The following is a 57,062-nucleotide window of genomic DNA, read 5'->3' as shown; positions in this document are numbered from 1 at the left end:
GTACACGTTCACGGCCCCGTCGGACGGCACGTACGTGTTCAGCGGGCACGCCCCGTCGGACCTGATCGTCGAGGTCCGCGAGGACGGCACGTGCACGGGCCGCTCGCTCTACTGCGGCTACGGCAGCGGCGAGTCGAACGCGTTCGCGACGCTCGAGGCCGGTCAGACGGTGCTCGTCGCGGTCGCGGATCCGGCCGGCCCGCTGGCGAGCTTCACGCTGGAGATCGTCGAGGCCCCTCCGTGCCCGGGCGCCCAGATCGGCGGGACCCTGCCGCAGACGGTGACCGGGAACAACGAGCACCTCCGCAACGTGATCTCGGCCTGCGCGACCTTCTCGACCGGGGGCGAGGCGACCTACGGCTTCACCGCGCCGCGCGAGGGCGTCTACACGTTCGACGCGAGCGGCTCGAGCTTCCCCGTCCTCATGGAGGCGCGCCGCGCCTCGTGCGCCGGCGATCTCGTCGCGTGCGTCGACGGCCTGTTCGAGCCGGCGCTCATCACGCTCTCGCTCGCGGCCGGCGAGACGGTCATCCTCGTCGTGGACACCGCGGGCCCGACGGGCGACTACCGGCTCGTGGTCGACGAGGTGCTGTGCCCGCTCATCGATCTCGGCTCGACGGTGCCGCAGGCGGTCACGGGCACGACGGCGGATCTCTCCGATCACCTCGCGCCGGACTGCGCCTCTCGCGGGGCCCCCGAGGTGACCTATCGCTTCACCGCCCCGGCCGACGCGCTCTACATCTTCGACACGGAGGGCTCGGCGCTCGATACGGTCCTGGACGTGCTGGAGGGCTCGTGCTCTGGACCCTCGCTCAGGTGCAATGACAACGTGGACCCCGCGGGGGTCATCACCCACTCGCGGGCGAGCCTGTTCCTCTCCGCCGGCCAGACGGTGATCGTCTCCGTGGACAGCGCGTCGGCGAGCGGCGAATACACGCTCAACATCACCCAGCGGGAGGCGCCGCCGTGCCCGCTCTTCGCGCTCGACTCCGTGGTCCCGCAGTCGGTCACGGGCAGCACGGAGGGCTATCCCGATCTCCTGGCGCCCTCCTGCGCCTCGGTGCCCGGCGGCGAGGCGACGTACAGCTTCACCGCGCCTACAGATGGCTTCTACCGCATGAACACCGTGGGTTCCACGGTCGATACGGTCCTGTCCGTGCGCGACGGCGGGTGCGAAGGCGACGAGATGGCCTGCGTCAACGACAGCAGGGAGTCGAGCAAGCTCGTGTGGCTCGACGCCGGCCAGACCGCCCTGATCAGCGTCGACAGCCACGGCGCGGAGGGCGACTACATGCTCAACGTGGACCTGTTCGACGGCACCGGCACGTGCGATAAGCCCATCGAGCTCGCGCCCCTCGCCTCCCAGACCGCGACGGGGACGACCAAGGGGAGCCTCGCCAGGGTGGACGCGAGCTGCGGCGGCATCGACACGCCTGAGGTGGTCTATCTGTTCACCGCGCCGGAGGCAGGGACGTACACGATCGATACGGTCGGCTCCGACTACGACACCGTGCTCGCCGTCTTCGACGGGGACTGTTATGGTGAGGAGCTCGCGTGCAGCGACGACGTGCTCGGGGACGAGCTGTACCAGTTCACGTCGGAGGTCACTGTGTCGCTCGACGCAGGGCAGACGATCGTCATCGTGGTCGACGGCGCGATCGGTGAATCCGGCGTTTACAAGCTCAACATCCACCCCTGACCGCGCACCGTCGAGCAGCGTCGCGGGTCTATACGAGAGAGGGCGGCTCCGCCGGACGAGCTGCTGTTCAGGAGCGACGTCCCGCAGGAGCGCTACGGGTTACGGCTCCCCTTGAGCCCCGCCGGAGGCTGGAGCCGGTAGACGGACGGCGCGACGCATCGCACGCGGGGGTCCGTCCCGTGGAGGCCCTCGGCGTGCCCGAGGAACAGGTACCCTCCGGGCGCGAGGCTGGCGATGAGCTTCGCCACGATCTCGGCTTTCGTCGCGGCGTCGAAGTAGATGAAGACGTTCCGGCAGAAGATCAGATCGAACAGGCCGAACCGCTCGGGCGCGGCGTCGAGCAGGTTGAAGCGCCGGAAGGTGACGATCTGCCGCAGCTCCGGCCCGGCCTTCATCAGGCCCGCGCTTGCGCCCGTCCCGCGGAGCATGTAGGCGCGCAGGCGCTCGTCCGGGATCTCCGAGGCCCGATCGATCGGCCACACAGCGCATCGCGCCCGCTCGAGCGCGCGGACGGACAGGTCCGTCGCCAGGACGCCGATCCCCGGAACGCCCGCCGGCGCGCCGCCTGCCCAGCGCGGCGCGCGATCAGCCCTCGCGCCGCTGTGATCGGGGGAGGACAGGCAGTCGAGCAGCGACATCGCTATCGAGTAGGGCTCTTCCCCGGTCGAGCAGGCCGCGCTCCACGCGCGCAGCGGGCGGCGGACGCGCGCGCGGGGCGCTCCGCGATCCGGCGAGCCCGGGCCCGCGCTCTTCTCCCACGCCGGGAGGATCTCGCGCTCGAGGAGCTCGAACTGCTCGCGTTCCCGGAAGAAATGGGTCTCGTTGGTGCAGATGCAGTCGAGCATGTGCGCGAGCTCGCCCTCGCCGCCCGCCGCGGTCACCCGGCGGTAGTACTCGCCAAAGCTGCGGAGCCCGAGCGCGCGGAGCCGGGGCCCGAGTCGGCAGAGCAGGAGCGGCCTCTTCTGCGGGCCCAGGGAGATGCCCGAGAGGCGCTTGACGAGCCTCTGGAACAGGACGAACTCGTCGTCGCTGAGGGTGCGTGTGCCCGGCTCGGCGACCGCGATCATGGCCTGTCCCCTTCCCCGGCCGGCGTTCCCTCGAGCCGTTGATCCATGCGCACTTGCGTGAAGGCCGGCGCGGGCTCGATCACAAATTCACCACCACCCACCCCCTGACAACATCACCTTACCACGGGAGTCCGTGGCAGCTCCATGCGGAACCGCGCAGCACGAACACGTGCGCTCCCTGGTGCATCGTCCTGACCCCGGTCGGTCTCCGCGTCTTCCCGACACGCGCTGGGCGCCTGGCATCCTCGGTGCGGGTCAACTACCTTGGGGCCATGATCAGCGGCGTGGTGGAGCCGGTCCGGCTCGGGGAGACGGCGCTTCCAGACGGCCGGCGGCTGGGCTGGGCGGAGTGGGGACCGGAGGACGGCATCCCCGTGCTGCTCTGCCCCGGCGGCGCCACGAGCCGGTCGATGGGGTTCGGGGGCGACGTCGTCGATGGGCTCGGCGTGCGGCTGATCTCCGTGGATCGCCCGGGGCTCGGGGCGTCGGACGAGGCCCCGGGCCGCACGCTCGGCGACTGGGCGCAGGACCTACGGCGCTTCCTCGAGGCGCGGCGGCTGTCCGGCGTGGCGGCCGTCGGGTTCTCGGCGGGCGCGCCGTTCGCCCTTGCCTGCGCGGCGGCCGGCGTCGTGGCCGGCGTGGCCGTGGTCGCGGGGACCGATGAGCTGGCGAACCCGGTGTTCGCCGATGCGCTGGCGCCGGACGTGCGGCGGCTCGTGGAGCTGGTGGCGACCGACGCTGGGCGCGCGGAGGCGTTCTTCAGCGGGTTCAGCGCCGAGGCGATGTGGGGCTTCGTCCTCTCGACGCTCGCCGACGTCGACCGCGCGGTGTACACCGCCCCGGTGTTCGAGCGCGCTTACCGGCGCGCGATGGATGAGGCGTTCTCTCAGGGCCCGGCCGGCTACGCGCGCGACACGGTGCTGACGATGAGCCCGTGGCCGTTCGATCCCGGGAGCATCCGCGCGCCGGTCGACCTGTGGTACGGCGCGCGGGACACGAGCACGGTGCACTCGCCGGACTTCGGAGCGTCGCTCGCCGGGCGGCTGCGCGCGGCAGAGCGGCGCGTGCTCCCGGAGGCGGGAGGGTCGCTGCTGTGGACGCACGCGGAGGAGATCCTGCGCTCGCTGCTCGGGCGCACGCGCGGGCGGTGAGCCCCACGACGGGGAACAACCTGCGCGCGCCGCTGTCCCGCCGGTCCATGCCCCGCCCGGTGGCCCGGTTCTTCCTCCTCGCCTACGCCATCACATGGCTCTGCCAGCTGCCCCTGCTTCTCCAGCAGTGGGGCGCCGGCATCCCTCCCGGCGTCGCCATGGCGCCGCTCGTGCTCGGCGCCGTCGGCCCCTCGCTCGCGGCCGTCGTGTGCGCCTGGAAGGAGGGCGGCCGAGCGGGGCTCTCGGGGCTCCTGTCGCCCCACCCCGCCCCGGCGGGCTGGGGCTACGCGCCGCTCGCCCTGTGCATGCCTGCGGCGCTGCACCTCCTCGGCCTCGCGCTGCTGGCGCTCGCCGGCGGGAGCCTGCCGGCGACGCTCCTGTACACGCCCCTCACGCCGGAACACCGCGGCATCGCCGTCCTCGCCCCGCTGGGTGAGGAGCTCGGATGGCGCGGCTATGCCCTCCGGCGGCTCCTTCCGGCGCAGGGTCCCGTGCGCGCCAGCCTCGTCCTCGGCGTCGCGTGGACCTTCTGGCACCTGCCCGCGCTGTGCCTGCCGGGCGTCCCGTGGTGGTCGTGGGCGCTCAGCCTCGTGTTCATCACGTCGCTGAGCGTGCTGATGACGGCGCTGCACCTCCGATCCGGCGGCAGCGTGCTCGTCGCGTGGGCGGCGCACCTCGGCATCCACCTCGACAACGTCTCTCGCGCGCACATGTCCGGCGGCGGCGCCGCGCCGCTCCTGGTCACCACGATCGTCGCGCTCGTGGCCGCGGTCATCACCGCTCGGTGGATGCAGATGCAGACACGAAGCGCCGCCACGGCGCAGCCCGCGCCCCGCCCGGGGTGATGCGGGGGCGGCTGAGCCCGAGTCACACGAACCTGCGCCCCGCTCCGCGCGCACCTCGGCTCAGGGACGATCGCGCTCTCCGGACAGCGCCATCATTCCAGCGTCGGAGCTTGCCAGTCCACCCAGTCCGCCATGCCGAGCGAGCCGCCCGAGCCCACGACGAATTGTCCGGGCGCCTCGCCCTCGTGCTTCAGAAATCTGGCGATATTCTTGACGAGGAGATCGGTGTACTCGTTCTTGTAAGAGCAATGCGCCATCTCGGCGACCTTCGAGTGGTAGCTGACGTTCTTCTCCACGCCCAGCGCCTTGTAGACCTCCGCTCCGGCCGCTGTCGCCATATGACCGGCGGGGGCGCCCATCTGAGCCTGGTGCGGGTTCTCGAGGACGAGCAGGCCGCGCGGCGCCATCATCGCGATCAGGGCGTGGGTGTCGATCGGGAGCTTGACGGCGTTCGAGGCATTGTTCTTGAAGACGAACGGCTCGAAATTGTTGCTGAGCCAGTTCAGCCCGAAGTAGTTGTGGTCCGTCCGCTCCTTGCCCAGCACGTCGGCGATGCGGTAGGCCGGGACACCGGCGGTGCTCGTCTCGTGGGGGATCGTCAAGGCGATCCGATCATCGAAGGCGCCGATGGCGAATGCTCCCTTGCCGTTGCGCGAGCACCCCGTGACGCCGATCCCGGTCGGATCGATGATGTCGCTCCCCGACGCCTGGAGGACGTCGAGGATCCGGCTGGCGCCCCAGGCCCATGCCATCAAGAGGCCCGCGGAGTGATCTCCGCCGTAGATATCATAGAACTTCCCCGGGTTCGGCTTTCCTCTCGATTGCTCCGCGGCGCCCTCCCTGCCGATCTCGTTGTGGTTGTAGTAGATGACGGCGACGCCTTGATCCAGGATGCGGCTCTCACCCAGCGTGATGCCGCCGAACCCGCCTTTCCCGCCCACGTTGATGATCGCGGGGAAAGGCGCTTCCCCCTTGGAGGGCAGCACGATGTCGGCGCTGAAGTCGATCTTCTTGCCCTGGGCCTCGACGTGCACAGAGACCTTGTTCTCGGTGACGGTGCCTGTCACCACGTCAGGCGTCGGCTTCTCGCCGTAGATGTACTTCTCGGCTTGCTTGCGTATTTCCTGCCTTCGGCAGTGCCATTCTGCTCTCGTGGAAACGCTGGTTCCGTCGAGCTTCGTGAACGGGTCGGGCAACTTGGAGATCTTGGGCAGAGCGCTTGCTTCCGGCAGGGCGGCGACTTCGCAATCGGCGCTCTCGTTCTCGACAGGCGTGTTGTCCGGACCCGTGCCCGAGCTGGAGCTCGACGTCGCGTCGCTGCCCGAGCTGGAGCTCGACGTCGCGCCGACGCCCGAGCTGGAGCTCGACGTCGTCTCGCCACTGCTGGTCGCGCCCTCGCCGCCAGAGCCGCCGGCACCTCCTTGCCCGGATAGGTTCGGCTCGGACTGCCCGCAGGCAGCGGCTGTGAGGCAAAGACCGAGGGCGACGCGGGCGGTTCGAGTGGCAAGCGTTCGCATGGATGGACCTCCTGGAGCGAGCATAATCAACGTTCATCGGTTGGATCTACACTCACCGGAACGGCAGCTGATATCGCGGCGCAATAAGACGTCCGTACGCGCTTTCATGTCAAGAACAAGGTGGTGCAACTATTCAGCTCACCACGCAATGAACGGCGGACGATCCTGTCCAGTGAGTCCCGGTCGAATGACGGCTCTGGGAGGTTCAGTGAGGATGGCCAACTTCAGTCCGGATGATGTGTCGCATTCACGCCACAGCCAGCGGGGCGGCCGCGCTACGTCGCGGCGGCGGGCGCGCGGGCCTGCGCGAACAGGTCGGGGCGCGCCCGGTCGTGGGACCAGCCCTCGGGGTACGAGGCCACCGCCGAGGGGCGACCGCGCACGCGGCGTTCGTAGGCGTCGAGCGCCGGATAGCCGGTGAGCGACAGCCCGCGCCGCTGCATGTAGGCGAGCACCGGGTAGAACGCGCAGTCGGCGAGCGTGAAGGCGTCCGACGCGATGTACCGTGTCTTCTGGGCCCGCGCGTCCCACAGCGCGAGCTCCCGCTCCACGCCCGAGAGCGCGCCCAGGATGGCGGCTCGCCGGTCCGGCGACACGGCCTCCGGGCCGGCCTCGAAGAGGCCCTCGAGCGGGTCGTAGACACACGCGGTGGCCTCGGACTCCTGCGCGAAGGCGAGCGCTCGGGCGAGCGCGCCGGGGTCGGCGAGCGGCGGGAGGAGCGGCGGGTCGGGATACCGCAGCTCGAGGTACGTCAGGATGGCCAGCGACTCGTTCATGGCGGTGCCGTCGGGCTCCACGAGCACCGGGGCCTGGCCGCGCGGGTTGAGGGCCAGGAACTCCGGGGTGCGCGTCTCGCGGGGCTCCCGCATCACGCGCAGGCGGCGCGGCTCGAAGGCGAGGCCCTTCTCGTGAGCCGCCATCAGGACACGCCAGCTCGAGATCGAGCCGTTCACGAAATACACCGCGCGCCGCGCGCTCATCGGTCGCCCCCGGGCTCGTGCGACGCGCGGAGCGTGCGAAAATTGAGCGCCTCGAAGCCGGGGCGGTACGCGGCGACATCGAAGGTGGGATCGATGTTCTCGGCGCGGAAGAGCTGCAACATCCGCTCTGCCTCGCCGCGCTCCGCCGCCTCGCGCTCCGGCTCGGGGACCGCGGCTCGGGCTCGTGCGCGCGCCTCGGCCTCGGCGCGCTCGGACGCGGGCGCGCCGACGCCCCAGACAGCGCCGGTCGCCGGATCGTGAAACGTGCCGATGTGCCGGAACGTGAGCGAGATGCGCGAAGGCGGCGTCGGGCCGCCGCCCTCACCCTCCGTGTCCCCCTCCTGGCGAATGGCGTGATAGAATCGGCGGTTCGTCTCCAGGTCCATGACGAGCAGCGAGCCGTGCGGCAGAGGGACCTTCTGGACAGCCTCCCCGTCCTCGGCGCGCTTGGGCCGGAGCACCATGGTGCGCTGTCGTCCGAGCGAGACATTGACGATGAACGACGGGCGCACGAGGTCGAGCGTCTTGTCGGAGTGCTCGCTTATCCAGTCGCGCCCGGTGCGGTAGAGCTGGAGCAGGCAATGGTTGAGCGGGTGTCCGACGCGGCGCTCGACCTCCCTGCGAATGCGGTCGACGGCGGGGGTGAAGGGGCAGAGTTCGGGCTGCTCGTCGACCGGGTGCCGATAGAGCGGCATCGCGCCGTCGGGCGAGCGCTCGCCCTGGATCGCGACGAGGCGCGGCACCTCCCCTCCGCGGTGGCGCATCGTCGTCCAGGCGACCTCGCGCTCGACGGCGGCGAAGGCGCCGGCGTCCCCGGCGAGGCGGTCGTCGAGGGCGCCGCACCACAGCGCCGTCTCGCCCGCGCCGATGCCGGCGATGTGCACGGGCCCCGGTCCCTCGGAGAGCAGGTCGGCCCAGCTGCGGCGCCGGCCGCCGAGGCCCTCGATCTCGCGCAGCGCCACGGCGTGTTTGCCCGCGGTCCCCGCCGCGGTCGCGTCCCCGAGGAGGTCGACGTCATAGCCGAGCCGGCGCGCGTCGCGGGCGGCGGCGAGGACACACACGTTGGTCGCGACGCCGCACAGGACCACGGCGGTCACGCCCGCCTGCGCCAGCCGGGCGTGCAGATCTGTCTCGCGGAACGCCGAATACCAGCGCTTCTCGACGTGCCACTCCGCGGTCCCCGCGGGGCGCTCGGCGCGCACCGGGACGAGCGCCGGGAACAGCTCGGCGCCCCACGTGCCGCGGGCGCAGCACGCGCTGCCGGTGTGCGTCTGCCCGCGGAGCGCGTCCGGCGCCGCGTCGATCTCGCCGTAGACCGAGGTCACCCACACCACGACCCGCCCCTGCGCTCGCGCCGCGCGCGCGAGCCAGGCCACGGTCTGCGCGAGCTGGTGCGGATCGCAGTGGCGCTTCGAGAACGCGCCTCCCTCCGCGAGGAAGTCGTTCTGCATGTCGATGATCAGCAGCGCCGTGCGCGCAGGATCCCGGGAGGGCGCCCCAGCTCTCACGTCCATCGTGTCCTGGTACCACCGGCCGGTCGCTCGGCCAAGCTCCGGCGCCGCGACGCGGGGCACGCAGCAGAGAGCGCCAGGCCGAGCTCACCCAGGATCACCGAGGTTCCAGCGTCGAACAGGGGAGCGTGGGCCTCCATGACGATCGAAGAGGTCGAAGCTGGGACTCGACAGCTCGTCGAGAGGGCCAACGACACGGATGTCGTGGTCTTCGCGAGGCACGCGGCGGGTTTTGCAGCAGATGCAGCGGATACGACGCTGGCTTGGCCCTTGCTTCAGCTCGCGCCCGAGCTCTAGGATGAGGAAGTGGTGAAAACCCGACGGTGGAGCACCTCGCGAAGGGGGGTCTTCTGGCACGTGCAGTGCCTCGGCTTGATCGTGAGCGCGCAGGCGTTCGCTCAGGCGCCCGACTCGAGCGCCATGGAGCCCGCCCCCGCGCCCCCTGCACCGACACAGCCAGCGCCGGCTCCGCCTCCTCCACCGCAGCTCGCGCCCGCGGAAGCCCCGCCGCCCGCCCCTGCACAGCCTGAACCGGAGCAGCCCGCGCCGCCTCCTCCGAGCGCCGCCCAGCCGTATCCATACCCATATCCGTATCCATACCCGTATCCGTATCCGTATCGAACCCCGTATCCGTATACCTATCCATCGCAGCCTTACCCGCCTGGGCCTCCACCGTTCATTCCCCCGCCGGCTCCTGAGCGTCGACCGTTCATGCCCCCGCCGGCCCCTGAGCCTCCACCGTTCATTCCCCCGCCGGCTCCCACCGCTGACGCGCCGTCGAAGCCAGCGCCTCCGGCCAAGAGGAAGCCGCGGAGCGTGCCGTTGTCCGTGTTTCGCTTCGGCTACGGCGCCTACGGGAGCGGCACGCTGGATTTTCAGGGCCAGTGCGCCGGCAGCTGCCCGCTGTCCTTGCGCTCCGGGAGGGAGGACGTCGACGATCACACGCCGGTGCTGCTCGGCTTCGATCTGATGTTCGGGCCCGAGCCCGTGAGCCTCGGGTTTGGCTTCTGGTTCACCACGGGCACGACCCTCGAAGGACGAGAGCCCACCGTGCAGGAACGGGGCATCGGCTGGGAGTTCGCGACCCCCTTCATGCTCGGCGCCGCGGTCCCCGTGGTGGAGTCCCTCGCGGTCCGATTCGGCGCCTTCGCCGGCCCGGAGTTCCTGTTCGCGCACGACGGCAGCGCGCAAGGCAGGGACGGCGAGGCCTACGAGAACTTGTGTGACGACTTGCGGGCCAGCGGGCAAGTCAGCGAGTGCGACGTGACCTATCCGACCCGCTTCAGCTGGATCTACGGGTTCCAGGTCGGCCCCGTCTTCCGCACGTCGCGCCTCAACACCATCGGCGCCGAGCTCCTCGTCCAGCACGTCGATTATCGCCTGTTCGGGATCGACGCGGAGGGACCGAGCTGGCGAGCCAAGCAGACGTACGACTACAGCGCGTGGAGGTTCTGGCTCATGGTCACCGTCGGGATAGGAAAATGACGTTGCGCTACGGGCTCTGGGCGATGGCCCTTTCGCTGGTCGTCGGGTGTGCAGACGACAGCAGCAAGGCCCCGCCCCCCGACTGCGGCGAAGGCCGCGTCTGCACCTGCGCGCCGGGAGACGACCGGCCTGAATGCAATCCGTGCCAGGAGGGGTACCGGCCCGCGCTGATCGGGTCCCACTGTGTCCCGACCTGCAACGCCCCCGACGTCGACTGCGGTGAGGCGGGAGTCTGCGAGGAGACGGCGAGCGGGGCCGCGTGTCGCTGCGGTCCGGGGCACGCGGGCGATAGCTGCGAGCGCTGCGAGCCAGGGCTCACGCAGAACGACGCCGGCCAGTGCGTCGCCGCGCTCTCGGCCCCATCGCTGCTGACGCTGTCCATCATCGGCTCCGAGCGCGTCCTCGGCGCGCTCGTCCCGCCCGGCTGGTCGTTCCGCCCTCTGGCGAGCGTGCCGAGCACCGTGACCGACGTCGCCTATGACGCGGGCTCCGGTCGCGTGTTCGCGCTGAACGGCGGGCGCCTGGCGACCCTCGATCTCGCTTCCGGTGCGGTCGTGGATCTCACGAGCGCGGACGCCGATCTCGGGAGCGCGCTGTCGCTGGATCCAGCCGGAAACAGGGCGCTCTCCGCCTCGGCGAGCGCCATTTACGAGATCGATCTCGACACGTTCCAGGCCGAGGAGCTCTCCGCTGTGGGCGCTCGCGCGCTCGAGTACGACCCGGGCCGCGCGAGGATCCTCGGGCTGGACGAGGCGGGCGCGACCTTCGAGCTCGCTGATTCCGCGCCGGAGCTCGTCGGCCAGGCGCAGGGCTCCGACTGGCTCGCCATGGCCTTCGATCCAGGGAGCGCGCGCGCTTACTTGCTCGGCAGCGAGGCGGAGCGCCGTGAGGACCGACTCCTGCGTTACTGCGCCGGGGCCCTCGCGCGCTTCGGCGCCGTCCCGGCGTGGCACGCGAACCTCGTCGTCGACGCCAGCGGCGGGAGCACGGCGCCGCTCACGCTGGCGTACGAGGGCGCGGATCCGGCGCTGATCGTCGCCGATCTGGGCGCCCAGCCGATCGACGCGGTGACCATTGCCGTCGACCACCCCGACGCGGCCGTGTGTGTCGTCGACGACGGCGGCGGCGGGGCGGCCGAGCTCGAGATCGCGCTGTCCCCGAGCCTCCGGGCCGGCTTCCTCCTGGTCGCCGCGCCGGGCCGAGCGGTGAGCGTCGACGCGACGGCGCGCCCCGCCGACGCCAGCTACAGCTTCATCGTCCACACCAATGAGGGCCTCAGCGTCTCGGGGCCAATCGAGGGCATCACCGGGCACGACACGGCCTCGTGGGAAGCGCTGGCCCTCGACAGCATCACGAACTTCCCCGAGCGGCGCGCCGCCACCCTCGCGCTGATGGACTGGGCGTCTCAGGCCACCCTCGAGGTTCGCCTCGCGCACGAGCCTGCGGGCAACGCGCTTGCGTGGGTAGCGGAGGTGCCATGAGCGTCCTGCGCGTCTCCTGGCCGCTCCTGCTCCTCCCCCTGCTGGGGTGCGAGGACTCGGTCTCGGGCTTTCTGAGCTGCGGCGTCGAGATGTGCAGCGCCCGGCAGGAGTGCGTCAGCTCGGCGCTGGGCCCGACCTGCGTGTGCACCGAGGGGTTCGTCGGCACCGAGTGCACGACGTGCGCGTCCGGTTACAAGCTGGTCGACAACCGCTGCGCGCTCATCCCGCTCGACTGCGCCGTCAACCCGGAGCGGTGCGGTCCGCACGGCACGTGCGTCGCGACGGCCGGCGCGGACGAATGCGCGTGCGAGGCGCTGTACGAAGGTCGGCTGTGCGATCAGTGCGAGAGCGGCTACCAGGACAACGACGCGAACGGCGATTGCCGCCCCACCTGCGCGGAGGCCCAGCTCGACTGCAAGGCGCCGAGCCGCTGCTCGGACGCGGGCGGCACGGCGCTGTGCGAATGTCCGACGGGGTACACAGGGGACGACTGCTCGCGCTGCGCGCTCGGCTACCGGGACAGCGCGAATGGCTGCGTGCCCACGTGCGCCGCCTCCGGCTTCACCTGCAGCACGAACCAGATCTGCGTCGACACGGACACGGGCGCCCGCTGCGAGTGCGCCGAGGGGTACGGCGGGATCGGCTGTGCGAGCTGCGCAGAAGGCTACCTGCAGGATTCGACGACGGGCGCTTGCCTGCCCTCCTGCGACGGGGCCGGCGTCCGCTGCGGCGAGCACGGCAGCTGCGACGATTCGATCGGCTTCGCGCGCTGCGTCTGCGATCTGGGATACGCGGGGGAGAGCTGTGGAGTCTGTGCCACGAGCTTCGAGCAGGGCGCCGGCGGGACGTGCGGCCGCGCCCCCACGGCGAGCGAAACGCTGGTGATGGCGGGCTCCTTCGAGGGGCGTCCGGTGCTCGCCACGCTCGATCCGGGCTCGGGCAGCGCGCTGCCGCTGGCGGAGCTCGAGGTCACGGGGCTGTCGGGCGGCGCGACCCCGCGGGCGCTCTTCGTCAACCGCGCCGGGTCGATCTCGTCCTACGCGCTCGCGACCGGCGCCGTCGAGGACGCCGTGGATGGCAGCGGCGCCGTGGGTCCGCTCGCCTGGGATGGGGCGGCGAACCGGCTCTACGCGCTCGGTGGACCGAGGTCGTTCCCTCTGCTCAGCATCGATCCCGCCGCGAAGACGGTGGTGCCGCGGTTCGAGACGGGGCTGGCCGGGGCGGTGGATCTCGCGTTCGACGCCGCCAACCAGCGGGTGCTCGTGCTGCGCGACACCTTGTTCGCGGTGAGCCTCGCCGACGGCGCGGTGACCGAGCTCGCGCCGCTGCCGCCGGCCACGCTGGGTATCGAGATCGGCGCCGACGGCGCGCTCCTCGCGCTGTCGGCGACCGACGCGGACGAGGCCGCCGCCCGCGTGCAAGCCTGTCGCTCGACCGCGGCCGCGCTCGGCCTCGACGGCTACGCGGGCGCGACCGGCCGCTTCGTCCAGCCGGACTCCGACGTGGACCAGGTGACCCTCGCGGCCGCGACGCCGGACAAGCTGGAGGTGCAAAGCTATCTGGGCCGAGGCGGCGACAGCGCCCCGCGGACCGTGCAGATCACCGCGGACAACCCCGACGTGTTCCTCTGCCTGGCGCTCGAGGAGGCGACCCTGGTCAGCGTGGCGGCCGGGGCGCGGTTTCGGGCGCTCGTCATCTACGCGGCGGACGACCCGATCGAGCTTCAGATCGAGGACGGATTCGCGGGCGGAGCGGTGCCCCTCATCCATCTGGGCGGCTACGCTCCGGTCTTCACGCGCCCGGATCGAGAGGACATCGTCGTCTACACACCAGAGGAGTGGGCCGCGCGCGGGCTGGCCGTCGATCCGCGCTTCCACCGCCCGGGGCCGGGCGTCCTGCACACGCTGGACGGCGCGTTCTCCGTGAGATCGAGCGTGCCCCTCTCGGGAGGCGTCCTTCCCGGAGGGCCGCTGGCCCGCTGGGAGCCGGTCGCGCCATGAAGCGGGATCATTCATGACGATCGAAGAGGTCGACGCCGCGACTCGACAGCTCGTCGAGAGAGCCAGCGCTGCCAGGCCACTGCCCTGAGGCGACGCAAAGCGCGCCTGCTCCATCACCTCCGCCCCTGACGGCTCGCCAGGCTTCGATCTGGCCACGACGCACGCGCGGGCACGTCCACGTCGAACGCTACAACGGACCGCCTGCGCTCACCAGAGAACACCCTCTCCCGACCCATGGGAGCCCGAAGCTCTGGCGTGTCCGCCCACGTCGTAAGCGGTCGTACAACACGATGGCTTTGTTTCGTCCCCTTCCAAAGGGTCTTTGCGCCTCCGCCAGACACAGACGCTCTCGCCGTGGCGTCCGGCGCTCGCACCCGCGCTGTCGAGAAGGTCGAGGCCGGCGGGCCGGCCCCGCGGGCCCGCCGGCTCGCCAGCCCGCCGGCCCAATAAAAAGATGCTGTATGTCCGAGTGTTCTTGCCTCGATTGATGTTTACTTGAGGCGTGACCCGAGCGTACCTTGGGCAAAGGCGACGCTCCTTGGGGAGAGGGGGCGGTCGGGCCGCGCGGGCGAGCGCTCGAGTGGCCTTCGTTGCCTGCGAGGGGAGGCGGCGGTGTCTCGAAAGAAGATCCTGCTGGTGGACGACTCGGAGACCGTCCTGATGATGGAGCAGATGATCCTCCGGAAGAGCTATGACGTGGTCACTGCCAAGGACGGCAGCGCGGCGGTGGAGCGGGCGCTCGCCGAGCGGCCTGATCTGATCCTGCTCGACGTGATCATGCCGGCCATGGATGGATTCGAGGCCTGCCGGAGGCTGCGTTCGGAGGAGGCGACGCGGGAGACGCCCATTGTCCTCGTCACGAGCCGAGGCGAGGTCTCGCACAGGGAAGAGGGGTTTCGCTGTGGCTGCTCCGACTACATCACGAAGCCCATCGACTCCCTGGAGCTCCTCGAGAAGGTCAAGAGCTGTCTCGGCGAATGAGGTGAAGACCGACATGTCGCGTGATGGACAAGCGGAATGCGGGGTGGAGCGCGCGGCGCGCCGCGAGCGATCGTCACGAGCGCAGGTGAGCGCGCTCGAAGGGCAGAAGAAGCGGCTCGCGCGGCGCGCCCGCGCGCTCGGCCGGCTGCTCGTCCGGGTTCGGAGGGCCCGTGGGCGCCTCGAGGCCCGCGCCGCCCGCGCCGAGGCGGCGCTCGCGCTCGCCGCCGATCGATGCGCCGACGAGGAACAGCAGCGCTCGCAGCTCGCGAGCCTCTATGTCGCGAGCCGCCGGCTCCTGCCGCTCCGGACCCGTGAGGAGGCGTGCCGCGCCCTCCAGGACATCATCGCGAACCTCGTCGGCTCCGAGGAGATCGCCGTCTTCGAGATCGACGGCAGCGGGGCGGCGAGGGTCGTCGCAGCCTACGGCGTCGATCCGTCGTCAACCGTCCTCCTGGCGCCGGAAGAGGGCATCATGGGGCGCGTGGCGCGGCGGATCGAGCCGTATTTCCGGCAGGGCGCCGCGCTCGGCAGCGACCCGGCCGCCCCCCAGGCCCCCTGCGCGCGCGGCGAGGGCGACGTCATGGCCTGTGTGCCGCTCACGATGGACGAGCGCGTGGTCGGCGTCATCGCCGTCTTCCATCTGCTCTCGCAGAAACCCGAGCTCGGGCCGATCGACAAGGGTCTTCTCGAAGCGCTCGGCACGCTCGCGGCCGGGCCGTTCTGCGCGGGGCGGGAGCGCTGCGGCGCCCTGGAGGTGCGATGACGATGCTCAAGCCCCCGTCGCAGCGGTACGGCGCCGGAAAAGCGCGGCTGAGCGCGCCCCCCCCGAGCAGCCCGCTGCACCACTACCTCACGCCGGGCAACGTCGTCGCGTCGGGCGAGCCGACGATCATCACCACGATCGTCGGCTCGTGCGTCGCGATCTGCCTGTGGGAGCCGGCGCTCGGCGTGGGCGGCATGAACCACTACGTGCTTCCCAGCTGCCCCAACCTCAAGCTGCCGCCCGGGCGCTTCGGAGACACCGCCTTTCAGCAGCTCCTCGATCGTCTGGCGGCCCTCGGCGCCACGCCCCGCTCGCTCCAGGCCCGGATCGTCGGCGGCGCCTGCATGATCTCCGCCTTCCGGGAGCGGGACTCGCACCTCGGACACCAGAACGTGGCGGTCGGCCTCATGGTGCTGCGCGCCGCCGGGATCCGGGTCGTCCAGCAGGACACGGGCGGCAGCCAGGGCCGGAAGCTCATCTTCCGCACCGACGACGGCAGCGCCGCCATCCAGCCCCTGTGATCGCGATGGATGCCGAGCGGGCCGCGCTCATGCAGATGTTCGCCGCCGAGACGGCCGAGCACCTCGACGAGCTCGAGAGCGCGCTGCTCGAGCTCGAGCGGCGGCCCGACGCCGGCCACCTGCTGGAGCGCATCTTCCGCGTCGCCCACACGATGAAGGGCAACGCCAGCTCCGTCGGCGCCCACGGGCTGAGCGAGCTCACCCACGCCGCCGAGGACGTGATCGAGGATCTGCACCGGGGCACGCTGCCGGTGACCGGCGTGGTGGTCTCGCTGCTCCTCGAGACGGTCGACTCGGCGCGCCGCCAGCTCGCGGAGATGGACGGCGGAGAGGAGCCGCCGGGGTCGACCTCGCTGCCCGCGAGCGTGCTCGATCGGCTCAAGAGCGCCCGGCGCACCGAGCGCGAGGGCACCCCCTCGACGCCGAAGGGGGCCACCTCGAGCGCCGGGGACGAGGGCGACCGGAGCTCGGGCGCGAAGACCGTCCGCATCACCGTCGAGAAGCTCGATTGCATGGTCGATCTCATCGGCGAGGTGGCGATCACCCGCAACCGGATCGCGCGCGAGGTAGAGCTCGCGGGCGGCGCCGTCGGCGCGGCGCTGCGGGACGGCCTCGAGGAGCTCGATCGGCTGAACACCAAGCTCGAGGAGGCGATCCGCCGCGCGCGGATGGTGCCTGTCGGCCCCTGGTTCCGGCAGTACGAGCGCGCCGTGCGCAATCTCGCCCGGTCGCACGGCAAGCTCGCGCGCCTCGTGATCGTGCACGGCGACGTCGAGGTGGACACCGCGGTGATCGAGCGCCTCCGCGACGCGCTGACCCACCTCATCCGCAACGGCATCGATCACGGCCTCGAGCCGCCCGAGGTGCGGAAGGCGCGCGGCAAGGACGCGCGCGGGACCATCACCCTGCGCGCCGCGCACGAGGGCGGCGGCATCGCGCTCCGCGTCTCCGACGACGGCGCGGGGATGAACCGCGCCCAGATCGCGGCGCGGGCCGGCGCGCAGGGCAGGTGGCCGGACGCGGACGCGCTCTCCGACAGCGAGCTCTACGAGCTTGTGTTCGAGCCGGGCTTCTCCACCGCCACGACCGTCTCCGACCTGTCCGGCCGGGGGATGGGCATGGACGTGGTGCGGCGCCGCGTCGAGTCGCTGGAGGGCTCGATCGGGATCGAGAGCGCCGCGGGGGCCGGCACCACGCTGATCCTCCGGCTCCCGCTCACCCTCGCGACGATCGAGGGCTTCTCGGTGAGCGCCGCGGGCGAGCGTTATGTCATCCCGCTCCGCGCCGTCGTCGCCTGCGTCGGGCTCCCGCGCGGCGCCCGCGCCATGGGCCCGGGCGGCGTCCTTCACGTGCACGGGCGCGCGCTGCCGTGCGTGCGGCTCCGCGACCTCTTCGGGCTCTCCGGGCCTGCGCCGGCCCGCGAGAGCGTGGTCGTGGTGGCCCACGAGGGGGGCCAGGCCGGCCTCGTCGTCGACTCGCTCGACGGCGAGGGCAGGACGGTCATCAAGCCGCTCGGCCGGCTCTTCCGCCGCATCCGGGGCATCACCGGATCCACGGTCCTCGCCGACGGCAGGCTCGCGCTGATCCTCGATGTGGACGCGCTGATGCACGACCTCACCCGCGGCCGCGCCGGCGGCGGCGAGCTCGCGCCCGGGGATCGATGGCGGGCTCCCCCCTCGGCGGCGCGGGGAGAAGCGATGGATGCGGAGGGAACGACACGATGAACCGGCTCAGGATAGCGCTGCGTCTCTCCCTCTCGCTCGCGTTCATGGCGATGCTCATGGTCGCCATCGCGATCTCGGGGCACCTCGGCCTGACCTCCGTCGCGGAGAAGACGCACGAGATCCTGGTGACGGACGCCCGGGTGCTCGCGGTCTCGGTGCAGCTCGAGCGGGACCTCGTGGATCTCCGCCGCTACGAGAAAGATTGCTTCCTCAGCATGGGTGATCGCCCGGCCCAGCAGGGGTATCAGGAGAAATGGAACGAGGCCGAGGCGCAGACCCAGCGCCAGCTGGACGATCTCGATCGCCTCGTGACGCTGCCCCACCAGCGGGAGTCGGTCGCCGCGATGCGGCGCGACCTGGCGAGCTACGTCGCCGGCTTTCGCCGCGTGATGCAGGACGTGCTCTCCGGGCAGCTGCCCACGTCCCAGGCGGCGAACAACGTGATGACCGGCTTCAAGGACGAGATCCACCGGTTCGAGGCCGCGGTCGAGGGCTTCGCCCAGGCGAGCACGAGGCACATGGAGGCGATGCAGGCGTCCCTGAGCGCCGACGCGCAGCGCGCCTCGCGGGACATGGGCCTCATCGCCTTCGTGGCGCTGGCGGTCGGCGTGGCCGTCAGCGTCCTCGTCTCGCGCAGCATCACGGGCCCGCTGAGCTCGGCCGTTGGGCTCGCCAGGCGGATCGCCGACGGCGATCTGCGGCACCGGGGCGTGGCCGCGGGCCGCGACGAGCTCGGGCAGCTGGAGGAGGCGATGGGGGAGATGGCGGACAAGCTCTCGACCGTCCTCCTGGAGATCCGCACGGGCGCCGAGTCGCTCGCCGCGGCCTCGACGCAGATCTCGGCCACCTCGCAGAACCTGTCGCAGGGCACGAGCGAGCAGGCGGCCGCGGTGGAGGAGACGTCGGCGAGCCTCTCGGAGGTGAGCGGCTCGATCCACAAGAACGCCGAGAGCAGCCAGCAGACCGGCGAGCTCGCCACCGGCGCCGCGGCCGCCGCGGAGCAGAGCCTCGCGGCGGTCCAGCGCACCGTGGCCGCGATGCGCGACATCGCCGAGAAGGTCTCGATCGTGCAGGAGATCGCGTACCAGACCAACCTGCTCGCGCTGAACGCGTCGATCGAGGCGGCCCGGGCCGGCGAGCACGGCCGCGGCTTCGCCGTGGTCGCGAGCGAGGTCCGCCGGCTCGCGGAGCGGAGCCAGGCCGCCGCCAAGGAGATCGGCGCGCTCGCGTCGACGAGCGTGCAGGTCGCCGATCGCTCGGGGCAGCTGCTCGAGGAGATGGCGCCCTCGATCCGGCGGACCTCGACGCTCACGCAGGAGGTGGCGACCGCTTCGCTCAGCCAGGCCGACGCGGTCGGCCAGGTGAACTGCGCCATGCGCCGCGTCGACGAGGTGACGCAGCGCAACGCCGCGATCAGCGAGGAGCTCGCCAGCACGGCCGAGGAGCTCGCGGCCCAGGCGGACGCGCTCTCGGGCATGCTGCGCTTCTTCCAGGTGGGCGACGAGCTCGCGTTCCCCGAGCGCACCCGCGTGCCGCGGGCCCCCGGCGCGGGCGACGCGCGGCGCCTCCCGCCGCCCTCCCGGGAGGGCTCCCCGGCCTCGCCCGGCGCGTCGAACGGCGCCGCCGTGCTCGCGACGCTCGCCCGGGCCAGGACGAACGGGGCCCTGCGCTCCCCCGCGGCGCTGCACGAGGACGCCGAGTTCGAGCGTTTTCCGCCGCGGGGCGCGGATCGGGCCGCCTCCGCGCGCGCGGAGGTGCCGTGAGCGCCGCGCCGGAGCCTCGGTCGTCGCAGTACATCTCGTTCTTCGTTGGCGGCGACGAGCTCGCGCTGGACATCCTCCGCGCGCGGGAGATCGTCGAGCTCACCGCGATCACGCGGGTGCCGAGGATGCCGCAGGCCGTGCTCGGCGTGCTCAACCTGAGGGGGCGCGTGATCCCGGTCATCGACCTCGCCGTCCGGCTCGGGCTCCCGCCGTCGGTGCTCACGCGGCGGAGCTGCATCCTCATCGTCGAGACGGCGTTCGACGGGGAGCTCACCCGGATGGGCCTCTTCATCGACGCCGTGGGCGACGTCGTGGACCTCGACGCGGCGGCGATCGAGCCGCCGCCGCCGTTCGGCACGCGGGCCCGCCAGGGCCACCTCGTCGGCCTCGGCAAGGTGGGCGAAAGGCTCCTTTTGCTGCTCGACATCGACCGGATCCTCTCGCTGGAGGAGCTCTTCGCGGCCGCGTCGCTCGAGGCCGAAGGCGGCGCCCGCGCGGCGCTGCCGGGCGCAGACCACCCCTGACCCATCGTGCCGAGGTCGACTTACGCCTGCTGTACGCCTGCGGGGCGTGATAGGCTCGCGCCCGTGCCTCGTCACCTCTCCGCCGTCGAAATCCTCCGCTCGGTCCCGGCGCACAACCGCCACGTGCTGCGCGAGCTCGGCGTGGACCTGGACGACCCGGCGGACGCGAAGCTCTTCATCTCGGGCGTGCGCGCCGCCGAAGCGTCGATCGCCGAGCAAGAGCGCTGGGAGCGGGAGCGGCTCGGCTGACGCAGTGGACTCCCGTCCGCGGTCTGCATTCTCCGCATCGTGCGTTGTCGATCTGGCGAGGGGGCGGAAGTCCACGCGCCACGAGAACACGAGAAGACGATCCACGACCTCGCCGCCTCCGTCGCGCTCGCCTGAGCCCGCTGCCGGCCGGGACGCCGCCCACGCGCTCCTGGCGGAGGCCGGTCCTGGCACTCGAGCTGAGCGGCGGCGTGAGCGTGGGCGGGATCCAGGTCGGGACCGAGCCCGAGCTTGCCGTAAGCCCCTTCGTCGGGTGGCTGTGGCGCAGGTCGAGCGATTTCCGGTTTGAAGTCCACAGCGAGCGGGGCCTCTGCCGCGAGCGGGGGCGCCGTGCGCGCCCGAGAGCCTCCGCGATCACGGGTCGTCTCCGGGCTGGAGCGCAAACTCGAGCCAATCGAAGCGTTCGAGCAACGCTGCCTCAGCATCGTCATACTCGGAATTGAAGCAGTGATCGTGCGGGACAGGGATCTCGATCGCGCGCCGTGCCAGGCCGCGCGCCTCAGCATGGCCGACAAACTGCTCGAGCGGGCCGTACGCGTAGACAATGTCGTGGTTGTCGTAAACGATCGTGCTCTGCGAGGGCAACGATGTGACCCAGACGTGATGGCGTCCATCGCGCTCGAAGAACTCCTCGAATTCGCGAAGAAAGCCCGCCACATCTCGCAACTGCATCGGGGCTGGTGCCTGCCGCCGCGCAGGCGTGTTGCCGCAGCGGGACACCACGAGCACGTGGAGAACACCGAACGGCGCCGGCAACGGCCGCAGGAGATCGAGGATGAGGTCGATCTGGCGTTCGGCCGGCGCGAGCACCAGGCGATCGGGGCCCGTGGTGCGCTGGAGATCCCACGCGTCCGGGTATCGATGCTCGACCCAGCGGTTATCGGGCGCCAGCGAACCGAGCTTGTAGGGTTGTACCTTCATGGTGAACGGCCTCAATCGAGCACCGCCGGGGCGCTCGCGTGGACGTGCTCGACCGGAACGCCGCGCGCCTCAAACCGCCGTCGAGCGCTCCACCCGTCAAGTCTGTGGCTTCTGGCATCGCGGATCCCATCTTCGATCCTCTCTCCCGTCGAGATCGGCTCTGACCTCCCCGGACTCGTCGAATTGCCAGGCTGAATATCCATAGAAGAACCACTTCTTGATCGGGATCGGTCGCATCCCGCGAAGCTCCTCTGGCGTGTGATGCCAGTGAGGCGGAATCACCGAGAAGAAGAGGTCGTTCGCAACTCGCTTCGCTCGAAGGGACATCGACGAGAAACAGTGCCTGAACGTCCCTCGCGGCGCGACATCATCACAGTCCGGATGAGAGTAGAAGTAACGGACGCCTTGCATCACTTGCCCGAGGTTGAGCGCCGTGTGCTTCGCGTACTCCTCCAGAAAGATTGTCAGCCTCATTTCTCTATCCTCGGACAAGCGGCGTAAAGGTCAGCAGATTCGACCGAAGCCGCGGGACCAGCGCTGTGCAGGTCGTCGCCCTTTGGGGCCTCCCCCACACAAAATCTCACAGACCGACTCTGCGCCGCAAGGCCCAAATGGTGTCCAGCGCGGTCGTGTAAATGCCCCTGACACCGGCGGCGATCGCCGCCTTTCCGGGGGCCGCGAGCGCCGGCTGGGCGGCCGGGCCGGAGGAGGCGCCGCGCGCCGAACGCCGGCGCTGCGGCGCGCAGCGGGAGCGAACAGGAGAGCGCGCGCCGTGTCACGGCTCCCGGTAGCTCTCGTACTCCCAGGCGAAGTAGCGCCGGAGGTTCTCGACGCAGGCGGGCCAGGTCTCGGCCTCGCAGGACGCGACGGTCCGCTCGAGCCAGCGCCAGAGATCGTCGAAGTCGTACCGGCGCATCACGAGCAGGGGGCGAGTGGCCAGGATACCATCGCGCGCCTCCAGCCGGTCCAGCCCGGCGGGCGTGGCCACCCTGAGGGTGAAGGAATCCGCGGCCGCCCCCTTTCTGGGCCCGATGTCCAGCATCACGAGCTCGGCGAACGCGTCGGGATCGTCGGGCGCCCACGTCCGGAGATTGGGATGCCCCCAGACGCCAGCGGAGCGGATGACGAGCTTCATGGTCGGGGAAAACGAAGAGCATACCGGCCCTCTGGTCAAGGGCGTCCTGGGCGTCACGCGTGTTTCGCCGCGGAGGCGCTCGACTCCACCTGCGCGCGAGGCGTGGAGCGCGGAGCCACGACGGGTTCATCCGGGAGTCAGCCAGCATCGATCCAGCCGCGCGCGTCGCACCCGTTGCAGGGGAACTCCATGCCGCATCCGGGGACCGGTTCAGCTACGCGTTTGCCGTTGCACTTCGAGCAGACCGACGAACCCGGAGGTGGCTGCGGGATCAGCTCGAGAAGCTCGACGATGCCCGTCTTCCGGGCGCCGGCGATCAGCGCGGAATGTGCGTGCAAACCGACGACCTCGACGATCTCATCCCCGTCCCAGCCACGGAGGTCCTCGAGGACGCGGCCGTCGGAGGTCAGGTAGGTCATCGGTCCCATGCCGGGGTCGAGCAGGAACGCGTCGTACTTCTCTTCAACCTCGTCCTGCCAGGAGCTCATGGCCGCAACGTACCGCCCGGCCGCCTGATCGACGGAAGAAGCTCCAGAGAAGAGGTGTCGAATGGAATCGATGAAGTTGCCGCCCGCCTGCTCGCGCGGCGCGCCGGCAGCACTGCGGATCGCCCGCCGCTGACGTTGCTCAAGACGTCGAGCGCGCAGGCGTTCGAGCAGGGGCGGCGGGATTTCGAAGGGCATGAGAGGACCTCCTGCGGGGTTGCCGTATCTGCCTGACGAACGGTGTTCTTCTGCGTGGTCCCGAGCGGAGCGAGGGCCACATCAGCAGCAACGACCTGGTTAGAGGCTTCTCGCCTTCGGACTTCGCGCGTCGGCTGCAGCGCGTTGTTTGGTCGATCAGCGGCTGCCCAACCATTCCATGAACTCGTTTGCCGTTTCCGGGGACAGCTCGAGCACCGCTTCCGCAACGGCCGGCTGGTTCTTCGAAGCGGCAAGGGCGCTCAACGCACACACAAGGAAGCCAGCGTCCCAAGGTCTTGACGCCGCCGCCGCAACAAGAGATGGCAACTGTGACAACGCGTCGAAGTAAGCCGGGGCAAGATCCTCTGGAACTGCAATATTCTTCTTGGCTCGACAGATCTCCACCCAGGCCGGAAACTGAAAGTACGTAAAATCGGCAGAAGCCGGAGCGGATGCCAACGCTTTCACCACGTGGGGGACCGCAGCAAAAGAAGCCGAGTAAACGTCCCCTTGGTGCGCCAGGGAGCTCCAAAGAGAGAACCAGGGTTCTTGATCTCCCCCCGCAGCGGGCAAGCCATTGAGTTTTCGCAACAACTCTGGAACATCTGAAGCAGCACCGTATGCGTGCTCCAGCTCTGACCATCGAGCACTGGTGAGACTCAGCATCTTCGACCTCGAGCAGCCCAGCGGCCTGGCAATCCCCCGCGGCGCGAAGCGCCGCCGGGTGCGTTGCCGGGTTGAACGGTCAGAAGGAGCATTCCGGTGGAGATGGTCATGTTGCTCTGGCGCGGTCGTTCTGCCTGCCCAACTATCCGTCGATCGGTCAACCGAAGCCGCGGAACCAGGTCTGTCTAGCGCGTCGCATTTTGAGGCCTCCCCCACAAAAAAATCTCACAGACCGGCTCTGCGCCGCAAGGCCCAAATGCTGTGCGGCGCCACAGGGAAGATCCATCGAGCACCGGGCGCAGTCGCCGCCTTTCCGGCGGGCCGGGGGCGCCCGGAAGGGCGCGGCGGGCGCGCAGCCGGAGGCATCGCGCCAGGCTGATACAGCAGCCGCCTCATCAGGAGTTTCCGGACACCTACGGCGCCAGCCGCGACATCGGCGGCGTGCTGGGCGCGCACGGCGCCTCGCTTGCGCGAGTTCGTTCGGGTGAAATCGACACGCAGCGCGCGGACCGTTCAGCCCTCGCTTGACCTCCGCGGGTCACCCGAGGACCATCCCCGCGGCTACCGGGACGGGTGCCGGGGGGCACCGCGGATGGGAGGGAGCACCAGATGATCGACCTGTACACGTGGACCACGCCGAACGGCTACAAGCCTGTCATCCTCCTCGAGGAGCTCGGGCTCGCCTACCAGATCAAGCCCATCGACATCGGGGCCGGCGCGCAGAAAACGCCGGAGTACCTGCGCATCAACCCCAACGGGAAGATCCCCGCGCTTCGAGATCACGACCATCCGAACGGGCCGGTCACTGTCTTCGAGTCGGGGGCGATCCTCATTTACCTCGCCGAGAAGACGGGCAAGCTCTTGCCCGCGAGCGAGCCAGGCCGGTCGCGCGTCATCGAGTGGCTGATGTTCCAGATGGGTGCGGTGGGGCCGATGCTCGGTCAGCTCGGCCACTTTCGCAGCGCCGCGCCCGAGAAGATCCCCTACGCGATCGAGCGCTATCAGAACGAGCAGGACCGCATCTACAAGGTGCTCGACGGCCGCCTCGCCGAGTCCGAGTACCTCGCCGACGAGTACTCGATCGCCGACATCGCCACGTTTCCATGGATCTCCGGGGCCGCGCGCATGGGGGTAGCGCTCGAGCCCTATCCGAACCTCGCGCGCTGGGAGCAGGCGATCAAGGCGAGGCCCGCGGTCGCACGAGCGTTCGCGGCGAAGATCAAGCCCTGAAGGCCGCGCGCAGGTAAAACCTGCAGCGGATCGCGCTGCGCTCGCGTACACTCCGGGCGCTCGGCATGGATCAGCCCGTCCCCGGGGACAGCAGGGCGCAGCAGGCAGACGTCGCGGGCGCGCTCGCGGAGCGGGCCTTCGACGCGCTCGGTATCCTGCTCCGCGGCTTCGAGGACGCGGCCGAGCGTGACGGGGCGGGCGCGCTCGAGCACGCGCTCGCCCGCGGCCCGGAGCACCTCCACGGCGGCCTGCTCACCGCGATCCTCCGGCTCGTGTTCCTGCTGCACGCCGAGGACCGCGGGCTCCTGCCGGCCTCGGACCCGTACTACGCGGCGCACCTCGGCGTGCGCTCGCTCTTCCAGCAGCTCGCGGCGGAGCGCGGCGCGCGCCCGGGCGCGCTGCGCTGACTGCCCCTGGGCGGGACTGGCAGCGATTCCCGGCGACTGTAGGCGTTGCACAGATGCGCGGCGGTCTCTTTTTTGTGGTGACCCATGAGAATTTGTCGCGCGCAAAGGCAATGCAGCGGGTGAGTTCGTGCGCGGGGGCAGGCTGCGTCCGCGTTCGCTCGTGTTGCAACATGGTGTAGAAGAGCAGCGCCGCGCTGGTGCTGTAGGCGCTGCATCTTTGTCCCCTTCCTGCCTGCACGGTGAACTATGGGCGCTCATCTCCTCTTCGTCTATACAGCGCGAGCCGCAACCCTGTCCGTGGTCCTTGCCGGCGCCTTCCCTCTCGCGGCAGCGGAGCCTCCCCCGCGATCCCGCGAGGTCCAAGAGCTCATCGATGAGGCGGAGAAGGCCGCCAAGCGGCTCGAGCTCGCTCGCGCGCGCGAGCTCTGGGCGCGGGTCAACGCGATCGATCCCTCGACGATGGCCGTGTGTCAGCTCGGGCAATACGATCTGCGCCTCGATCGCCTCGAGGAGGCCGCGGCCGAGCTCGAGGAGTGCGTCGAGAAGATGCCAGCGCCGACCGATGACGTCGAGAGGCGCCGCTACGAGGTGAGGCACGCCGATCTCGCAGCGGTGCGGCAGCGCGTGGCGGAGCTCCATGTGAGCCCGCCGCCAGGCACGGCACGGCTGCTCGTGGACGGTCGCGAGGTCAGCGCGGGCAGCCCTGTCTTCGTCGCGCCTGGACAGCACGAGGTCACGGCGATGGGCGAGCAGGGGCAGGTCGTCCGTGCGCTCGTGAAGGTCGAGGCGCGGCAATCGCGCGGCGTCCGCCTCCCCCTCTTTGAGGCCCCGAAGGCTCCCGCCACCAGCGCCCGCAACCCCTGGATCATGGGCGCCGGCGCTGCCGCCTCGGTGGCACTGCTCGGTGCGGGCGTCGGGCTTCGTGTGGCCGGCGACTTCGCCGAGCGCGAAACGGCCGCCAAGGCGGCCCGCCTGTCGGACGGCTCGATGTTTCCGAGCAGCGCGCAGTTCCGCGAGGTCTACGACGAAGCGAACGCCGCCGACACACGGGCGCGCCTGTTCCATGGCTTCGGCTCGGCTGCGCTCGTCGCTGGCGCAGCGCTCGGCGCCGCGACGGTCGTGTACGTCGTCTGGCCGCGGAAAGCCGAGATCCGCCCGCGAGGCGCCGGCGCGGAGGTCAGGCTCGTATGGTAGCCGCCGGTGAGATCTGGGAAGGCCACGAGCTGCTCAGAGAGGAGCGCGGCATGGTCCGTCACTTCCTCGCGCGGCAGCTCGGCGACACGGGAACCCTCGTCTGGTTGCACATCCGCGAGGGATCGAGCCTCGATGAGGGCGTGTTCACCGAAGAAATGGCGCGCCTTCAACGCCTCTCCGACGACGTCCCGGAGGTCGTCCGCGTGCTCTACGGCGGGGTAAAGGGCTCCGTGGCGTGGGCAGCGACCCCGGTGCTCAGCGACGCGATCCCGCTCATCGACGCCGTGCGCGGGATCGCCCTCGGGCCGGCTGCGCTCAAGGTGCTGATCGACGTCGGCCGTTGCCTCGTGCGTGCGCATGAGCGCTCTGTCATCCACGGCGCCGTCAGCCCGGACCGGGTTTTCGTCGTGGGCGATGGCCGGTACGCGATCACGCACTTCGGCTTCGTTCACCTCTTTCAGCTCGGCGCGGAGGAAGCCAGTCAAGATCCGTACGGGTATGCACCGCCGGAGCTCATCTCCGGTGGACGCGTGGGACGTCGGACGGACGTCTACGGTTTCGGCACCATCATGTACGAGCTCTTGTGCCAACGCCCCCTCTCGACATGGACCTCGCCCCCGAGTCTTCCCGTCGGGATGCCTCCGATGCTTCAGTGGATGATAAAGATCTCCCTCGCGGAGAACCCCGAGCGACGGCAGCCGAGCATCGAAAAGTTGCTCGCTGCGCTGACTCCCTTCACCCGGGCGTGGGAGGAGCTCGGCGAGCCGCCGGGACCTGCCCATGCGGACATCCTTGCGGAGCCGCCCGGCGCCCGACCCGAGCCGGACGAGGGCGCGCCGGTCGCCATGGTCGCCATGGAGGACGAGGTGGAGCCGTTCACCTCGGATGAGGAGGGGGGACGAGCCGTCGCGCCGCCCACACCGCGCCCTTCCGAGGCGCCCGATACGGTCAAGAGCGCGATACCGCGAGATGCGCGGGGTGAGGCCACCCTCGCGCCTCCGCTCGCACCGCTGCCGCCTCCGGTGCCCGACGTGCCGGACCTCGATCCGATGCTGCCGGGACCGCCAGCGCCTTCGATCCCTCCGCGTCCGAGCGGTACCCCGGCGCGGCGCTCCAGAGCACGCTCGATCGCCGCGGTGTTCGTGCTGGCGCTCTTGCTGGGCAGCGCGGTGGCGGTCCTCCTCTGGCGGACGCAACCCCTCCGCGCAGCTGCACCGCACCTGGCGCGGACCGTCCTGGTCGCCGCCCTCCGAGCCGGCCGACTTCCCTCTCCTCGGCCTCCCGATCGGCGCCCCGAGCCGCCGCCACCACCACCAGCAGCCGCCGCGCCGCCCATCGCGCCGCGGCCCCGCCCGACCCGCCCCGCCGCTCCTCCACGGCAAGCCTTGAAGTCGCCAGCGCGGGAGTTCGATCCCTGCGACGGCATCATCCCTTGTCAGAACGTCCATTACTGACCAGCGGAAGGGCTTTCCGATGCGATCAACCTCTTGTCTTGCTCTTAGCGCGGCTGCGCTGCTCGGCTGCGGGGAGGACATCGAGATCCCCAGACCCCGGACGGATGATCACCCGGTGTTGCTGTGGGTGGGTGACACGCCGGATTTTCCCATCTGTCCGCGAGGTCGACTCGATTACTGGGATGGCTGGGCCGATGTGTCCATGAATCCTCAGTACCACAACGAATGCGGGCCGTGCGCGTGCGGCCCTGCGGCGTGCGCGCTGCCGGACAGGATGCTGGTGCACGAGGCGCCTCTCTGCGCGGACGAAGGGATCAAGATCGACCTCACCGGTGCAGCCGACCCGCCAGGGCACTGCACCGAGACGTCGCCCTCTGTCCCGGGCGACGCGTTCGCCTCGGTCACCCTCAAGCCGCCCACGATGGCCGACAGGTGCGATCCCGTGAAGGACCTTGTTCCTCCGCCCCTCGACGGGAAGTTTGCACGAGCTTGCCCGTGGACCGGTGAGTATGTGACAGACTTCAAAGGGCTCGCGTGTATTACACCCGAAGACGATGGTTCGTGCCGGCTGGGCTTCGACATGCGCTTCGAGTTTCAGGAGAAGATCCGAGACGCGCGGACCTGCACGCCCTGCAAGTGCGGCAACCCCGTCGGTGGGAGCTGCGTAGCGGACGTGCTGCTCTTCAGCGACGCGAGCTGCTCGAACATGCTGACATCGATCAACGGGATCGGCACGAGAGAAGATGCATGCTACACAACACACGAAGATTCGCCGCTGGCAGGTGTGCGTGTGGTATTCGCACAGGACGAGCCGGGCGCGTGCTCGCCAACAACCGATGTCTCCCTGGTGGACGGCACGATCGAGAGCGGCGAAACACGGATTTTCTGCTGCTCCATCGCAGAACTCGAGGAGGTGATTCATGCCAATGATGAGGATTGACCAAGGCAAGAGGATGGCAGCCGTTCTGCGCTCCGTCGCTCTATCGATGCTGGCCACATGGGTGCCCATCGGCTGCTCCTCGTCGGCCCCTCCCGACCATCTGCCAGAGCCAGATCCGAGCCAGCTCATCCTGCTCTATGCCGGCCCGCCCCAATATGCCCCACGATGCGATCCGCTCGGCGACGGCAACCTTTTGTGGGAAGGCTGGATAGGGACCCCTGGGCCGGAGGAATGCGAGCCCTGCGCGTGTGGACCATCGCGATGCGTGCTCCCGAATACGGTACTCGTGCACTCCTCGCCCCTTTGCTCCCACAGCGACCTCGTGGCCACGATCGATCCGGGCAGCTCCTGGAATGGGACCTGTTTTTCTCTCCGCGAGCCCGTTCCAAGCGACTCCTATTCCTTTGTCACCATCAACCCGCCGGGTGCGTCGGGCTGTCAACCTATCCCCGAGGTTCCTGCCGTGCGGCATACCAACATGGACTTCATCCGGGCTTGTGGCCCAGAAATGGAACTCGTGTTCACGGCGTTCAGCCGTTGTTATCCGCCGCAACCGAACGGAGAATGCTGGGACGGTCACGACACACGGTGGGAGTTCCCCGTCTACAACGACACGCGCACGTGCAGCCCGTGCACCTGTGGCGAGCCGAGCCGCGGCGATTGCCGCGTGCAGACCACGTTGTACGGGCAGGCAGCATGCTCCGACGAGCTCGGAACCATTCTCATCTCCGGACTGGATCGGCCGCTCTGCACGGACACGATTGAGGGGCGGATCGGCGCGGTGCGGTCCATCTTCACGAAGGACGAGCCTACCTGCGCCCCCTCGACCGACTCCACGGTGGTGAGCGGGGAAATCGTCCCCGGTGACACGCACGTGCTCTGCTGCAACCGATGAGACGCGCGTCAGCTAACCTTGCGCCGCGCGCCGCCGGCGGCTCACGCCCTCTGGCAGCTGCGCTCGATGGAGTCCACCCGCTTCAGCACGTCGAACGCCTCGCCGAGGATCGCGTCCGCGTCCATGCCGGCGCGCGCCGTCGCGCGACGCGCAGTCATCCGGCACCGCCTGCCCTACGACTGACGTTAAGCTGCGAGGTCCCGAGGCAGCGCAGCGACCGAGGGCCTCGTCAGCTTCCATGTCCGAGTTGAGCAGCGTCCGGATAGGCACGGCCTACGCAAGCGCATGCTAGCCGGCTGCATCATCGATCCTCGGCCTGAACAGCCAGCTTGTTCCTTCCCACTGCGGTCTTTCATACGCTTGAAGGTCGGCAAACTCCCCGAGAGCGTCGATAGCCTGTGCTTCGGACTTCGGCTTGGGGAAAAGATTGTCCGGAAGCACACTGAGCCCGGTAAAGCGGCCTTCAAGGTCAAACCCTGACGTCACTCCGTGGAGCATACCTCCAGCGATATCATCGAGGTCTGCCAGAAATCCGCCCCGGACACGAAAGCAATCAGCTCGTGATCGTTGAAATGACAACTCGACACGTGAAAGCGACTGATGCCGTCCGAAGAAGTACAACGATGCCTCGACTTCAAGAGGACCAACGCAACTCTCAAGCGTCAATCCATCCATCTCCCGCCAACTGCGGACTGGCCAGGTTATCCAGTCGCAGAGCAATATGCACGGCCACCCCTCGCCATCTTCCTCGCTCTCCGGTGCGTCCAGGATCGGAGCGAAGTCGATGTTGCAGGACCAATAGATTCCGCGAGGTACGCCCGCGCTCGGATTCTCGAACAAGTGCCCACTGATTTCGGCCTTCCGAGCTTTGAATGTCGGCGCTGTAGGCATCTGTCTGCTCCCGGCGGCTAACTATCATTCGATGGGTCGGCCGGAGCCGCCGGACCAGGTCCGTCGAGTTCGCCGCATCTCGTGACCTCGCCCTCGAACAATCTCACGATCCGGCTCTGCGCAGCAAGGCCGACATGCTGTCCAGCACCATCGGGTAGATCCGTCGAACACCGGCGGCAGCTACCGTCTTTCCGGGGCGCCGGGAGGGAGAGCGCCGCGGACGCGCAGCCCGAGGCGTCGCGCTGGACGACACGGCGGCCGCCTCATCGGGAGGTTGCCGGACACGAACCACGTACCGGTCCGTTGATCGGCCGGCCAGGCCCTGAAGACCGCGCGCGTCGGCCCCGGGAGGCTCCGGAGGGTCGCCCCGCCGCGCCGGCGATCCGCCGGCAGAACCTGCAGCGGATCGCGCGGCGCTCGCGTACACTCCGGGCGCTCGGCATGGATCAGCCCGTCCCCGGGGACAGCAGGGCGCAGCAGGCAGACGTCGCGGGCGCGCTCGCGGAGCGGGCCTTCGACGCGCTCGACGTCCTGCTCCGCGGCTTCGAGGACGCGGCCGAGCGCGACGGGTCGGGCGCGCTCGAGGACGCGCTGGCCAGCGGCCCGGAGCACCTCCACGGCGGCCTGCTCACCGCGATCCTCCGGCTCGTGTTCCTGCTGCACGCCGAGGACCGCGGGCTCCTGCCGGCCTCGGACCCGTACTACGCGGCGCACCTCGGCGTGCGCCCGCTCTTCCAAGAGCTCGCGGCGGAGCGCGGCGCGCGCCCGGGCGCGCTGCGGCGGCGCTTCGGGGCGTGGCCGCGGCTCGTCGCGCTGTTCCGCGCCATCTTCCACGGGCTCCGCCGCCCCGAGCTGACCCTGCCGGCGCGGCGAGGCGAGCTCTTCGACCCCGAGCGATACCCGTTCCTGGAACACGCAGGGCCAGCGAAACACGCGGGGCCGGCGGAACACGCGGGGACGCGCGCGCCGCGCGCGCCGTCGGTCGACGACGCCACGGTGCACGCGGTGCTCGAGCGCCTCCTCGTGCTCGATGGGCGCCCGCTGTCGTACCGGGCGATCGACGTCGAGCAGCTCGGCGGCCTCTACGAGGCGCTCATGGGCTACCGGGTCGAGCGCGCCGCCGGGCCGACGGTGTGCCTCCGGCCCGACAGGGTCTGGGTGAGCGCGGCCGAGGCGCTCGCGCAGCCGACGGCGCGACGGACGGCGTGGCTCGCGGCGCGGGCGGGCATCTCGCGGCGGGAGGCGGCGAGGCTCGGGGAGGCGCTCGTCGCCGCGGAGACGGCGGCCGGCGTCCTCGAGGCGCTCGGACCGCTGCGCGCGAGGGACACCGACGTGCTCGGGGCGGGGCGGCTGTTCCTCCAGCCGATCGCCGAGCGGCGGCGGACGAGCTCGCATTACACCCCGAGGAGCCTGTCCGCGCCGATCGTCGCGCGGACGCTCGAGCCGCTGCTCCGGCAGCTGGGCGAGGAGCCCGCGTCCGAGGCGCTCCTCCGGCTCGCGATCTGCGACCCGGCGATGGGCTCCGGCGCGTTCCTCATGGAGGCGTGCCGGTACCTGGCCGACCAGCTGGTGGCCGCCTGGACGCGCGAGGCCGCGCGCGGCGACGCAGCGGCGGCGGCGCGGCTCTCCCTGCCGGCCGAGGGCGCCGTGAGCCACGCGCGGCGGCTCGTCGCGCGGCGCTGCCTCTACGGCGCCGACAAGAACCCCTTCGCGGTGAGCCTGGCGAGGCTGTCGCTCTGGCTCGTGACGCGCGCGCAGGACGAGCCGTTCACGTTCGTCGATCACGCCTTCCGGCACGGCGACTCGCTCGTCGGCCTCGACCTGGCCCAGCTGCGCGGCTTCCACTGGAAGCCCGCGGCGCCGGCGCCGCCGTTCCACGAAGAGGTCGACGCCGCGGTGGCGCGCGCGCTCGAGCTGCGGCGGCGGCTCGCCGAGGAGACGGACGAGGCAATCGCCCGAGCCCGGCTGGCCGAGGAGGCGGACGAGGCGATCGCCCGGGCGCGGCTGCTCGGCGACCTCGTGGTGGGGGCGTTCTTCGCGCACGAGAAGGACCGTGACCGGCTGAAGGAGCGCGCTCGGCGGGCCGAGCTCGCGATCGCATGGCTCCGCGGCGGCGGGCCGCCTTCGGAAGAGCTCCTGTCGATGCAGCGGGCGCTCCGCGAGGGGACCCCCGGGGGGCCGCCGCCGCTGCCTGCATTCCACTGGCCGCTGGAGCTCCCGGAGGTGTTCCAGGAGCCGCACCCGGGCGAGCCCGGCGACGCCCGCGGGCCGCGGCCGGCGCGGCTCGGCGCGTTCGTCGGGAACCCGCCGTTCCTGGGCGGGAAGCGGATCTCGACGGATCACGGCGAGCGCTACGCCGCGTGGCTCGAGCAGCTGCACGGCGCCACGAAGAACACCGATCTGGCCGCGCACTTCTTCCGCCGCGCGGCCGCGCTGCTCGGGCGCCGCGGGACGGTGGGGCTCATCGCCACGAACACGATAGCTCAGGGCGACACCCGGCGTTCGGGCCTCAGGCCGCTCGTCGAGGCGGGGGGCGCGATCATCTACCACGCCGTGCGCAGCGTCCCGTGGCCGGGAGACGCCGCGGTCCACGTCGCCGTCGTGCACCTCGCGCTGGGCATGTCGCCGGGCGACGGCGTGCCGCCGCCGCGGCTCGACGGCGTGCCCGTGGGCCACATCAACTCGCACCTGCGCGCGATGCCCGAGCGCCCCGACCCGCGCCCGCTCGGGGCCAGCCGGGATCTGTGCTTCATCGGCTGCTTCCTCCGGGGCGACGGCTTCGTCCTGACCGACGGCGAGGCGCGGGCGATCCTCGCGGGTGATCCGGCGTCCGGCGAGGTGCTCCGCCCGTTCCTCGGCGGCGAGGAGGTCAACTCGTCCCCTTCACACAGCCCGCACCGTCACGTGATCGACTTCGGCGAGCGCGGGCTCGAGGAGGCCGGCCGGTGGCCCGCGCTGCTCTCGATCGTGCGGACCCGGGTGAAGCCGGCGCGGGATCGCCTGAAGGGCACCGGCATCGACGCAGGCCACCGGGCGCGCTGGTGGCAGTTCGCCAACACGCGGCCCGAGCTCCGGCGCACGATCGCGCCGCTCGAGCGGTGCCTCGTCGCTGCGCGGGTGACGAAGCACCTTTGCTTCGCCTTCCAGCCCGCGGGCCGGACGTTCTCGGACCAGCTGTGTGTGTTCGCGATCGACGACCACGCGCGCTTCGCCGTCCTCCAGTCGCGCGCGCACGAGACGTGGGCACGGCTGCTCTCCTCGACGATGGGAGAGGGCCTCCGGTACGCGCCGTCGGACTGCGTGGAGACGTTCCCCTTCCCTCGCCCGGACCACCTCGCCGAGGGCGGCCGCGTCGAGGCCGCCGGCGAGCGCCTCTACGCGGCCCGCGCGCGGTGGATGCTGGCGTCGCGGCTGGGGCTGACGGAGACGTACAACCTCATCAAGGACCCGAGGTGCAAGGAGCCGAGCATCGTCGAGCTGCGCGGCCTCCACGAGGAGATGGACAGGGCCGTCCTGGCGGCCTACGGGTTCGACGGCGTGGAGGTCCCCCCGTACGCGGAGCCCGCGACCCCGGGAGAGCGGCAGGCGCGGAGCGCGTTCGAGGACGCGCTGATCGACCGGCTGTTCGCGCTGAACGAGGCGCGCGCCGCGGAGGAGAAGCAGGCTGGAGCAGAGGGCGGGTCGTGACGGAGAACGCCAAGAAAACGGGGTACGCCATTCGTGTTCTCGGAGCGACGCTCTTGCTCGTCCCTGCCTTTGGCTCTGGCGTACTGGTCGGCAGATCGCTCCTGGACCGGAGGACGCCCGCGAAGGAAAGGAGAGCGGAGCCTACTTCGGATCCCTGGATGCGGAGAGACCGGCGAGCGCTCGCTACATGTCGAGAAGAACTGGCCGCCCGTTCGGCGCCGCGAGCGGCCGCCTCTGCGGCCGAGGCTCCTCCAGGAGAAGAGAGACAAAGCACTCCCGAACGAGAAGCCACCGTGGATGAGCTCGAGACAGAGCTGAAACGGTGCAGAAAAAGCGAGATCCTGGTCGCCGCCGAGGTCTGTAGAGCCGCGGTTCGTCAGTTCAAAGCGCTGATGGCCTTACCCAAGGATGGGTTGATGTGCGGGCCGAAATCCAGGTCTGCCGATCTCATCGAGAGAAACTTCGAGAGCTGCGCGGCGCTTTCGGAAATTCCCGCGGATTTTCGCTCGGACGAGCTCACGAAGGAAGAAGCGAGCCTGGTCGCCGAGGCGATCCGGGTTCGTGAGACGCTCACCGAAGACGAGCTGCGAAGACGAGCTGCTCCGCGGCTTGAAAGAGTTCGTCTGGACGTGCACGGAGACGCCCCCGAGGGAGACCTTCAATTCTCCCGAGAGACCCGGCGCGTCGACGTCTAACGCTGTGTGCCAAACGCAAGTCCTGAGAGCGTTCACGAAACCGCGTAGCACGCTTCCGGCGCCAGCACTCCCAACCGTTCCCCTAGAGGACCGATCAGGTTGATTTTGCGGTAATTCTATGCGCTTCGATGGAAGGCTCGACCGTCTCGCCGGGCCATGATCTCGTCCGCGGCCGGAGGTGCACGGATGGAACGATGGTCGCCGCCGGTGGAGCTGTCGCGGCAGGAGCAGTCGCTGATGAAGCGGCTGACACGCGTGAGAGCACTGTTCGGCTTTCTCAGGTTGCACCGGCACGAGCTGTTCGATGAGACGTTCCAGGAGCAGCTGGAGGGCATGTACCGGACGACGGGGGCAGGCGAGCCGCCGCATCCGCCGGCGCTGATGTGCATGGTCACGCTGCTCCAAGGCTACGTAGGCGCATCGGATGCCGAGGCGGTGGAGCTGTCCGTGGTCGACCTGCGCTGGCAGATGGTGCTCGGCTGCCTGGGTGCGGCTACGCCCCCGTTCTCGCAGGGCGCGCTGCAAGCATTCCGAGAGCGGATGCTCGCGCACGAGATGGACCGAGTGCTGCTGGAGCGGACCGTGGCGCTCGTTCGGTCCGGCGCTATGACGGAGGGCGAGAGGCGTGCGGTGTCCAAAGCGCTGCGCGTGGCCATTGATAGCCGCCCTTTAGCGGGGGCCGGGCGGGTTGAGGACACGATCAACCTGCTCGGCCATGCTGCACGCAGCATCGTACGCGTCGTGTCGAAGATCATGGATCGACCGCCCGAGGAGATATGCCGCAAGGCTCGCATCCCCCTGCTCCTGGCGCCCAGCATCAAGGCCGGGCTCGACCTCGACTGGAGCGACCCGAAACAGAAGGTGCTGGCCATCCAGATGCTGGAGCGGCAGGTGTCCTCGCTACAGCAGTGGGTGGACCGTCACCTCGACGACGTCGTCGAGCAACCCCTTCGTCCCTACCTCGATGCCATCACACAGGTTCGGGGCCAGGACCTGGAAACAGCCGAAGACGGGACCGTTCGCATCCGGCAAGGCGTCGCGCCTGACCGCCGCGTCTCCATTGAGGATGCCGAGATGCGCCACGGCAGAAAGAGCCGCTCGAAACGGTTTGACGGCTACAAGGAACATATCGCACGAGACCTTGACCTTCCCGTCATTGTCGCCTGCGCGGTCACGCCCGCGAATCGGCCCGAAGAAGAGGGAGCCGTGCCGATCGCCAAAGACATCCAGCATCAGCGGCTGCGCATCGCCGAACTCCACATTGATCGCGCCTACGTGAATAGTCCCGTCGTTGGCGACGTGATCCACGCGAAGGGTAAGGTGTTCTCGAAGCCTTGGGGCCAGCGGGCTCGCAGTCCCGACTTGTTCAGCAAGCGCGACTTCAACATCGACCTGCGCACCAAGACGATCACGTGCCCGGCGGGACAGGTCGAAGCGTTCGAGCCCGGCGACACGGTCGAGTTCGATCCTGAGGAGTGTGGCGCATGCCCCCTCCGAACCAGATGCACCCAAGCCGCCTCGGGACGAGGGCGGACCGTGTCCATCGCCGAAGACGAAGCGCTGCAGAGCAAGTTCCGGGAGCTACAGCAGACCGCACCAGGACGCGCCGTGCTCAGGCAGCGCACCGCTGTGGAGCATGCGCTCGCCCACATCGCGGCGCGGAAAGGACACAGCGCGCGCTACATGGGCGCCAGGAGAAACCTGTTCGACCTCCGGCGCGCCGCAGCGATCCAGAATCTCGAGGCTGCCCAGCGGCTGGTCCAGGAGGCTGCGTAAACTATTGGAATCAGACAATTTTCAATATGTTCGCTGCTCTAGCACCGCTTTCTTTCGCCCACACCACACGCACCCGCAGCCACACGTGCGCATAGCTGCGCCCAAGACACCGCGAGGGTCGATCGCCTCGCCTCGTATCCTTGCTCGCGCTCGCGCCTGTCCGGCCGGTCGAGCATGGGGCGACTCTCACGCCGGAGCTGTCGCGCAAGGATCTCGCGCGGCTGGCGCTGGAAATCAAGCAGCCTGTAGCGCTTCGGGTGGCGAGCCTCCCCCATTTTGGATCTCCGGCCAGGCGCGGGAAGTGATAGTCTCATGGATCATGACGAGCCTTCATTTCGCGACGCGTTGCTGCGCTGTGCTCGCAGCGCTCTGGCTGCCCGTCATCGCCTGTTCATCGGGCGGCAACGGCAACACAACGGGGAATGGCGCGGTCGGCCAGGGCGGCGGCGGCGCCGGCGGCAGCAGCAGCACCAGCAGCGTCAGCAGCACCAGCACCGGCGACGATATCGGCGGCGACATCGGGCTGACGAGCTCGGGACCGGGCAGCGAGCCGCCGCCCGACGCCGGTCACCAGACGACCTGCGACGACGCGGGCAACTGCACCTGCATCAACATCGCGTCGATCGGCCGCGAGGGCGTCTGGGGCCCGTGCAGCAGCGACAGCACCACGGCGCTCCAGGACTGGCTCAACACGCAGAGCACGGCCCAGGTCGACAACTACAACAGGGAGAAACCCACGCTCACGGCGGAGTTCCTCGCCAAGTACGACGTGATCCTCCTCCAGTGGATGGTGACGAAGGGCGCCCAGAACGACGACGGGGCGCCGTGGCAGTTCTCGCCGGACGAGGTGAACGCGCTCAAGGACTGGGTCAACAACGGCGGCGGCCTCATCGCGCTGAGCGGTTATCAGTGCAATGGACAGGGATGCACCATCCACGACATCACCGCGACCAACCAGCTCCTCTCGTTCACCGACATCCAGTTCAACGCCGACGGCCTCCTGGATCCCGCGCGGAGCGGCTGCGCGAACTGCAACTGCTGGGGCGGCTCGCTGCCGCTCGGCGGCGACCTCCCCACGAGCGTGGGCACCTGGAACCAGGACACGCCGCTCGGCAGGAACATCCAGAGCGTGGGCGCCTACATCGCGCGTTCAATCAAATCGACGACCGCGACCGTCGACAGCACCGACGGCAGGAACAACTTCGCGGTGCACGAGGAGATCGGCAAGGGCCATGTCGTCGCGTTCGGCGACGAGTGGGTGACCTACTCGGGCCAGTGGCGCGGGACGGCCGCGTGCCTCAATCCGCAGATGTACACGGACCCGAACAGCCCCTGCTACGAGAGATCCGCGGCGCAGGTCTTCCAGATCTCGCAGTTCTGGTACAACGCGATCAAATACGCGGCGTCGTCGGTCGAGTGCTTCACGATCGAGGACCCGGCCATCATCAATTGACGCCGCGCCGCGAGCGCGACGACGGCGGCTCATCGAGCGCGCCGCTCGTCGCGGACGGCCGGCGTAGGCGTTAACCACGCTTCGGGCCGCGTTCTCCAGCATCCGAACGTTTACGTGGTCGTGGCCGGCGCGCCGTGCGGCGGGCACTCCCCATCACGGCGCCTTCTGGCGCTGGGCGAGGACCCGCGCCTTCAGCCAACCGTCGATCGCCAGGTCAATCTCCCCGAGCACGCTCTCCCTGGTCCGCCCCGCGGACTTGAGGAGATCGAGCGAGTGGTCGCCGCCCTCGATGACGTGCAGGCTGGCCCGCTGCCCGAGGCGCTTCAGGACGGGCCGGAGGAGCGCGAGATCACACAGCGGGTCGCGCGTGCCCTGAAGGAACAGCAGCGGCGCGGGGATCGCGGGCAGGTGCGCGTCCCGGAGCGGGGCGCGCTTGCCCGCGGGGTGGAGCGGATAGCCGAGGAACAGCAGCCCGTCCGCGCGGACGCCGCGGGCCGCGAGGAGCGACGCGATCCGCCCGCCCATCGACTTGCCGCCGATCACGAGGCGCTCCGGCCGGTCCTCGAGCATCCTCTCGATCGCCGCCTCGAACGCCTTCTCGAGGAGCGGCTGCCGATCGGGCGCCCTCCGGCCGAGCTCCTTGTAGACGAAATTGAAGCGGAGCACGGTGTGCCCGCGCGCTGCCAGCCGCCCGGCGACGTCGACCACGAGGGGCGCGTTCATGTCGTTGCCGGCGCCATGGCCGAGCACGACGGCCACGCCGGAGCGCTTCGCCCGCGTCCTCGGGACGTGGATCACGCCCGAGACAGGGGTGCTATCGACGATCGGGATCGAGATGGATCGCTCGGCCATGAGGCCCATCCATGCCATGAACCGGCGCCGCTCGTCGAGACGCACGCCGGTCGAACACCGGGAGAGGGCGCGGCGCGCCGTGCTCGGCAGGATCCCGACCTTCACCCCCCGGATTCCTGGAGGTGCGCTCGCCTCGATCGGGTAGGCATGCGCCGCATGCGGGCTGGCGCGAGGGTGCTCTGCATCCTCCACGCGATCCGTTGTCGCGCCGAGGATCGAGAGGGCATGTCATCTTCACAGCCACCGATCATCGACGGCAAGAGCCTGTTCCAGGGGTTCACCATCCCCGGCTTCCCCGTCGGGTCGAGGTTCTTTCATGGCTTCGCCGCCGGCACGGGCGACGCCACCGCGCGCCAGGAGATCCGGAATGTGACGATCACCTTCCCCTCTCCCCGATGCCTCTGAATGACGGCGCGAAAACACGTCTCGCAACGCGATCAGCGAGGTCCATGACGACGACCTCCCGCTCGATCCGGGCAGCAGGTGCGCCCCAGCAGCAGGTGCACCCCAGGAGCACGGCGAGCCGCGTGTGGGGCGCCCTACCGACCCGGTCTCGGGCGCACATTATCCCCATGTCAAAATTCTCAAACAGACCTGGAATTCCGTTCCGGAGCCCCTTATCCTTCGGGTCCGCCTCGTGAAGCTGTATGCTTGGGAGACAGCGGCCGATATACTGCCGGTTCGGCACCACCTCGGGTGCCGCCCGCGCGCGACGTGGACCCGCGGATGATCAAGGCACCAGGTCGCGTGAGTTAGTAAATACATTTTACTTTGGAGCATGCGAGCATGAGATCAGCACCCTTTACACTTCTCCTCTCGGCGATCCTGTGTGCAGTCGGCTGCTCGGACAGCGGTGACGGGGAGACGACCGGCAGCGGCGGCGCGACGGGCGGCACCGGCGGCGGCACGACGAGCACCAGCGACGGCGCGACGACGAGCAGCGGCGAGACGACGAGCACCAGCAACGGCGCGACCAGCGGCACCGGCGGCGATGCGACGAGCACGACGAGCACCAGCAACGGCGCGACCAGCGGCACCGGCGGCGGCGCGACGAGCGGCACGGGCACCGGCGGCGAGGGCACGGGCGGCAGCGATGGTACAGGCGGCGGCGCCAGCGCCAGAGTCCCTGCGGCGAGCGCCAGCACGCTGAGGGAGGCCGGTGAGAAGGCGAACCCCCCGCTGCTGATCGGAGCGGCCATCTCCGGCGGTGGTCTCGGTAACAACGACTACAAGCGCGTCGCCGCCGCCGAGCACAACTACGTGACGGCGGAGAACGAGATGAAGTGGGACGCGCTCGAGCCCAGCGCGGGGAATTTCAGCTGGGGCTCCGCGGACAACATCGTGAACTGGGCGCGCCAGAACAACATGAAGGTCAAGGGCCACACCCTGGTGTGGCACAGCCAGCTGCCTGGCTGGATGAACTCCATGACCGGGAAGGCCAACGTCGAGGCGGCCATGCGCAGGCACATCACCCAGGTCATGGGGCACTTCAAGGACCGGCTCGACCACTGGGACGTCGTCAACGAGGCCGTCCAGACCGACAGCGACACCGGGGTCGGTAATCCCCGCATGAGGCCCACGGTGTTCTACAACCAGATCGGGGAATCGTACATCGACCTCGCCTTCCAGATCGCGAGAGAGCAGGATCCGAAGGCCAAGCTCTATTACAACGATTACAGCATCGACGCGCGCAACGACAAGGTCGACTTCGTCTACAACATGATCAAGGGGATGGTCGATCGGGGGGTCCCGATCGACGGCGTCGGGTTCCAGATGCACATCGGTCCGCCGAACAACGAGGCCACCGGAGCGGATGTGGCGGCGAACTTGAAGCGCTTCACCGACCTGGGCCTGGAGGTGCTGATCTCCGAGATGGACATCAACCGCTGCGGCGGCGTGATCACGGCGGAGGAGCAGCTCACGTACTACCACGACATCGTCGCGGCCTGCTTCAAGGAGCCCAAGTGCACCGCCATCACCTTCTGGGGGATCAACGACGGCAGGTCGTGGCTCAACAGCTGGAGCGGGGCGCTGTGCAACGGGCAAAGCTCGCAGTCGCTGCTCTTCAACGACCAGTACGGGAAGAAGGAGACCTACAACAGGGTGATGAACGCCCTGCTGGGCAAGTAGCCTCCTCCGCGAGCCGCGGCGGCGACGGCGACGGGGAACACCAGTTCACATTCTCAGAGAAAAATTGAACAGGGAGGCGGGGAGACGGGGAGATTGATGGGATTTCACTCCCCGTCTCCCCGCCTCCCTGTGAATCTTCCCGGATAACTCGGGGGGATCGAGCCCTACGCCTCGCGACCTGCGGCGCGCAGCGCCTCCCCGAGGGACCAGACCGAGATCGCCAGCAAGGCCACGTCCTTGATCAGGAACTGACCGAGCGCGCCCATCGCGGGGAACCCGCCGATCTCATCCGCCCACACCCCGGGCGTCGTGATCAGGAAGCTCAGCGTGCTCAGGAACGTCAGCACACCGAGCAGGCTGCCGGCGGCCGCGATCCGAGCGAACCACGGCCGGGACAGGATCGCGAGCCCGATCGCGATCTCCGTGACGCCGAGCAGGTTGGACATTCCCTGGAACCCCAGCACAGGATACGTCCACGAGAACAGCGGGCTGTTCTCGATGAACGGGCGGATCGCCTGCGCCTCGATCCCCGTGAATTTCATGCCGCCGATCCACAGCAGCGTGAGCGCCAGACCAGCGCGGAGCAGGCGGCCGCCGAGGGCCTCGATCCGGACGCCCCACGCGGCTAAGCTGGGCGCGGTGCGGTTCGTAACCTGGACGTCGGCGAGCTGGACGGTACGATCGGTGGTCGACATGGTGGCCTCTCCCTCGTGGATTCGGTCGCTCGGGGCTGCCTCTTCGGCGTCCCCGTCTCCGTCCCTGAGACGCCATGGGGGCTCCGGCTCTTACTTTCGGAGGGAGAATCTTTTCGAGGCGGCCGGATGAACGAGCGGAAGAACGAGGAGTGGTTGCGGCTCCTCCGTGAACCCGGCGCGCAGGCGAGCGCCGCTGTCGCCGAGCTGCGACACATCGTGCGGAGAGGCCTGCAGCGGGCACTGGCCGGACGCGCCGGCGTAGGGGACGCCCTGATCGACGACCTGACCCAGGACGCCACGCTGAAGGTGCTGGGCGCGCTCGATTCCTTCCGGGGCGCCAGCCGATTCACCACGTGGGCGATCACCATCTCCATCCGCGTGGCGCTCACCGAGCTGCGGCGAGCCCGCTGGAAGGACGTGTCGCTGGATCAGCTCACCGAGAGCACGGGCGAGCCGAGCGCCATCGCGGCTCCTGACGCGAACGCCCACGTGGCCAGGGAACGGATGATCGCCGCCCTGTACGAGGTGCTCGATACCGAGCTGACCGAGCGGCAGCGCCAGGCGTTGATCGCCGAGCTCAAGGGGATGCCCCAGGCCGAGGTCGCCGCGCAGCTCGGGATGAACCGGAATGCCCTGTACAAATTGACCCACGACGCTCGCCGCAAGCTGCGACAAGGCCTCGCCGCGGGCGGCTTCAGCGAGGACGACGTGAGAGAAGCGTTCGAACTCCCCTCCCAGGGAGGGATGCCCCCGAGAGGAGCGCCATGAAGCGCCTGTCCCAGGAAGAGATCCGCGATCTGGCCACGGCCGTCCTCGCGACGAAGCCCGACGAGCTGACCTGCGACGAATGGCTGGAACACGCGCCGTGGTACGCCGAGCTCGTCGCGGAGGGCGCGCCGGTGCCGGAGGCGCTGCGCGAGGCAGCGCAGCACCTCGACCTGTGCCCCGAGTGCGCCGAGGAGCTGCGCGCCTGCCTGCTCGCGCTGGCCGCGCGCTGACCGTCGAGCGCCTCCCGCCGTCGCGCCGGGAGCCCGAGCCTCTCGTGCTTCGGGCTCCCCTCCGGCGGCCGGAGGCGAGGACCATGACCTCGCTCGTCAGCACGTCCCTGGCTCCGGCGCGCCGGCGCGCCGCCGCGCCGGCGCGCCGGCGCCGGGGATATCACCGGCTCACTGCGGAATCACGATGGGCTCGCACACCCCGCTCAGGCACACGTCGCTGTCCGAGCAGCAGTCCGCGTTGGCCTTGCACTCCCCACCCGACTCCTTGCATTCCCCGCCTCCACCCGGATCCTCACCCGCATCGCTGCCCCCGCCGCCGCCGGCGGGCGGGTCGTCGCCCTCACACGTCGTCGGCGTGGGGCACGGCCCCGGCGTCACGGTGACCGTGTCCGACGGGTACTTGCTCGGAGAGGCGTGCACATAGCTGATGGTCGCGTCGCCGAAGCCGGCGGCGCCGAACGCCGAGGCGCTCACCCACACGTCGTAGACAACGCGGTAATCCCAGTTCGGTGTCTCCGAGTTGGGGGTGTAGCTCTCGTCCGTCTCCGGGGAGTCTTCGAGGTACGCGCCGTACCCGCACGCGTTGAGATCGCGGTCGAGCGAGGTGGTCGCCGCGACGACGGCGCCGGCGTCTCCGAGGAGCATCTTGCCCTCCCCGCCGAGCACGCCGAGCGACGCATACCCCGAGGGGCTCGCCTCGTCGGCCGAGATGTAGTCGACGTAGAAGTCGAGCACGAGCTCTCCCTTCCCGTTCGTCAGCTGGAACTGGGCCTTGTCGCTGCCCACGAGATCCTTGAACGTGTGGCCCCCGTGACCCTTCGGCTTCGGCGCGTCACCGGGCTTCGGGTCGCCGGGCTTCGGGCCGCCAGGCTGCGGGCCGGCGGGCTCCTCGCCGCCGCCCCACCCGATGGCCGTCTCGCCATACGTGTTGTCGACGAACGCGGGGTTGAGCGTCAGCCGCACGTGCACGAGCTCCTCGCTCTCGGCGATCTCGACGACCCGCTCGACGAAGGCCATCGGGGTCGTCGGGTCGCTGTTCGTGTAATAGCAGTCGACCTGGGCGGTCCCGTCCACGGGGACACCCCGGGCGCTCGCGCCGCACGAGAGCGGATCGAGATCCGCCGTGATGGGGTCGCCGGCGCCCGACATGCCGGATCCCGGGAAGCTCGGCGCCGGCGCGCCGCCCTCGTCGTCCGACGGGACGCAGTCTTCCCCGGAGACGATGCGGCCGTCTGCGCCTCCCGTGCCCGATAGGGAACAGCCCGCGCCGAAGGCCGCGAGCGACAACAGCCCACCACAGAACCACCCTGTCAACGCGAATGAACGCATCGGGATCCTCCCAACTCGAAAGCAAGCACGACATGGAGCGCAGCCGGCGAACCCGATCGCCGGCGCGATGATCTCCTCGATGAAGTGAAGGTCGCCGGAGGCGCCGGGAGCAGGCAGGGTTCGTGAAAAAAAATCGAGGCGGCCCCGCGCGCGGGCGCTCAGGGGCGAGCGCCGCCGGGGCGGGAGGCGGACGTGGCCTCCTCGCGCCCGAAGCCCTGCGGGTAGTCCTTGAGGTACCGGCGCGCCTCGGCCGCCGTCCGTTCCTTGTCGCCGAGCATCTCGATCGCGCGCAGGCGCTCCACGCGGGCGATCTCGGCGAGCGGCGAGTCCGGGTAGCGGCCGAGGAGGAGATCGAGCCGCTCGATCGCCCGCCGCGGCTGCCCGCGCCGCCGCGCCGCCATCGCGCCCTGGAGCAGCTCGTTCTCGGCCGTGAGCGAGGCGCGCGACGGGGCCTGGCGCGCGTCGCGCGGCGCGCGCGGATCCCCCGCGCCGCCCTCGCCGGCGCCGTCGCCCCTGCCGCCCTCGCCGGCGGCGCTGTCCTGTCCGGGGTCGCGAGGCGGCGCCGGCGCGTCGCCCGGGCGTCCCTCGGCGGGGCGGTCCGACCGGCGCTCCTCGTCGCGGGACGACCACGTCTCGCCCGGGCTCAGGAAGCGCTCGACCTCGCCGCGGTGCACGGCGACCCGGCCTTCGACGACCGACACGCGCGTCTCGGCCGGCTCTCCCGCCGCGTCGGGGCGCCGCTCGACGGAGAAGCGCGTCCCGTGCACCGTGACAACGGCGTCCGACGTGCGCACCGACAGGCTCGTGCCTGCCGGCAGCGGCGGCACATCGACGGCGATCCTGCCCTGCTCGAGGGCGACGACGTCACCCGCGCGGTCGCGCCCGGCGCCCACCGGCGCGAACCTCACGCGCGTCGAGGGCCCGACCTCGACGGTGGCGCCCGTCGCGAGCGACGCCTTCGCCAGCGCGCCCTCGCCGGTCCGGAGCTCCTCGTCGCTCGCGAGCGGCACGAGGGCCAGCGACGGCGGCGAGCGGGTCGCGCCCCCGGCCGCAATCTCGACCGAGCCCTGGAGCGCCGTCACCTGCGCCGCGGCGGGCGCGGCGTCGCGCGCCCGGACCACGAGGAAGACGCCGGCGGCCGCCGCGGTCAGGGCGGCCGCCAGCGCCGCCGCGCCGAGGGCGGCCCGCTTCCGCCGGGCGACGCCGGCGCGCCGCTCGGCCGCGCCGGCGACGAGCTGGTCGATGCGGCCGGCGATCCGCTGCTGGAGGTACCTCGCCTGGACCCTGGGCAGCGGCGGCACCGGCTGCTCGACCAGCGCCCGCAGCGAGGCCTCCACGCTGTCCACGCCAGCCGCCGCGGCGCGATCCTCCGGGGTGGTGTCAACGTCGTCCTGCTTCATCGTGGCTCCTCGGGTCGAGCGGGGTCGCGTGGCGCCGCCGCCTCGGGTTCACAGCGCGCCTGGAGCTCCCGCCGCCCCCGCGACAGCCGCGACTGGGCCGCGGCCACGGAAACGCCGGTCAAGTCAGCGATTTCCTTGAGGGAATAGCCCATGGCGTGGAGCAGCAGCGCGGTCGCGCGGTCGCCGTCCATCGCCGCGAGGTGCCGGCGCAGGGCCTCGAGATCGCGCTGCGCGCTCAGCTCGCGCTCGGGGTCGGCGCCCTGCGAGGGCGGCTCGGGCCCAGCGCCAGGCTCCGGCGACCCCGGCGTGCGATCGATGACCTTCCGCTCGCGCCGGCGGGCGCGCAGCGCGCTCAGCCCGACATGGCAGGCGATGACGGACGCCCAGCCCGCCAGGCTGCACTCCCCCGCGAACCGGCGTTTGGTAAGTGTGCTCACGATCTGCTCGAACGCGCCCTGCACGAGGTCGGCGTGGTCCTGCTCGCGGCAACCCAGGATCCGGTACAGGGTCCGGTCGACGGCGGGCAGCAGGTGCTCGTAGAGCCGCAGGCCGATCCCTCGCTCGCCCCGCTGGAAGGCGAGCAGGATCTCCTCGTCGCTGGCGGGCGCGGGCGCGGGCTGACCCCCGGCGCCCTGGGCGGAGACGAGCCTGAGCCGGCGGCTCGGGGGGTGTGGCTCGGCGGTTCCCATGCTCATGCACAGTAGCCGGTCCGCCCGAAAGCAGGCTGGTCAGAAGCTGCCTCTCGCGCCGAGGACTGCCCCCGCCGGCGCTGCCTCCAGCACCCCTGCGCTGACCCACCTCTGGCTCGCGCGGAGAACACCTATCACGTTGAAACCCGGAGAATTTTCACAGGGAGGCGGGGAGGCGGGGAGGAAGAAAAAAAATGAAGTTCTTTCTCCTGCCGTCTCTCGCTCCCCGCCTCCCCGCCTCCCCGTGAAATTCCTGCTTTTTCTCGTGCTTTCAACCCGTCTGTCGCGCTAGCGGTGCGGGCGGAGATGCGGCTCAATACCGCCCGTAGGGCGAAGTCGAGGCCGGCTTCGACGGGGACTGCTTCCTGTCGCTCGGAGGTGGCGTGGCTCCGGGCAGCGCGGGCGTGGCCGTCGTCGCCTGGGGCGGCGCCTTCGCGCGGAGCGCGGTGGGAGCGAGGAGGCCGGCGTCACCGCCGGAGGCGGCACACGCGGCGCAGCGGAGCTCGGTGCCGCCGCCGCGGAGGGCGGCGCGCCTCGGGCGCCCAGTACGGGGTGCCCACGAGCAGCGTGTAGGCCATCATGCCGAGCGAAAAGATGTCCGCGGCGGCGGTGAGCTTCGTGTCGCCCTGGAACTGTTCGGGAGGCATGTAGATCGGCGTGCCGATGTGGATGGTGGCGCCGGCCCCGGTCGCGCCGTCGGCGACGAGCTTGGCGATGCCGAAGTCGAGGATCTTCACGCGGACCGAGCCGTCCTCCCGCTGCGTCAGGAAGAGGTTCGCGGGCTTGAGGTCGCGGTGCACGATGGACGCGGCGTGCGTGCGCTCGAGGGCCAGCGCCGTCTGGTAGAGGTAGGTCATCACCTCGGCGGGCGGCAGGCGACCGGCGCGCGTGAGGCGCTCGCCGAGCTCTTCGCCGCGGAGCAGCTCCATGACCAGGAACGGCATCCCGGTCGCCTCGTCGACGCCCGCGTCGAAGACGTCGACGATGTACTCGCTCTCGATCTTCGCCGTGATGCGCGCCTCGCGCTTGAAGCGCCCGCGCATCTCCTCGCTCTGGAAGGGGTGCGGGTGCATGACCTTGAGCGCCCGGTGGCGATCGGTCTCGAGGTGAATCACCTCGTGGACGGCCCCCATTCCGCCGGCGGCGATGAGCCGTACGACGCGATAGCGATGCGCGAAGACGGTCCCCTCCGCAAGTATGACCGACACGGCGAAAGGCTCTCGCGCCGGCCGGGCGGCGTCAAGGAGCCAGGCGGCGCGGGCGTCTCCGCCGGCGAGCCGCCATGCTCGCTGTCAAGGCAGGCGTGGAGGAGGCGATCGCTACCGCGTCTTCACGCACCGGGCCCCGACGAAGTAGTGGCGTTCGAACGGGTACCCGACGATGCGGCTGGAAGAGAGCAGGAACGGCGCACTTTCGTAACAGCCCCCGCCCCGGACCGCCCGGGTCGAGGCGTCGGCCAAACTGGCGCAATCATCGCATTGGCTGGGGTAAAGTGCGTACGAGTCCAGCACCCACTCCCACAGGTTTCCGCTCAGATCCGCCTGCCCCCACTTCCCATCTCCCGCCGGCGACCGCGACCCGGCAGGCTGGATATCGCTGGGCGTACACGCGCCGGGCGCTGACCCGTCCCCGGTGCAGTCATACACCGCATGGCTCGGATCGATCGTCGTCGAGCCTGCCGGCGTCGACCACGGGTACTGCCGCTGCTCGATCCCTCCGGCCGCCGCGTAGTTCCACTCCGCCTCTGTCGGCAGCCGGCCCCCATCCCACGCGCAGAACGCGAACGCCTCGTACCAGTTCAGGCAGTTCATCGGCAGGTGCTCGTTCCCGCCGGGCTCATCCGTCCAGGTCTGGTAGGGCGACTTGCACCCCGCGACGGCGGCCTTCAACGCCGTCGCATCTGCAGGCAGATTGCTTTCCCAGCCCGCATCCCAGCCGGTCCCCTCGATGAGCGGGTGCACCCCCTCTCCCGCCACAGGACGGCTCCCGGGATACGCCTCCACGAACCTCCGGAAACGCCCCACCGTCACCTCGAACCGATCCAGCGAGAACCCGCTCACCGTCGCTGGATACGCCGGATGGTTGTCCCGGTTGAAGGTGCCACCAGGCACCGCCTCGCTCGCGCAGCAGTCCTCGTCGCCCGCTGGCCCGCACGTCGTCGCCATCCCGACACAGCTCGGCGGTGTCGTCCTGCACGTCCCTCTGCTGCAAAGGGGCGCTGCCTCCGGGCACGGCGCCGCGTCCTCCCACTGCCCGCGCTCATCGCACCGCTGCGGCCGGTTCCCCCAGCAGCGAACGACCTCCGGGCGGCACTCCCCGATGCACGTCCCCTCCACGCATGCCTGCCCATCGCACTCCGTCCCGCCCGGCGTGCACTGTGCGCCGCCTCCGTCTCCCCCGCGCCCGCCGGTGCCCGCGCCGCTGCCGGTCCCGCCGCCCCCCTCCCCGCCGGTCCCGCTGCCCGCGCCGCTGCCGGTCCCGCCGCCCCCCTCCCCGCCGGTCCCGCTGCCCGCGCCGCTGCCGGCTCCGCCGCCCCCCTCCCCGCCGGTCCCGCTCCCACCACTGCCGCCTTCCGGCACACGATAGCTGTCCTCCAGCCCCGCCAACGTGGCACACCCGCCCGCCGTGAGCGCCCACGCCGCCCACAGCCATCTCGCGCGCTCGCTCTTCCTCTTCTCCATATCTTCCCCTAAGCCGCCGCCCAGCCGCTGTCCACCGCCGCGCGTGATCGCCTTACTGTTTCTCCCCTTTCGGGCGAGTGTCTCGCTCGAGCGAACCGTCCTCTCCGTCTCCAGCTCTCGCTCATCGCACGTAGCGCCTAGCGCGCGAGCTCCCCGCGCTGCGCGCTCCTGCTCCCCTCGTATCGAGGGTTATGTCGTTCTCGTGATCCGGGGCTCGACGAACAAGACAATGAACCTCATCGAGGGGATGCGCGTCGACCACGCGCCCGGTGCGCGCCGGCCCGTCCCCGGCAGGGCGACAGTTCGCTGCCGCGCGGGGCCCATCGGTGCTGAGGAGGCCGTGGACCTTGTCATGAGCGAATGCGCGGCCTGGCGCACACGACCCTCGGCGGCAGGTCAGGAAGGTCGGGCGCCAGCAGCTCGGCGATGCGGATCCCGTCGGATGCCGTCGCGGGGAGGATCGCGACGCCCCGGACCCGCGCGCGCGTGGGGTGGTAACGCAGGCCGCGAGGCTCGTCGGGGCCGCTCCGGACCTCGGATGTCTTGCCGCCCGCGTTCCCCTCGACCTCGACGAGCGGCACGCCCTCGGTCTCCGTGTGCTTGCGGAGCGCGCCCTGCAGCGCCGGCGTGAGTGATCTACCGAGGTACACGACGGGCGACGTGCACGCGCTCGTGGCCGGACCCGGGGGCCAGTCGCCGACGGCCGGCGGATCGCGCTCGCGCCCTTCCGGATCGTGCCACCATGGAATCTGCACCTCACCGAGCGTCAGGGGGACCTCGACGGGCGCGTTCGAGTAGACCTCGAAGCGAGAGGGCGACCGCGTCTCGCCCGCCGACGCATTGACCCAGAGCCGCTCGCCGGACGCTGCGACGCGCACCGGCCAGGCGCCGCCCGGCAGCGGCACGGCGCTCCACGCTCCGCCCCGCGGGCGGTGAAGCAGCTCCGGCCTCGGGCGAGACGGCGCGGCGTCCGCCACATCTCTCGTCACGACGAGCCACTGCGTCCCGTCGGCGGTGCCCGCGCAGGACGCGATGCGTACTTCCGGGAGATCCTGCTCTTCCCAGCGACCCTCGCCCCACCGGAACAGCGCGTCGTGGGTGCACAGGTACGCCTCACCCGCCTCCGTGCCTGCGAGCTGCACCAGGCTCCACGGCGACTCGTCGTCGAGCGGAAGCGACAGCGGCACCGCCGGCCCGCGCCCCGGACCGAGCAAGAACGCCGCCCTGTCGTCGAAGCGTTGATCGCTTATCACCAGGAGCTGCCCAGCCGTCACCGCCGCCGCTTCATGGCGCTCCCAGCGCTGCGCGACGTTCCCCAGCCGGGGATCGGTCGGGGGGCCGCCGGCGGGGCCCGGCACAGGCGCGCCGAGGGAGCGCGGCTGGACGATGAAGGAGGTTCCGGAAGCAGCATGCCCGAAGCGGAGGATAGCCGGCCCGGCGGTCGTCCGTGAGGGCGCAGCACCGGGCGCAGAACGGCCGTCGCTCGCTCATGGATGGCCTCCAGCACGTCGCGCAGGGCGCGTTACGCGCCTGTCCTCGAGCGCTGAGATCCGGCGTCTGGCGCTCGAGCGACAAACGGGTTGAAACCCCGGAAAAGAGCAGAAATTTGAACCGCCAAGCGCGCCAAGGACGCCAAGCGTGTGTTTTGTCCTTGGCGCCTTGGCGGCTCATTTCTCGCTCGATCAACGTGATCGTCGGTGTCCTAGCGTGTCGCGCAGAGCGGCCCGCGCCCGCCCTGCAACGCGGCCGCCGGCAGCCCGCCGCGCGCGAGCGCCGCCTCGGACACGCGCGTTCGCCCGGCCACGGCCGCCATGAGGCCCGGGCAAAGGCGCGCCGCCGCGCCGAGCGCCGCCTGGCCGGGCCGCCGCACGAGGCCGTGAGAGAGGCCGGTCGCGAGCAGCACCTGCCCGAGCACGTCGCGCGAGAGCCGGCGCTGGAACGCCTCCGCGCTCGCCCCTTCGAGGTACGCCGTGGCCGCGAGCCGCGCGCTGTGCAGCGCGATCGACATGCCGTCTCCGGAGAAGGAGGGGATGACCGCCGCCTGATCGCCGAGGCGCCATATCCCGTCCGCGCGGCGCTGGACATGGCCGTACGGGATCGCCGAGAGCGCGAGCGGCCGCGCCCGGCACGGCTCCGCGCCCGCGAGCCGCGCGTCGAGGTGCGGCGACCCCTCGCGCATCGCGCAAAGGAGGCGGTCCCAGCGCTGCCCGAGCGCGGCGAAGCGGCCCTTGCGGACGAGGAGGCAGAGGTTCGCCCGGCCGCCCTCGACCGGCTGCAGACCGGCATAACCGCCCTCGAACAGCACGAGCTCCACGTGCCCGTCGAGCTCCGCCGCCTGCCGCGGCGACAGGCGCCAGTGCAGCTTGAAGGCGACGAGATCGTCCTGCAGCCCGGAAGGCCGCCTCAGGCCCCGGACGTCGTGCTTGCCGGTCGCGAGGAACGCGGCGCGCGCCTCGATCGCGCTGCCGTCCTCGAGCCGCGCTTCCCAGCCCGCGCCCGCCCGCGCGAGCGCCTGGACCCGGACGCCCCGCCGGATCGACGCGCCCGCCGCGGCGGCGCGCGCGAGCAGCGCCTCGTCGAGCACGCGGCGCGACAGGCTGAGCGCGGAGAACGGCAGCGCGGCGGCCGCGACCCGATCGCGCTCGACAAGGCGCACGGCCGCGATCGGCACCGCGCCGAGCGCCGGAAGATCGAGCCCGAACGACGCAAGGTAGAGCGCGGCCTCGCGCGACAGGAACTCGCCGCAGACCTTGTCCGCCGGGCTGGCCTCGCGCTCGATCAGCGCGACCTCGCGCCCCGCCTGCGCAAGGAGAAGCGCGACCGCCGCCCCGGCCAGGCCCCCTCCGACGACGACAGCGTCGTTCACGGGACCTTGAGCCTCCCGACGGTGAGCCGGAACGGCATCCACCACCGGACCTCGACGGCGCGCGGATCGAGCCCGGCCTCGGCGATGAGACGCCGCCAGTCGCTCGCCGAGAAGGCGCGGGCGATCGACACCGGACCGTCGTGCTGCACGAAGCGGTGCCAGCCCGCGAGGCGCGAGAGGTGGCGGAAGAAGTGATAAGGCAGCGGGTGGCGGTGCAGATCGTTGATGAACCAGCCGAGCCGCGCCTTCGCCTCCATCCAGGCGAGGAAACGGACGACCCCCGGATCGGGGAGATGATGCGTGAAGAGCGAGCTCAACACGACGTCGATGCCGCCGGGCGGCTCGTAGGCGAAGGCGTCGGCGGTGACCCAGGTGATCGGCCGGCCCGGCGGCGTCGCCTCGGCGGCCGACCGGCGCGACCACGGGTTGAGGTCGACGCCGGTGAGCGAGACGGCGATGCCGCGGGCGCTGGCCCACGCGTCGATCGCCCGCAGCATGTCGCCGTGGCCGCTGCCGACGTCGATCACCTCCAGCGGCCGGTTCTCGGGCAAGCCGCGCAGGCCGCGCGCGACGAGGCGCTCGAGGAACGCGAACGTCGGCCGGTGAGCGAGCGTCAACCGGTTGACCTGCGCCAGATCGACGAGGCAAGCGCGGAAGTCCTCGAAGTCGACGGGCTGGGTATCCATCAGCTCGTCGAGCGTGGATCGACGCGAGAAGTCGAGGGCGCCCATCGGTCTAGTCCGTATGGAACAGCATCGTCTCGGCGGTCAAACCTGGACCGAACGACATGGCGCACCCGCGCATGCCCGGCCGCGCGTCCGCGACGATCGACTGGAGCACGAACATGAGGGTCGCCGAGGACATGTTGCCGAAGCGCGCGAGCACGTCGCGCGACGCCGCGAGCGCCGCCGGCCCGAGCTCGAGCGCGTGCTCGACCGCGTCGAGCACCGACCGCCCGCCGGGGTGCACCGCCCAGAGGTCGATCTCGCCTGGCGCGACGCCGTCGAGGATCGCGCCCGCGGCGGCCCTGAGCCCCCGGTCGATCGCGGCCGGCACGCGGCCGGACAGGAACATCTCGAAGCCGAGGTCGCGGATGTTCCACGTGATGAGCTCGCGCGTCCCGGGCACCACGACGGCGTGGAGCCGGTCGAGCGCGATCCCTTTCGGCTCGGCGCTGACCACGGCCGCGGCGCAGCCGTCGCCGAACAGGAGGAACGACAGCATCTGATCCATGGCGATGGCCTCCTGCAGGTGCAGCGTGCACAGCTCGACGTTCACAACGAGCACGCGCGCCTCGGGCGCCGACCGCACGATATGCCGCGCGAGCTTCAGCGCGTTGATCGCCGCATAACACCCCATGAAGCCGATCATCGTGCGCTCGACCGACGGATCGAGGCCGAAGCGCGCGACGAGCTCGAGGTCGATGCCCGGCGCGGAGAAGCCGGTGCACGACGTCACGATGACATGGGTGATCCGGCGCGCCGCGCTCCCGAGGTCGAGGCCGGAGACGGCCTGCGCGGCGAGCTCCGGCGCGTGCTTCTCGTACAAACGCATGCGGTCCGCGGTCGTCGGGAAGCTGCCGCGCAGGTAGAACCGCCCCGCGTCGATCGAGGCTCCGCCCACCTCGACGCTCGGGGCCAGCACGGAGAATCGGTGTGAAATCTGCGCCTTGTCGGCCATCCGCCCGAACAGCACGCGGCTGCGCTCGTCGCTGAACAGCGTGCTCGCGAACCGGACAAAGGAGGAGTGCACGTCGTGCGGCGGCACGGCCGTGGCAATGCGGTTGATGTAGGCGGTTACCGGCGGCCGTCCCTCCGCGTCCGGGCCCCGGCAGGCATCATCGCCGTGCATCAGGCCTCTTCGCGAGTCGTTAAAATTGGTCACGCTCGCACGAAGCGGGCACGGAGCATGCCACTTGCGGAGGCGCGCAGCCGACCGGCGGAGGGGGAACGTGGCGTCCGCGACGTCGACCTTGCTGGTGCCCGCAGCTGCCGGCTGCGCGCCGGCTATCCACGCTGTCCTGGTCGCACCCCGTCCAATCACCGTGCCGGCGCGCGCGCCCGCTCAGCTTCGCGCGAAGGCGACATGCGGCCCGCGCCGTGGCGCGAGAGGTAAGAAGTTGAACCACGGCGCGGGTGGCGGTCGATTACCTGCCAGGTAATGGGCCCTTCGCGCGGACCCACGCGATGGCGAGCTGCGCCGGGGGCTCCCTTGTGGACGGCGACACGTCGGGCGCTGTCATGGCGGCGCCATCGTGAGCCAGTCTGCCGCCGTGCACGACGCCGTGGTGCGCCCTGCTGCCTGTCAGCTCCCGAAGGCCGCGAACCGCCCCGTCCGCGCCTGGATCACCTCGTCGAGCCAGCGCAGCAGGCCCGCCAGCGGCGGCTGCTCCTGCGCCTCCCGGTGCCATCGCCGGATCTCGCGGCGCCCGGCAGGTGTCTCGATGTCGAAACAAACCTGCGTCTCCCCGGGGACGCCCATTCGCTTCGACGCCGCGTCCACCGTCGCGGCAGAGCCCAGCAACCCATCGAGCGCCGCCAGCTCCGACTCCGACAGGGGCTCTGGTCCCCGGTGGATCTCCTCCCCGAGCGCCTGGCCCGCGAGCGTCACGCTCCCCCCGGCGTCGACGCTCACCACCCACGCGCCAAACCGACCGTTCGGGCCGTACGCCGCGCCGCCTCGGAAGACCATCCTCATGATGACGAGCATTGTGCCCCGGCGAGCCGAAGCTGAACAGCGTGGAGTCGACGGCGTCCCGGCGCCCCACAGCCGGTACCGGAGAGCACGTCGGCCTGATGGATCCGAGTCATGCGTCCGCTTTCCGGGAGGCGGCCGCGGGACGGCCGCCTCCCGGCAGGTCAGCAGGCGTGGAACAGGTTCGCGAAGTAGGCCTGCGTGAACTGCGTGTCCACGAGAGACCCGCTCGCGTTGAAGCACCGGACACCGACGTCGAGCAGGTCCGGATCCGAGGCGGGGGTGCTCCAGCCGGTCACGTTGCAGTATTCGGGACCCGTGCCGTACGCGGTGGCCAGGGCCGCGCCGCTCGGGACCGCCGTGCCGCTGCCCATCTCCGGATACTTGATCAAATAGCGCCCTGTCGAGAGCCGCTGCGCGGTGAGGATCTCCGTGATGTCGTTGCACTCGGACGTGATGCGGTGGTGCTGGAACGCGAGCGAGGGCGTGTAGCTCGCCGCGGTCGGGTTGTGCGCCCACACGAAGCCGCCGCTCTCGGTCGCCGCGTCACGCACGTCGCGGAGGTACCTGAGCGAGAAGCGCGAGTCCGCCGGCACGCCGCCCGGACCGAAGCAGCGCACCTCGACGTCCGTGTCCGCCCCCACCCGCTGCCATTCCGCCGTCTTGCAGTACTCGGCCCCGGTCCCATACGCCGTCACGAGCATGGATCCGCCGTCCGACGCCTGCCCGGCGAGCGTGACGATGTAGCGGCCCGTGCGGGTCCGGTTGACGGTCGACGGCGCGCCCCACTGATACGTCGGCGAGGGGGTGAACACACCGGTGCTGGGCCTGTCCACCCACACATAGGCTCCGTCGCTCGAGACCGCCGTGCCCCCCGCGAAGCGGGCATACGAGACGACGAAGGGGGAGTTCGCCGCCTGGCCAGCCGCCGTATGGCAACGGATGTTGACCTGGAGCGCCGCCCCGGCGGTCCCCCACGAGGCCACCTTGCACCGCTGGCCGTCTCCACCCGCCGCGTTCACCTGGACGTTGCCGCCGCTTCCGCTCAGGCCGTCGAACGTGGCCGTGTACACCCCGACCCCGGAGCTCGCGACACGCGTCGCGCCCCCGGACGAGTTGAACGATCGCACCGGGACGAGCGCGGATCCGTTGTAGAAAGCCCACCCGGCGGCGTCGCCCGTGCGCAGCGCTTCTTCGCTCGCGCCAACGCTCTCGCCCGCGGGCTCTTCCACCATGGGCTCCTCCGCCGGCGCGGCGGCGCACGCCGGCGCGGCCGCCGCGAGGAGCAGCGCGAGAACGGACCGGGGACCACGGCGGAGCGACTCGATCGTCAGATTCGTCTTCATGTGTTTCTCCATGGCTGCCATCGCGGCCTTCTCTGGCCGCACGACCCGAGGGCGGAGCTCCGCTGTCGAGGGCGACAGCGGCTCTGCCCTCCTCTGCGTCGGGCGCCGTCCCCACCATTCGCAACGGCTGTGCCAGCGCGATCGGGCCGAAAAGCCGGGGCATCGCGCCAGCCGTGGAGCGCCGTTGCGCGCGGGGCTGCGCAACTGCGCGAGCGCTCGCTCAACGAGCTCTCAACGCGCTCTCAACGCGCTCCATGTCGTTGCTCTCCCCGCCGCCCTGGCTGCCCGCGGCCACGTCGAGATCGCGCTGCACGCCACTGCGGACGTCACGTCCCTGAGGCGCTGGCCTCGGAGGACGCGCCGGCTACGGCGCCTCGACCACCGTGCGCGACGCCTTCGCCAGGATCACGTCGGGGAGCAGGAACGGCACCAGGTGCGTCTGGTTCTTTCGCCAGAGCTCCGCCTGATCGCGGAAATGTGGGCTCTCGGCGTCCCAGACATTGCCTCCGGGAATGGCGTTCCACGCTTTCGGCCCCGCCGGGTCGAGCTCCACGACGAGCCGTTGCGACGGGCCGTTGACGTACCGGAAATCCGGTGACTCGTCGAGCGCCCACGAGAGGCGGTAATCCGAGGAGTCCACCGCGAACTGGTCGCCGCCACGCGGAAAGCCGCCGCTCCAGAGGGGATCGCTCGGCGGAGGGATGCTGAGGCTGCCGAAGAGGGGGACGAGCGCGTCGAAGGTGACCGTGTGAAAGGCGCCCCAGCGTGGCGCCGCGGCCCCGGAGCCGCCCTGTTGCTCGAGCCAGGCGAGGGCGTCGAGCAGGGCGCGCAGCACGCGCTCGTCCCTGGACTCGACCGCTGGCGTGCCCATGTCGTCCCACAGCGCGCTGTCCTGCGCGGCCGGATCGAAGGTGGCGAGCTGCTCCCGATCGGCGGAGAACAGGTGGAGGAGCGCCTTCGCCGAGAGCTCCCGGGAGAACGACGAGAAGCCCATCTGGCCGAGCTCGTCGCCCAGCACCCGGCGCACCACCCGGACGAGCCAGAGGTTGAAGACCAAGGTCGCCTCCGAGGCGCGG

51 protein-coding genes (2 of these 51 cut by a window edge) are annotated in these 57,062 nt (G+C 70.5%); 28 read left to right on the top strand and 23 right to left on the bottom strand.

The genetic code is table 11. From position 1 onward, the window contains the following. Positions 1-1,699, top strand: the 3' portion of a protein-coding gene (locus WMF22_RS12100) for an MXAN_6577-like cysteine-rich protein (protein ID WP_438035851.1). The gene continues 1,070 nt to the left of window position 1, outside the view; only the last 1,699 of its 2,769 coding nucleotides appear in the window; its start codon lies beyond the left edge, outside the window; it ends in the stop codon at positions 1,697-1,699. A gap of 92 nt (positions 1,700-1,791) precedes the next feature. Here the strand turns inward: WMF22_RS12100 and WMF22_RS12095 are convergent, their stop codons facing one another. Further along, the gene (locus WMF22_RS12095; RefSeq protein WP_438035850.1) at positions 1,792-2,766 is read right to left on the bottom strand and encodes a CheR family methyltransferase; all 975 of its coding nucleotides are present in this window, start codon (positions 2,764-2,766) and stop codon (positions 1,792-1,794) included. 272 nt (positions 2,767-3,038) lie between these two features. Between WMF22_RS12095 and WMF22_RS12090 the strand changes: the two genes are divergently transcribed. Beyond that, entirely contained in the window at positions 3,039-3,917 is an 879-nt protein-coding gene (locus WMF22_RS12090) for an alpha/beta fold hydrolase (RefSeq protein ID WP_438035849.1), read from the top strand. Further along, positions 3,914-4,762, top strand: coding sequence for a CPBP family intramembrane glutamic endopeptidase (locus tag WMF22_RS12085; protein WP_438035848.1), 849 nt, complete (start codon positions 3,914-3,916; stop codon positions 4,760-4,762). Before WMF22_RS12090 ends, WMF22_RS12085 begins: the two co-directional genes overlap by 4 nt. 92 nt (positions 4,763-4,854) lie before the next feature. Here the strand turns inward: WMF22_RS12085 and WMF22_RS12080 are convergent, their stop codons facing one another. The 3 genes from WMF22_RS12080 to WMF22_RS12070 form a co-directional block, all read right to left on the bottom strand. Beyond that, positions 4,855-6,279: a glucuronyl esterase domain-containing protein gene (locus WMF22_RS12080; RefSeq protein ID WP_438035847.1), complete on the bottom strand. Its 1,425-nt coding sequence runs from the start codon at positions 6,277-6,279 to the stop codon at positions 4,855-4,857. Between the two features lie 275 nt (positions 6,280-6,554). Beyond that, complete coding sequence (locus tag WMF22_RS12075; RefSeq protein ID WP_438035846.1) at positions 6,555-7,259, bottom strand: glutathione S-transferase family protein; 705 nt, start codon at positions 7,257-7,259, stop codon at positions 6,555-6,557. Further along, complete coding sequence (locus WMF22_RS12070) at positions 7,256-8,773, bottom strand: isochorismatase family protein (protein ID WP_438035845.1); 1,518 nt, start codon at positions 8,771-8,773, stop codon at positions 7,256-7,258. The genes WMF22_RS12075 and WMF22_RS12070 overlap by 4 nt, the downstream gene beginning before the upstream one ends. Positions 8,774-8,908: 135 nt before the next feature. On the opposite strand from WMF22_RS12070, the gene WMF22_RS12065 reads away from it, so the two are divergent. The 11 genes from WMF22_RS12065 to WMF22_RS12015 all read left to right on the top strand — a co-directional run bounded on the left by WMF22_RS12065 (position 8,909) and on the right by WMF22_RS12015 (position 20,261). Next, entirely contained in the window at positions 8,909-9,067 is a 159-nt protein-coding gene (locus WMF22_RS12065; RefSeq protein ID WP_438035844.1) for a hypothetical protein, read from the top strand. 519 nt (positions 9,068-9,586) lie between these two features. Next, a complete protein-coding gene (locus WMF22_RS12060; RefSeq protein WP_437299250.1) occupies positions 9,587-10,255 on the top strand; it encodes a hypothetical protein in 669 nt (222 codons plus the stop codon). Further along, complete coding sequence (locus tag WMF22_RS12055) at positions 10,252-11,736, top strand: hypothetical protein (protein ID WP_438035843.1); 1,485 nt, start codon at positions 10,252-10,254, stop codon at positions 11,734-11,736. The genes WMF22_RS12060 and WMF22_RS12055 overlap by 4 nt, the downstream gene beginning before the upstream one ends. Beyond that, complete coding sequence (locus WMF22_RS12050) at positions 11,733-13,736, top strand: hypothetical protein (protein WP_438035842.1); 2,004 nt, start codon at positions 11,733-11,735, stop codon at positions 13,734-13,736. The genes WMF22_RS12055 and WMF22_RS12050 overlap by 4 nt, the downstream gene beginning before the upstream one ends. A gap of 612 nt (positions 13,737-14,348) precedes the next feature. After that, positions 14,349-14,717 (top strand): response regulator, encoded by a 369-nt coding sequence (locus tag WMF22_RS12045; RefSeq protein ID WP_438035841.1) that lies wholly within the window; start codon positions 14,349-14,351, stop codon positions 14,715-14,717. An 85-nt stretch (positions 14,718-14,802) separates the two neighbouring features. After that, complete coding sequence (locus tag WMF22_RS12040) at positions 14,803-15,480, top strand: GAF domain-containing protein (protein WP_438035840.1); 678 nt, start codon at positions 14,803-14,805, stop codon at positions 15,478-15,480. Next, entirely contained in the window at positions 15,477-16,001 is a 525-nt protein-coding gene (locus tag WMF22_RS12035) for a chemotaxis protein CheD (RefSeq protein ID WP_438035839.1), read from the top strand. Before WMF22_RS12040 ends, WMF22_RS12035 begins: the two co-directional genes overlap by 4 nt. A gap of 5 nt (positions 16,002-16,006) precedes the next feature. Next, the gene (locus WMF22_RS12030) at positions 16,007-17,725 is read left to right on the top strand and encodes a chemotaxis protein CheA (protein ID WP_438037254.1); all 1,719 of its coding nucleotides are present in this window, start codon (positions 16,007-16,009) and stop codon (positions 17,723-17,725) included. After that, on the top strand, positions 17,722-19,488 hold the full coding sequence (locus tag WMF22_RS12025) for a methyl-accepting chemotaxis protein (RefSeq protein ID WP_438035838.1): 1,767 nt from the start codon (positions 17,722-17,724) through the stop codon (positions 19,486-19,488). The genes WMF22_RS12030 and WMF22_RS12025 overlap by 4 nt, the downstream gene beginning before the upstream one ends. Then, on the top strand, positions 19,485-20,012 hold the full coding sequence (locus WMF22_RS12020; protein ID WP_437299242.1) for a chemotaxis protein CheW: 528 nt from the start codon (positions 19,485-19,487) through the stop codon (positions 20,010-20,012). Before WMF22_RS12025 ends, WMF22_RS12020 begins: the two co-directional genes overlap by 4 nt. A gap of 63 nt (positions 20,013-20,075) precedes the next feature. Further along, positions 20,076-20,261: a hypothetical protein gene (locus WMF22_RS12015; protein ID WP_437299241.1), complete on the top strand. Its 186-nt coding sequence runs from the start codon at positions 20,076-20,078 to the stop codon at positions 20,259-20,261. Between the two features lie 372 nt (positions 20,262-20,633). On the opposite strand, the gene WMF22_RS12010 is transcribed toward WMF22_RS12015, so the two are convergent. The 5 genes from WMF22_RS12010 to WMF22_RS11990 form a co-directional block, all read right to left on the bottom strand. Further along, a complete protein-coding gene (locus WMF22_RS12010; RefSeq protein ID WP_438035837.1) occupies positions 20,634-21,200 on the bottom strand; it encodes a hypothetical protein in 567 nt (188 codons plus the stop codon). A gap of 96 nt (positions 21,201-21,296) precedes the next feature. Beyond that, a complete protein-coding gene (locus tag WMF22_RS12005) occupies positions 21,297-21,674 on the bottom strand; it encodes a hypothetical protein (protein WP_437299239.1) in 378 nt (125 codons plus the stop codon). 301 nt (positions 21,675-21,975) lie between these two features. Next, positions 21,976-22,335 (bottom strand): immunity 8 family protein, encoded by a 360-nt coding sequence (locus WMF22_RS12000; RefSeq protein WP_438035836.1) that lies wholly within the window; start codon positions 22,333-22,335, stop codon positions 21,976-21,978. A 137-nt stretch (positions 22,336-22,472) separates the two neighbouring features. Then, positions 22,473-23,018, bottom strand: a complete 546-nt coding sequence (locus WMF22_RS11995) for a hypothetical protein (protein ID WP_437299237.1) — start codon at positions 23,016-23,018, stop codon at positions 22,473-22,475. Between the two features lie 156 nt (positions 23,019-23,174). Further along, complete coding sequence (locus tag WMF22_RS11990; RefSeq protein WP_437299236.1) at positions 23,175-23,684, bottom strand: hypothetical protein; 510 nt, start codon at positions 23,682-23,684, stop codon at positions 23,175-23,177. A 609-nt stretch (positions 23,685-24,293) separates the two neighbouring features. Here WMF22_RS11990 and WMF22_RS11985 point away from each other — a divergent pair. The 10 genes from WMF22_RS11985 to WMF22_RS11940 all read left to right on the top strand — a co-directional run bounded on the left by WMF22_RS11985 (position 24,294) and on the right by WMF22_RS11940 (position 38,306). Further along, positions 24,294-24,914, top strand: coding sequence for a glutathione S-transferase family protein (locus WMF22_RS11985; protein ID WP_438035835.1), 621 nt, complete (start codon positions 24,294-24,296; stop codon positions 24,912-24,914). A 65-nt stretch (positions 24,915-24,979) separates the two neighbouring features. Then, positions 24,980-25,321, top strand: coding sequence for a hypothetical protein (locus WMF22_RS11980; protein ID WP_438035834.1), 342 nt, complete (start codon positions 24,980-24,982; stop codon positions 25,319-25,321). A gap of 246 nt (positions 25,322-25,567) precedes the next feature. Further along, entirely contained in the window at positions 25,568-26,515 is a 948-nt protein-coding gene (locus tag WMF22_RS11975) for a hypothetical protein (protein ID WP_438035833.1), read from the top strand. After that, positions 26,509-27,969 carry a protein kinase domain-containing protein gene (locus WMF22_RS11970; protein WP_438035832.1) on the top strand — a complete coding sequence of 487 codons (1,461 nt, stop codon included), beginning with the start codon at positions 26,509-26,511 and terminating at the stop codon, positions 27,967-27,969. Before WMF22_RS11975 ends, WMF22_RS11970 begins: the two co-directional genes overlap by 7 nt. Positions 27,970-28,084: 115 nt before the next feature. Further along, entirely contained in the window at positions 28,085-28,909 is an 825-nt protein-coding gene (locus tag WMF22_RS11965) for a hypothetical protein (protein ID WP_437299231.1), read from the top strand. Between the two features lie 667 nt (positions 28,910-29,576). Next, on the top strand, positions 29,577-29,804 hold the full coding sequence (locus WMF22_RS11960) for a hypothetical protein (protein ID WP_438035831.1): 228 nt from the start codon (positions 29,577-29,579) through the stop codon (positions 29,802-29,804). 1,332 nt (positions 29,805-31,136) lie between these two features. Next, on the top strand, positions 31,137-34,382 hold the full coding sequence (locus WMF22_RS11955) for a DNA methyltransferase (RefSeq protein WP_438035830.1): 3,246 nt from the start codon (positions 31,137-31,139) through the stop codon (positions 34,380-34,382). Further along, positions 34,379-35,077: a hypothetical protein gene (locus WMF22_RS11950; protein WP_438035829.1), complete on the top strand. Its 699-nt coding sequence runs from the start codon at positions 34,379-34,381 to the stop codon at positions 35,075-35,077. Before WMF22_RS11955 ends, WMF22_RS11950 begins: the two co-directional genes overlap by 4 nt. A gap of 186 nt (positions 35,078-35,263) precedes the next feature. After that, positions 35,264-36,853: an IS1182 family transposase gene (locus WMF22_RS11945; RefSeq protein WP_438031578.1), complete on the top strand. Its 1,590-nt coding sequence runs from the start codon at positions 35,264-35,266 to the stop codon at positions 36,851-36,853. 319 nt (positions 36,854-37,172) lie between these two features. Next, positions 37,173-38,306: a hypothetical protein gene (locus WMF22_RS11940; protein WP_438035828.1), complete on the top strand. Its 1,134-nt coding sequence runs from the start codon at positions 37,173-37,175 to the stop codon at positions 38,304-38,306. A gap of 153 nt (positions 38,307-38,459) precedes the next feature. Here WMF22_RS11940 and WMF22_RS11935 read toward each other — a convergent pair whose 3' ends face one another. Continuing rightward, positions 38,460-39,263: an alpha/beta hydrolase family protein gene (locus WMF22_RS11935; protein ID WP_438035827.1), complete on the bottom strand. Its 804-nt coding sequence runs from the start codon at positions 39,261-39,263 to the stop codon at positions 38,460-38,462. A gap of 120 nt (positions 39,264-39,383) precedes the next feature. Here WMF22_RS11935 and WMF22_RS11930 point away from each other — a divergent pair, with 120 nt between their 5' ends. Beyond that, on the top strand, positions 39,384-39,563 hold the full coding sequence (locus tag WMF22_RS11930) for a hypothetical protein (RefSeq protein WP_438035826.1): 180 nt from the start codon (positions 39,384-39,386) through the stop codon (positions 39,561-39,563). 381 nt (positions 39,564-39,944) lie between these two features. Then, the gene (locus tag WMF22_RS11925) at positions 39,945-41,288 is read left to right on the top strand and encodes an endo-1,4-beta-xylanase (protein ID WP_437299224.1); all 1,344 of its coding nucleotides are present in this window, start codon (positions 39,945-39,947) and stop codon (positions 41,286-41,288) included. Between the two features lie 164 nt (positions 41,289-41,452). Here WMF22_RS11925 and WMF22_RS11920 read toward each other — a convergent pair whose 3' ends face one another. Further along, positions 41,453-41,983: a YkgB family protein gene (locus WMF22_RS11920; protein WP_437299223.1), complete on the bottom strand. Its 531-nt coding sequence runs from the start codon at positions 41,981-41,983 to the stop codon at positions 41,453-41,455. Positions 41,984-42,109: 126 nt separating this feature from the next. On the opposite strand from WMF22_RS11920, the gene WMF22_RS11915 reads away from it, so the two are divergent. Together WMF22_RS11915 and WMF22_RS11910 are read left to right on the top strand one after the other, a co-directional pair. Then, the gene (locus WMF22_RS11915) at positions 42,110-42,751 is read left to right on the top strand and encodes a sigma-70 family RNA polymerase sigma factor (RefSeq protein WP_438035825.1); all 642 of its coding nucleotides are present in this window, start codon (positions 42,110-42,112) and stop codon (positions 42,749-42,751) included. Next, positions 42,748-42,981 carry a hypothetical protein gene (locus WMF22_RS11910; RefSeq protein ID WP_437299221.1) on the top strand — a complete coding sequence of 78 codons (234 nt, stop codon included), beginning with the start codon at positions 42,748-42,750 and terminating at the stop codon, positions 42,979-42,981. Before WMF22_RS11915 ends, WMF22_RS11910 begins: the two co-directional genes overlap by 4 nt. A gap of 168 nt (positions 42,982-43,149) precedes the next feature. Here WMF22_RS11910 and WMF22_RS11905 read toward each other — a convergent pair whose 3' ends face one another. From WMF22_RS11905 to WMF22_RS11850, 12 genes are all read right to left on the bottom strand, one after another. Then, the gene (locus WMF22_RS11905; RefSeq protein WP_437299220.1) at positions 43,150-44,310 is read right to left on the bottom strand and encodes a hypothetical protein; all 1,161 of its coding nucleotides are present in this window, start codon (positions 44,308-44,310) and stop codon (positions 43,150-43,152) included. A gap of 158 nt (positions 44,311-44,468) precedes the next feature. Next, a complete protein-coding gene (locus WMF22_RS11900; RefSeq protein WP_438035824.1) occupies positions 44,469-45,710 on the bottom strand; it encodes a FecR domain-containing protein in 1,242 nt (413 codons plus the stop codon). Beyond that, positions 45,707-46,405 carry an RNA polymerase sigma factor gene (locus tag WMF22_RS11895; protein ID WP_438035823.1) on the bottom strand — a complete coding sequence of 233 codons (699 nt, stop codon included), beginning with the start codon at positions 46,403-46,405 and terminating at the stop codon, positions 45,707-45,709. The genes WMF22_RS11900 and WMF22_RS11895 overlap by 4 nt, the downstream gene beginning before the upstream one ends. 461 nt (positions 46,406-46,866) lie before the next feature. Beyond that, a complete protein-coding gene (locus WMF22_RS11890) occupies positions 46,867-47,607 on the bottom strand; it encodes a serine/threonine-protein kinase (RefSeq protein ID WP_438035822.1) in 741 nt (246 codons plus the stop codon). Positions 47,608-47,718: 111 nt separating this feature from the next. Further along, the gene (locus WMF22_RS11885) at positions 47,719-49,080 is read right to left on the bottom strand and encodes a formylglycine-generating enzyme family protein (RefSeq protein WP_438035821.1); all 1,362 of its coding nucleotides are present in this window, start codon (positions 49,078-49,080) and stop codon (positions 47,719-47,721) included. 350 nt (positions 49,081-49,430) lie between these two features. Next, complete coding sequence (locus tag WMF22_RS11880; RefSeq protein WP_437299215.1) at positions 49,431-50,354, bottom strand: hypothetical protein; 924 nt, start codon at positions 50,352-50,354, stop codon at positions 49,431-49,433. A 428-nt stretch (positions 50,355-50,782) separates the two neighbouring features. After that, positions 50,783-51,946, bottom strand: a complete 1,164-nt coding sequence (locus WMF22_RS11875; RefSeq protein ID WP_438035820.1) for an NAD(P)/FAD-dependent oxidoreductase — start codon at positions 51,944-51,946, stop codon at positions 50,783-50,785. Beyond that, positions 51,943-52,677 carry a methyltransferase domain-containing protein gene (locus WMF22_RS11870; RefSeq protein WP_437299213.1) on the bottom strand — a complete coding sequence of 245 codons (735 nt, stop codon included), beginning with the start codon at positions 52,675-52,677 and terminating at the stop codon, positions 51,943-51,945. Before WMF22_RS11870 ends, WMF22_RS11875 begins: the two co-directional genes overlap by 4 nt. A gap of 4 nt (positions 52,678-52,681) precedes the next feature. Further along, positions 52,682-53,797, bottom strand: a complete 1,116-nt coding sequence (locus WMF22_RS11865; RefSeq protein ID WP_438035819.1) for a type III polyketide synthase — start codon at positions 53,795-53,797, stop codon at positions 52,682-52,684. Between the two features lie 453 nt (positions 53,798-54,250). After that, positions 54,251-54,643, bottom strand: a complete 393-nt coding sequence (locus tag WMF22_RS11860) for a hypothetical protein (RefSeq protein ID WP_437299211.1) — start codon at positions 54,641-54,643, stop codon at positions 54,251-54,253. Positions 54,644-54,804: 161 nt separating this feature from the next. After that, positions 54,805-55,986, bottom strand: coding sequence for a hypothetical protein (locus tag WMF22_RS11855; protein ID WP_438035818.1), 1,182 nt, complete (start codon positions 55,984-55,986; stop codon positions 54,805-54,807). Positions 55,987-56,350: 364 nt separating this feature from the next. After that, positions 56,351-57,062 carry the 3' end of a penicillin acylase family protein gene (locus WMF22_RS11850; RefSeq protein WP_438035817.1) on the bottom strand. 2,270 nt of this gene lie beyond the right edge of the window, so 712 of the gene's 2,982 nt are visible here — the last part of the coding sequence; the start codon falls outside the window, past its right edge; its stop codon occupies positions 56,351-56,353.

The organism is Sorangium sp. So ce204 (assembly GCF_051526795.1).
GTDB lineage: Bacteria > Myxococcota_A > Polyangia > Polyangiales > Polyangiaceae > Sorangium > Sorangium cellulosum_B.
Note: the sequence above shows the minus strand (reverse complement) of the source record. Positions and strands in the feature narration are given on the sequence as shown.

Excerpts from the sequence above, each read along its gene's own strand:
- WMF22_RS11905 (WP_437299220.1), bottom strand. The coding sequence starts at position 44,310 with ATGCGTTCATTCGCGTTGACAGGGTGGTTCTGTGGTGGGCTGTTGTCG.
- WMF22_RS12025 (WP_438035838.1), top strand. The coding sequence starts at position 17,722 with ATGAACCGGCTCAGGATAGCGCTGCGTCTCTCCCTCTCGCTCGCGTTC.
- WMF22_RS12070 (WP_438035845.1), bottom strand. The coding sequence starts at position 8,773 with ATGGACGTGAGAGCTGGGGCGCCCTCCCGGGATCCTGCGCGCACGGCG.
- WMF22_RS11900 (WP_438035824.1), bottom strand. The coding sequence starts at position 45,710 with ATGAAGCAGGACGACGTTGACACCACCCCGGAGGATCGCGCCGCGGCG.
- WMF22_RS11995 (WP_437299237.1), bottom strand. The coding sequence starts at position 23,018 with ATGCCCTTCGAAATCCCGCCGCCCCTGCTCGAACGCCTGCGCGCTCGA.
- WMF22_RS11870 (WP_437299213.1), bottom strand. The coding sequence starts at position 52,677 with ATGGGCGCCCTCGACTTCTCGCGTCGATCCACGCTCGACGAGCTGATG.
- WMF22_RS12055 (WP_438035843.1), top strand. The coding sequence starts at position 10,252 with ATGACGTTGCGCTACGGGCTCTGGGCGATGGCCCTTTCGCTGGTCGTC.
- WMF22_RS12075 (WP_438035846.1), bottom strand. The coding sequence starts at position 7,259 with ATGAGCGCGCGGCGCGCGGTGTATTTCGTGAACGGCTCGATCTCGAGC.
- WMF22_RS11985 (WP_438035835.1), top strand. The coding sequence starts at position 24,294 with ATGATCGACCTGTACACGTGGACCACGCCGAACGGCTACAAGCCTGTC.
- WMF22_RS11925 (WP_437299224.1), top strand. The coding sequence starts at position 39,945 with ATGAGATCAGCACCCTTTACACTTCTCCTCTCGGCGATCCTGTGTGCA.
- WMF22_RS11990 (WP_437299236.1), bottom strand. The coding sequence starts at position 23,684 with ATGCTGAGTCTCACCAGTGCTCGATGGTCAGAGCTGGAGCACGCATAC.
- WMF22_RS12065 (WP_438035844.1), top strand. The coding sequence starts at position 8,909 with ATGACGATCGAAGAGGTCGAAGCTGGGACTCGACAGCTCGTCGAGAGG.
- WMF22_RS12035 (WP_438035839.1), top strand. The coding sequence starts at position 15,477 with ATGACGATGCTCAAGCCCCCGTCGCAGCGGTACGGCGCCGGAAAAGCG.
- WMF22_RS12050 (WP_438035842.1), top strand. The coding sequence starts at position 11,733 with ATGAGCGTCCTGCGCGTCTCCTGGCCGCTCCTGCTCCTCCCCCTGCTG.
- WMF22_RS11945 (WP_438031578.1), top strand. The coding sequence starts at position 35,264 with ATGGAACGATGGTCGCCGCCGGTGGAGCTGTCGCGGCAGGAGCAGTCG.
- WMF22_RS12030 (WP_438037254.1), top strand. The coding sequence starts at position 16,007 with ATGGATGCCGAGCGGGCCGCGCTCATGCAGATGTTCGCCGCCGAGACG.
- WMF22_RS11860 (WP_437299211.1), bottom strand. The coding sequence starts at position 54,643 with ATGAGGATGGTCTTCCGAGGCGGCGCGGCGTACGGCCCGAACGGTCGG.
- WMF22_RS12005 (WP_437299239.1), bottom strand. The coding sequence starts at position 21,674 with ATGAGGCTGACAATCTTTCTGGAGGAGTACGCGAAGCACACGGCGCTC.
- WMF22_RS12080 (WP_438035847.1), bottom strand. The coding sequence starts at position 6,279 with ATGCGAACGCTTGCCACTCGAACCGCCCGCGTCGCCCTCGGTCTTTGC.
- WMF22_RS11910 (WP_437299221.1), top strand. The coding sequence starts at position 42,748 with ATGAAGCGCCTGTCCCAGGAAGAGATCCGCGATCTGGCCACGGCCGTC.
- WMF22_RS12090 (WP_438035849.1), top strand. The coding sequence starts at position 3,039 with ATGATCAGCGGCGTGGTGGAGCCGGTCCGGCTCGGGGAGACGGCGCTT.
- WMF22_RS11895 (WP_438035823.1), bottom strand. The coding sequence starts at position 46,405 with ATGAGCATGGGAACCGCCGAGCCACACCCCCCGAGCCGCCGGCTCAGG.
- WMF22_RS11970 (WP_438035832.1), top strand. The coding sequence starts at position 26,509 with ATGGTAGCCGCCGGTGAGATCTGGGAAGGCCACGAGCTGCTCAGAGAG.
- WMF22_RS11855 (WP_438035818.1), bottom strand. The coding sequence starts at position 55,986 with ATGAAGACGAATCTGACGATCGAGTCGCTCCGCCGTGGTCCCCGGTCC.
- WMF22_RS11920 (WP_437299223.1), bottom strand. The coding sequence starts at position 41,983 with ATGTCGACCACCGATCGTACCGTCCAGCTCGCCGACGTCCAGGTTACG.
- WMF22_RS11980 (WP_438035834.1), top strand. The coding sequence starts at position 24,980 with ATGGATCAGCCCGTCCCCGGGGACAGCAGGGCGCAGCAGGCAGACGTC.
- WMF22_RS11955 (WP_438035830.1), top strand. The coding sequence starts at position 31,137 with ATGGATCAGCCCGTCCCCGGGGACAGCAGGGCGCAGCAGGCAGACGTC.
- WMF22_RS11930 (WP_438035826.1), top strand. The coding sequence starts at position 39,384 with ATGTCATCTTCACAGCCACCGATCATCGACGGCAAGAGCCTGTTCCAG.
- WMF22_RS11975 (WP_438035833.1), top strand. The coding sequence starts at position 25,568 with ATGGGCGCTCATCTCCTCTTCGTCTATACAGCGCGAGCCGCAACCCTG.
- WMF22_RS12095 (WP_438035850.1), bottom strand. The coding sequence starts at position 2,766 with ATGATCGCGGTCGCCGAGCCGGGCACACGCACCCTCAGCGACGACGAG.
- WMF22_RS12000 (WP_438035836.1), bottom strand. The coding sequence starts at position 22,335 with ATGAAGCTCGTCATCCGCTCCGCTGGCGTCTGGGGGCATCCCAATCTC.
- WMF22_RS11940 (WP_438035828.1), top strand. The coding sequence starts at position 37,173 with ATGACGAGCCTTCATTTCGCGACGCGTTGCTGCGCTGTGCTCGCAGCG.
- WMF22_RS11915 (WP_438035825.1), top strand. The coding sequence starts at position 42,110 with ATGAACGAGCGGAAGAACGAGGAGTGGTTGCGGCTCCTCCGTGAACCC.
- WMF22_RS12010 (WP_438035837.1), bottom strand. The coding sequence starts at position 21,200 with ATGAAGGTACAACCCTACAAGCTCGGTTCGCTGGCGCCCGATAACCGC.
- WMF22_RS11865 (WP_438035819.1), bottom strand. The coding sequence starts at position 53,797 with ATGCACGGCGATGATGCCTGCCGGGGCCCGGACGCGGAGGGACGGCCG.
- WMF22_RS11885 (WP_438035821.1), bottom strand. The coding sequence starts at position 49,080 with ATGGAGAAGAGGAAGAGCGAGCGCGCGAGATGGCTGTGGGCGGCGTGG.